This window comes from Streptomyces sp. NBC_00344, from assembly GCF_036088315.1.
Taxonomy (GTDB): Bacteria; Actinomycetota; Actinomycetes; order Streptomycetales; family Streptomycetaceae; genus Streptomyces.
This window is the reverse complement of sequence record NZ_CP107996.1, coordinates 5,317,988-5,375,658: the sequence shown is the minus strand read 5'-3', so window position 1 is coordinate 5,375,658 and position 57,671 is coordinate 5,317,988. Positions and strand designations below refer to the sequence as shown.

Here is a 57,671-nt window from a genome sequence, read left to right as displayed (position 1 = left end):
CGTCGCGCAGCGTGTTCGCCAGCATCGACGCGAAGCCGTAGATGGCGTTCGTCGGCTGACCGCTCGCGGTCGTGAAATTCTCCGCGGGCAGCGCGAAGAACGCCCGGTACGCCAGAGAGTGCCCGTCCATGAGGAGCAGGCGGGGGCGGGTGTCTTCGGTCTGCTTCGATGCTGTCTTTGCCACGGGACCGATCCTGCCACGGAGCACTGACAACGCGGACCTCCGCACACCTGCCCGCAAAGCCTCCGGGCAGTGCGTGACAGGATCGGGGAGACACGCGAGATCCGTCCGCCCGAAGGGGAGCGTCATGGCTGCCAAGCCGCCCGCAGGTGACCCGGTTCAGGACGCGCCGCAGGTCGCGGCCCCCCAGCACGCCGCCGCAGGCCTCCCCGCCATCCGCCACACCCTGCGGATCGCCCAGCAGCAGATGGGCGTGGCACGCACCGCCCGCACCCTGCTCAAGGTCAACCAGAAGGACGGCTTCGACTGCCCGGGCTGTGCCTGGCCGGAGGGCGACAAACGGCACACGGCGGAATTCTGCGAGAACGGCGCGAAGGCCGTCGCCGAGGAGGCGACACTGCGCCGTGTCACCCCCGGCTTCTTCGCGGCGCACTCCGTCACCGACCTGGCTTCTCGCAGCGGCTACTGGCTCGGACAGCAGGGCCGCATCACCCAGCCGATGCTGCTGCCCGCGGGCGGCGACCACTACGAACCCGTCACCTGGGAACACGCCTTCGAGGTGATCGCCGAGGAGCTCCGTGCTCTCGGGTCCCCCGACGAAGCGCTCTTCTACACCTCGGGCCGTACCAGCAACGAAGCAGCCTTCCTGCTGCAGCTCCTCGCCCGCACCTTCGGCACGAACAACCTGCCCGACTGCTCCAACATGTGCCACGAATCGTCCGGCTCCGCCCTGGCCGAGACGATCGGCGTCGGCAAGGGCAGTGTGTCCCTCGACGACGTGCACCAGGCCGATCTGATCATCGTCGCAGGACAGAATCCGGGCACCAACCACCCCCGGATGCTCTCCGCACTGGAGAAGGCGAAAGCGGCAGGCGCGAAGATCATCGCGATCAACCCGCTGCCCGAAGCCGGCCTGGAGCGCTTCAAGAACCCCCAGACCCCCCAGGGCATGGTCAGGGGCGCCGCACTGACCGACCTCTTCCTGCAGATCCGCATCGGCGGTGACCAGGCCCTCTTCAGGTTGCTGAACAAACTGATCATCGAGACCGACGGCGCGACCGACGAGCTCTTCGTACGCGAGCACACCCACGGCTACGAGGAGTTCGCCGCCACCGCGCGCGAAGCCGACTGGGCGGGCACACTCACCGCGACCGGCCTCAGCCGCGAGGACATCGAGCAGGCCCTCACGATGATCCTCGCCTCCAGGCGCACCATCGTCTGCTGGGCCATGGGCCTGACCCAGCACAAGCACGCCGTACCGACGATCCGCGAGGTCGTCAACTTCCTGCTGCTGCGCGGCAACATCGGCCGCCCCGGCGCCGGCGTCTGCCCGGTCCGCGGGCACTCCAACGTCCAGGGCGACCGCACCATGGGCATCTTCGAGCGTCCCGCCGCCGCCTTCCTCGACGCCCTGGACAAGGAATTCGGGATCACCTCGCCCCGCCACCACGGCTTCGACGTCGTACGGGCCATAGAGGCACTGCGCGACGGCAGGGCCAAGGTCTTCTTCGCGATGGGCGGCAACTTCGTCGGCGCGAGCCCCGACACCGACGTCACCGAGGCCGCGATGCGCCGGGCCTCCCTCACCGTGCACGTCTCGACCAAACTCAACCGCTCGCACGCCGTCACCGGCCGCCGCGCGCTGATCCTGCCCACCCTGGGACGCACCGACAAGGACATCCAGGCGAGCGGCAAGCAGTTCGTGACCGTCGAGGACTCCATGGGGCTCGTCCACGCGTCCCGGGGCAACCTCGCCCCCGCAAGCCCCCACCTGCTCTCCGAACCGGCGATCGTCGCCCGGCTGGCCCGCGCCCTGTTCGGCGGACAGTCCCCGGTCGACTGGGAGGAGTTCGAGAACGACTACGCCGCCATCCGCGACCGGATCTCCCGCGTCGTCCCCGGCTTCGAGGACTTCAACACCCGCGTCGCCGCCCCCGGCGGATTCTCCCTGCCGCACGCCCCGCGCGACGAGCGCCGGTTCCCCACCGCCACCGGCAAGGCCAACTTCACCGCCGCGCCCGTCGAATACCCGAAACTCCCCGACGGCAGGCTACTGCTCCAGACCATGCGCTCCCACGACCAGTACAACACCACGATCTACGGCCTCGACGACCGCTACCGCGGCATCAGGGGCGGCCGCCGTGTGGTGCTGGTCAACCCCGACGACGCCCGCGAGCTCGGCCTCGCCGACGGCTCGTACACCGACCTCGTCAGCGAGTGGAAGGACGGCGTGGAACGACGCGCCCCCGGCTTCCGGGTGGTGCACTATCCCACCGCCCGCGGCTGCGCCGCCGCGTACTACCCGGAAACGAACGTCCTGGTCCCGCTGGATGCGACAGCCGACGTCAGCAACACCCCCGTGAGCAAGTCCGTGGTCGTCCGTCTGGAACAATCTCCCACCGCCTAAGCGTTTGCTTAAGTCACACGCCTGAGGCACCATCCACGACGCCACGACGATCGGAGCCGGCCCCATGGGCGAGCAGACCACCGTGAAGTTCCCGCAAGAGGTCATCGACGAATACGCCGCACTCGGCGTGGACCTGCCGGGGCTGTTCTCCGCCGGCCACCTCGGCGAGCGCATGGACGTACGGATCACCGAAGCGGCCGCCGACCGCGTCGTCGGCACCATGCCGGTCGAAGGAAACACCCAGCCCTACGGTCTGCTGCACGGCGGTGCATCCGCCGTACTCGCCGAGACCCTCGGCTCCATCGGCTCGATGCTGCACGGCGGCCCCTCAAAGGTCGCCGTCGGCGTGGACCTCAACTGCACCCATCACCGCGGCGCCCGCAAGGGCCTGGTCACCGGGGTGGCGACCCCCGTCCACCGGGGCCGCTCCACCGCCACCTACGAGATCGTCATCACCGACGAACAGGACAAGCGCGTCTGCACGGCCCGGCTGACCTGCCTGCTGCGGGACGTCACTCCCGAGGCCCCCACCGGCTGACCCGGCAACCCCCCTCCCGACACACACACCACACAGTTCCCACACGGCCCGTCCCCTTGCGCCACAAGCTCCGGGACAGCCGGACGCCGTCACTCCGGAAGCCCCCGGACCACTCAGCCGTTACGCTGGGTAACAAAACCGCAATGCGGGTACGAGTCCGCGACGCCCCCCGTGTCCACACCGGTGGCGGCGTCGCGGCTCCACCGGGCCGTCGCACACCGACAGGACCAAGATCGCCTGTAGCCCCTTAGCGGAACTGCGCGTTCTCACCATGTGGGCAAATAGATGGTGACTGCTTATCTCCCAACTGTCCGCACTGCGCCCGTACTCCCTCCCTCCGGGCATAACAAGACAGTCACATCCTGACCTTCACCGGTCCACACCTCCACCACCTGCGCTTAGAGTCACGGCCAGTCACCGCGCCGCCGGGCGCGTCTGCAGCACGGCTCTGAATCACCCCAGTACGGCCCGGCGAGACCTTCGGCGCCTCAGCAGAGGCGTCGGCGCCAGGGAGAGGACTTATCGTGCGACAGCGTTCCTTGCTCATTCTCACCACCGTGCTGACCACCGGGGCACTCACACTCACCGCCTGCGGTTCGCGCGACAACAACGACAAGAAGAACAGTGGTGACCAGAAGACCGAGGTCGTCATCGGTGTGGACGCGCCCCTGACCGGGGCCAACTCCGCAACCGGCCTCGGAATTCAGGGCGGCGTCAAGGTCGCCGTCGACGACGCCAACAAGAACAACACCGTCCCCGGCGTGCACTTCTCCGTCAAGGCGCTCGACGACAAGGCGCTGCCGCCGACCGGCCAGCAGAACGCCTCCGCGCTCGTCGCCAACAAGGACGTCCTCGGCGTCGTCGGCCCGCTGAACTCGGGCGTCGCACAGACCATGCAGCAGGTCTTCGCCACCGCCAAGCTGGTCCAGATCTCGCCGTCCAACACCGCCCCCGAGCTCACCCAGGGCAAGAACTGGCAGACCGCGAAGAAGCGCCAGTACGACACGTACTTCCGCACCGCGACCACCGACGCCCTCCAGGGCGGCTTCGCAGCCCAGTACGCCGCGGAGACCCTCAAGAAGAAGAAGGTCTTCGTCGTCGACGACAAGCAGACCTACGGCGCGGGCCTGGCCGGTCTCTTCAAGTCGAACTTCCTCAAGGCCGGCGGCAAGCTCGCGGGCCAGGACCACGTCAACACCGGCGACAAGGACTTCTCCACCCTCGTCACCAAGATCAAGAACTCCGGCGCCGACATCCTGTACTACGGCGGCCAGTACGACGAGTCGCAGATCATCACCAAGCAGCTCAAGTCCGCGGGCGCCAACATCCCCCTCATGGGCGGTGACGGCATGTTCACCCCGACCTACATCAAGACCGCGGGCAAGGCAGCCGAGGGCGACCTCGCCACCTCGGTCGGCGTCCCGGTCGACACCCTGCCCGCCGCCAAGGACTTCATCACCAAGTACAAGGCCGCCAAGTACACCGGCGACTACGGCACCTACGGCGGCTACTCCTACGACGCCGCCACCGCGATCATCAAGGCCGTCGGCGCCGTCGTGAAGGACGGCAAGATTCCCACCGACGCCCGCCAGCAGATCGTCGCCGCCGTCCAGAAGACCGACTTCGACGGCATCGCCGGCCACGTCTCCTTCGACCAGTACGGCGACACCACCAACAAGCAGCTCACCGTCTACCAGGTCAAGAACGGCGCCTGGAAGGCCGTCAAGAGCGGCACCTACAACGCCGGCTGACCGGTAACACACCGCAGTACACAGGGCCGCGCGGCCACGACCACCAGTCCCCGCGCGGCCCGCCGTCTCCCCTCGCTCACATCCCACCCACATGGAGGCCATGCGGTGAACTCCCTGCCGCAACAGCTGGCCAACGGGCTGTTCCTCGGCTCGATGTACGGGCTGATCGCCATCGGCTACACGATGGTGTACGGCATCGTCCAGCTCATCAACTTCGCCCACGGCGAGATCTTCATGACCGGCGGCTTCGGCGCCCTGACCGTCTACTTCTACGTGCTGCCCGACGGCACCTCGATGTGGATAGCCCTCCCGGCCATGCTCATAGGCGGCGGCATCGTCGCCGTCCTCGTCGCCGTAGGAGCCGAACGCTTCGCCTACCGGCCCCTACGAGGCGCACCGCGCCTCGCGCCACTGATCACCGCCATCGGCCTCTCCCTCGCCCTCCAGCAAGCCGTCTTCAACTGGTACCCCGACGCCGAGAACGCCCGGCCCTTCCCCGAGCTTCCGGGCGGGCCCTACCACCTCGGCTCGATCGACATCCAGAGCGCCGACCTCTTCCTCATCATCGCGGCCCCTCTCTGCATGGCCGCCCTCGCCTTCTTCGTCCGCACCTCCCGCACCGGCCGCGCCATGCAGGCCACCGCGCAGGACCCGGACACCGCACAGCTCATGGGCATCGACACCAACCGCATCATCGTGATCGCCTTCGCGATCGGCGGCCTCTTCGCAGCAGTGGCCGGTGTCGCCTACGGGTTCAAGGTGCACAACGTCGACTACAGCATGGGCTTCCAGGCGGGCCTCAAGGCCTTCACCGCAGCCGTGCTCGGCGGCATCGGCAACATCTACGGCGCCATGCTCGGCGGCCTCGTCCTCGGCGTCGCCGAAGTCATGGCGACCGCCTACATCGACCAGGTCCCCGGCATGCAGCAGCTCGGCGGCCAGGCATGGTCCGCAGTCTGGGCATTCGTCCTGCTGATCCTCGTACTGCTGCTACGACCACAAGGCCTCCTGGGCGAACGCGTCGCGGACAGGGCGTGACCGGCATGATCACCAAAGACACCACAGAGACCCCCGGGAACAGCCCGCTGATCCCGCTCCCCCTCACCGCGGCCCGCGCCCTCACCGCAGCCGGCGCCGTCATCACCATCGTCAGCGCCTTCCTCTCCTGGACCTGGGACAGCGACTTCGCCGACGACCTCACCTACTCCGGCGACCCCTCGGGCCTCCAGTTCCTCGCGGTCATCGCAGCGGTCGTCACCCTGCTCTTCGCCCTCAGCCACCTCCAGATCCGCGGACTGCGCTGGCTCAACCCCAGCGTCGCCACCACCCCGGTGTTCCTCTCCGCCCTCGCCACCTTCGCGGTCGTCTGGTACGTCGTACTCGCCATCGCCTTCGAACTCGGCGGACTCGTCAACCTTGACCCGGGTGGCTGGATCGCCGCCGTCGGCTCCGCAATCTCGGTTGCCGGCGCCCTCGCACTCCCCCGGCCCGGCCCGGCCATGAAGGACTACTTCACCAAGGCCGACCACATCCCCGCCGCCCGCCGGCTCCCCGCCTGGGCCCAGCGCATCGTGGTCACCGCCTGCACCGCACTCGCCCTGCTCGTCTTCACCTACGGCATCGGCGTCCCCGACGAACAGCCCGAAGTCTTCATCGCCTTCGTCCTGCTCGTCATCTTCATCGCCTGGGCGCTCGTCGGCGCGGGACTCGCCGACCGCTTCTCCGAACTCAACGCACGGCACAAGGGATTCGCCACCTCCATGGCCTTCCTCGCCGCAGCGATCTTCCCGTTCACCCAGAGCGAGGACCACAACGCCAACCTCGGCGTCAACATCCTCATCTTCGCCACCGTCGCCCTCGGCCTCAACATCGTCGTCGGCCTCACCGGACTCCTCGACCTCGGATACGTCGCCTTCCTCGGCGTCGGCGCCTACGCCGCCGCCCTCGTGTCCGGCTCCGAGTTCTCCACCTTCTCCGGCGTCCAGTTCCCCTTCTGGGCCGCCGCCCTCACCGGAATGTGCGCCTCACTGGTCTTCGGCGTCCTCATCGGCGCACCGACCCTGCGACTGCGCGGCGACTACCTCGCCATCGTCACCCTGGGCTTCGGAGAGATCTTCCGCATCGCCGTCAACAGCATGGACGGCTCATCGGGACCCGACATCACCAACGGCCCCAACGGCATCCCCTCCATCCCCGACCTCGAACTCTTCGGGTTCAACCTCGGGGCGTCCCACGACGTAGCAGGCTTCACGCTCGGCCGCTTCGCCAACTACTTCCTGCTGATGCTCGTCATCACCGGACTCGTCGTCCTGGTCTTCAACCGCGCCGCGGACTCCCGCATCGGCCGTTCCTGGATCGCCATCCGCGAGGACGAGACCGCAGCCACGGCCATGGGCATCAACGGCTTCCGGGTCAAGCTCATCGCCTTCGCCCTCGGCGCCACCCTCGCCGGCCTCGCGGGCACGGTCAGCGCCCACGTGACCTACAGCGTCACACCCGCCCCGTACCAGTTCGCCGGAGCGGCCCCGCCCAACTCCGCCTTCCTGCTCGCCGCCGTGGTACTCGGCGGCATGGGCACCGTCGGCGGCCCGCTCCTCGGCGCGACCTTCCTCTACCTCATCCCCGAGAAGCTCGGCTTCCTCAAGCAGTACGAGCTCCTCGCCTTCGGTATCGCGCTCGTCCTGCTGATGCGCTTCCGCCCGGAAGGCGTCATCGCCAACCGCCGGCGCCAGCTGGAATTCCACGAGGACGACGACAACGCCGCCCTCCCGGAACAGCGCGTACTCGGCGACGACACCGTCCCGGTCAGCAAGGCAGGGGCGTGAGGAACGACATGACCACCGAAACCATCGCACAGGCCCCGGAAGCCACCGGCACCCCCGTGCTCCAGGCCGAAGGCGTCATCATGCGCTTCGGCGGCCTCACGGCCGTACGCGACGTCGACCTCACCGTCAACGCGGGAGAAATCGTCGGTCTCATCGGCCCCAACGGCGCCGGCAAGACCACCTTCTTCAACTGCCTCACCGGTCTCTACGTCCCCACCGAGGGCAAGGTCAGCTACAAGGGCACCGTCCTGCCGCCGAAACCGCACCTGGTCACCAAGGCAGGCATCGCCCGCACCTTCCAGAACATCCGGCTCTTCGCCAACATGACCGTCCTGGAAAACGTCCTCGTCGGACGCCACACCAGGACCAAGGAAGGCCTCTGGTCCGCCATCCTGCGCGGCCCCGGCTTCCACAAGGCAGAAGCCAGGTCACGCGAACGCGCCACCGAACTCCTGGAGTTCATCGGCCTCGCCCACAAGGCCGACCACCTCGCGCGCAACCTCCCCTACGGCGAGCAGCGCAAGCTCGAGATCGCCCGCGCCCTCGCCAGCGAACCCGGCCTGCTCCTCCTGGACGAGCCCACCGCCGGCATGAACCCGCAGGAGACCCGCGCCACCGAGGAACTCGTCTTCGCCATCCGCGATCAGGGCATCGCCGTCCTCGTCATCGAGCACGACATGCGCTTCATCTTCAACCTGTGCGACCGGGTCGCCGTCCTCGTCCAGGGCGAAAAGCTCGTCGAGGGCACGTCCGAGGTCGTCCAGGGCGACGAACGTGTCATCGCCGCCTATCTCGGTACGCCTTTCGAAGGCGCCCCCGGCGACGAAGAGGTCGCGGAGGTCGAGGCAGCGGAAGCGGTCGCCGCGGCCGACAGCACCACCAGCACCACCAGCACCACCAGCTCCACCAGCACCGAAGGAGACAGCAAGTGACCGCTCTCCTCGAGGTCGAGGACCTCAGGGTCGCCTACGGCAAGATCGAAGCCGTCAAGGGCATCTCCTTCAGCGTCGAGGCCGGTCAGGTCGTCACCCTGATCGGCACCAACGGCGCCGGCAAGACCACCACCCTGCGCACCCTCTCAGGGCTGATCAAACCCGCCGGCGGCACCATCACCTTCGACGGAAAACCGCTGAGCGGCATCCCCGCTCACAAGATCGTCGCGCTGGGGATGGCCCACTCCCCCGAGGGCCGGCACATCTTCCCGCGCCTCTCGATCTTCGAGAATCTCCAGCTCGGAGCGTTCCTCAGGGACGACAAGGAGGGCATCGAGAAGGACATCCAACGCGCCTACGACCTCTTCCCCATCCTGGGAGAACGAAGGAAGCAGGCGGCGGGCACCCTCTCCGGCGGCGAACAGCAGATGCTCGCCATGGGGCGCGCGCTGATGTCCCAGCCCAAGCTGCTGATGCTCGACGAGCCGTCGATGGGGCTCTCCCCGATCATGATGCAGAAGATCATGGAGACGATCGTCGAGCTCAAGTCCCAGGGCATGACGATCCTGCTCGTCGAACAGAACGCACAGGCGGCGCTGTCCCTGGCCGACCACGGCTACGTCATGGAGATCGGCAAGATCTCTCTCTCCGGCAACGGCCAGGACCTGCTGCACGACGAGTCGGTCCGCAAGGCGTACCTCGGCGAGGACTGACGCGGTACGTACACGCGAAGGGCCCGCACCGTGCGACGACGGTGCGGGCCCTTCGCGTTGCCCTAACCGTCCTGCTGGCTCTTCGCGGCCTTCTTCTCCTCGCCGTCCTCGATGACCGCCTCGGCGACCTGCTGCATCGACATCCGCCGGTCCATCGACGTCTTCTGGATCCACCGGAACGCGGCCGGCTCGCTCAGCCCGTACTGCGTCTGCAGCACCGACTTCGCCCGGTCCACCAGCTTCCGGGTCTCCAGCCGCAGCGAGAGGTCCGCGACCTCCTGCTCCAGGGCCTTCAGCTCGGTGAACCGCGACACGGCCATCTCGATGGCCGGCACCACATCGCTCTTGGAGAACGGCTTCACCAGATACGCCATCGCGCCGGCGTCCCTGGCCCGCTCCACGAGGTCACGCTGCGAGAACGCGGTGAGCATCAGGACGGGCGCGATGGACTCCTCGGTGATCTTCTCCGCGGCCGAGATCCCGTCGAGGACCGGCATCTTCACGTCGAGGATCACCAGGTCCGGCTTGTGCTCGCGGGCCAGCTCGACGGCCCGCTGACCGTCACCGGCTTCGCCGACGACCGCGTAGCCCTCTTCTTCGAGCATCTCCTTGAGGTCGAGGCGGATCAGCGCCTCGTCCTCGGCGATGACGACACGGGTCGTCAGCGGCGGGACGTGCGACTTGTCGTCGTCGGCGACGGGCTGGGGCGACTCGGGGGCGGTCACGGGACTCCTCGTGGCGGGGCAGATGCAGCTCCCAAGAGCCTACCCAGCTACGGTATGGTGAGTGCGCAGCGGGTCGAAGGAAACCTTCGATTCAGTGGGCCCCGGTAGTCCAATGGCTAGAGACAATGGATTCAAAACCCATCCAGTGTCGGTTCGAATCCGACTCGGGGCACTTTTCCTTAGATTGCAAGGTCACTGGGGAATCGCAGAAATTCACGAAACCGAGTGACCACACCGCCGTCTCCCACTCATGCCGCCCACGTCTCGTCAAGATCAGGCACATGTACGACGTGGAGACACGCAAACGGGCGCTCGCACTCATCGCGCAAGGCTGCAGCCTCAACTCCGCCAGTCAGCGAACCGGCATATCCCGGGCCGCGATCCGCGAGTGGCGGAGCCGAATAGAGCCACTGCGCCTGCTCCCCGGCGAAGCGTCACCGTGCCCGAGGTGCCTGCCTTCACCACGCCTCCCCGACGACGCAGCCGCATACGCCTATCTACTCGGCCTCTACTTGGGTGACGGCTGCGTCAGCCCGCATCCAAGGGGCGGCTTCTACCTGCGCATCGTGTGCGACGACAACTGGCCAGGCCTTATCGACAAGTGCCGCGAGGCCGTCATGGCCGTTTGCCCGGGGGACTCCATCTCCGTGCTTCAACGGCAGGGCTGCGTATCGGTCAACAGTTACAGCCGCCACTGGCCATGCCTCTTCCCGCAGCACGGCCCGGGGAAGAAGCATGAGCGACCGATCACGCTTGAGTCCTGGCAGCAAACCGTGATTGATACCCATCCGTGGGAGTTCGTGCGCGGGCTCATCCACAGCGATGGATGCCGGATCACCAATTGGACCACTCGCATCAGTGGTGGCGAATCCAAGCGCTACGAGTACCCGCGCTACTTCTTCACCAACTCGTCCGTGGACATTCTGCGGCTCTTCACCGACACGCTCGACAGACTGGGAGTCGAGTGGAGGGCCGCCCGGAACACCCGCACGGCACGAAACGTCTCCGTCGCCAGACGCGCATCCGTCGCGCTCATGGACGCACACGTGGGCCCCAAGTTCTGAGCCGCGAAGCTTCGTGAGCCGCGAAAAGGGCCCCTCGCCGGAGGGGCCCACTGCGTTCCGTGCCACCTACTTCGGCGAGTCGTCCTCGCCCACGTGGTGCACCCGGACCAGGTTCGTCGAGCCCGCGACGCCGGGCGGGGAGCCGGCGGTGATGACCACGATGTCGCCCTGTTTGCAGCGCCCGGCCTTCAGGAGCTGCTCGTCGACCTGCGCCACCATCTCGTCGGTGGACTCGACGTGCGGGCCCAGATAGGTCTCGACGCCCCAGCTGAGGTTGAGCTGGGCGCGGGTACCCGGGTCCGGGGTGAAGGCCAGCAGCGGGATCGGTGAGCGGTAGCGGGAGAGGCGCTTGGCGGTGTCGCCGGACTGGGTGAAGGCGACCAGCAGTTTGGCCCCCAGGAAGTCGCCCATCTCGGCGGCGGCGCGGGCGACCGCACCGCCCTGGGTGCGCGGCTTGTTACGTTCGGTGAGTGGGGGCAGGCCCTTGGCGAGGATGTCCTCCTCGGCCGCTTCGACGATGCGGCTCATGGTCCTGACGGTCTCGACGGGGTACTTGCCGACGCTGGTCTCGCCGGAGAGCATCACGGCGTCGGTGCCGTCGATGACCGCGTTGGCCACGTCGGATGCCTCGGCGCGGGTGGGCCGGGAGTTGTCGATCATCGAGTCGAGCATCTGGGTGGCGACGATGACCGGCTTGGCGTTGCGCTTGGCGAGTTTGATGGCGCGCTTCTGGACGATCGGTACCTGCTCGAGGGGCATTTCGACGCCGAGGTCGCCGCGGGCGACCATGATGCCGTCGAAGGCGGCAACGATGTCGTCGATGTTCTCGACGGCCTGGGGCTTCTCCACCTTGGCGATGACGGGGAGTGTGCGCCCCTCCTCCCGCATGATGCGGTGGACCTCCTCGATGTCGCGTCCGCTGCGCACGAAGGAGAGGGCGATGATGTCGGCGCCGGTCCGTAGTGCCCAGCGCAGGTCCTCGGCGTCCTTGTCGGACATGGCGGGGACGGATACGGCGACACCGGGGAGGTTCAGTCCCTTGTGGTCGGAGATCATGCCGCCTTCGACGACGACCGTGCGGACCTGGGGGCCCACGACGCCGGTGACTTCCAGGGCGACCCTGCCGTCGTCGACCAGGATGCGCTCGCCGGTGGTGACGTCGGCGGCGAGGCCGCTGTAGGTGGTGCCGCAGGTGGTGCGGTCGCCCTGGACGTCGCGTTCGACGGTGATGGTGAATTCGTCGCCGCGTTCAAGGAGTACCGGACCTTCGGCGAAGCGGCCGAGGCGGATCTTCGGACCTTGAAGGTCGGCGAGGATGCCGACGCTGCGGCCGCTGTCCTCTGATGCCTGGCGTACACGCTGGAAGCGGGCCTCGTGCTCGGCGTAGCTGCCGTGGCTGAGGTTGAAGCGGGCGATGTCCATTCCGGCGTCGACCAGTGCTCTGATCTGGTCGTACGAGTCGGTGGCGGGCCCCAGGGTGCAGACGATCTTCGCTCGGCGCATGATTCGAGCCTAAACCTTACCGACGGGTAGATAATTGGTTGCACATGACTGCTCAACATCCTTTGAGTGAAAGGTTATTGACAAGTGTTGAATTGTGCATGAGGGCGCTCTGATGAGCGGAAGTAATTGTCTAGAGTTCCGGCGGTGTCATGGTGAAGCGGGCATTTACCTGCGCGTAAACGGTCTGCAGCTGGGGTTCGAGGTCGAGTGCGGCGGGGGCTTCGGATTCGGCCCCGCCGTAGGCCGCCCGCGACCGCAAACCGCCGGGTGCGGCCGGCATGGGCGCCGATGCGGCGGCGTTCTCCGCGCCGAGGTCGGCGAGTTCCACGAGCGCGGCGAGCCGGGCGTCGAGTGCGCCCGCGTATTCGCGGGCTCGTTTGACGGCCTCCCGGACCGCTTGGCGGCGGGCTTCCGCGTGGGCGGGTGAGTCACTGCGCAGCGACCACCAGGGCCCCGAGACACGAGTCATGTCCAGGTCCGCGATGCGGGTGGCCAGTTCACCGAGTGCGGTGAAGTCGTTGAGTACGACGGTGACGTGGACACGGCCGTGGTAAGCGCGGATACGTTCGCTTCTGCCGTGCTGGGCGGGTTCGGGGGTGACGGAGAAGGAGCCGGTTTCGAGCTTTTCGACGGCGGCGCCGTAGGTCTTGGTGAGCTCGATGAGTTGGGCGTTGCGGCGGGTGAGGTCGTCGAGTGCGGCGCGGCGGTCCTTGCCGCGGGCGCTGACGGTGATGCTGATACGGGCGATCTCGGGGTCGACTTCGAGGCGTGCTTCGCCGCGGACGGCCACGCGGGGGACGTCGGGGGTGCCGTAGGGCGCCGCTGGGGTGTGCTGGGGTGTGGACGCTTCATCGGTCATGGGTTCCACTCTGGCACTTCGGTACGACAGCGGCCGGTCATCAGATCGAAATGCGCAGGGGGTGTTGCGTGGTGTGGCTCCTGGGTCAGAATCTACGCGCGTTGTGCATCGTGACGAGGGAGACGAAATGCCGCTCAACCGAAGGACGTTCCTGGGTACGTCGGCCGCCGCTGGCGCCGGTGTGGCGATCGCGGGGGGTGCTGCTGTGCCCGCGGAGGCGCATGACCGCGGGACGGGTCACGGGCGTCCGCCGAAGCGGTACTCGTTCACGGTGATGGGCACCACCGATCTGCATGGTCATGTCTTCAACTGGGACTACTTCACGGACAAGGAGTACGACGACGCCGCGCACAACGACGTCGGTCTGGCGAAGATCTCCACGTTGGTGGAGGAGATCCGTGCCGAGAAGGGCCGCCACAACACGCTGATGATCGATGCGGGTGACACGATCCAGGGCACCCAGCTGGCGTACTACTACGCGAAGATCGACCCCATCACGGCGAAGCACGGTCCTGTGCACCCCATGGCGCAGGCGATGAACGTGATCGGCTATGACGCGGCCGCGCTGGGCAACCACGAGTTCAACTACGGCATTCCAGTGCTGCGTAAATTCGAGGAGCAGTGCGATTTTCCGCTGCTCGGTGCGAATGCGCTGGATGCGAAGACGCTGCGGCCGGCGTTCGCTCCGTATGTCATCAAGAAGTTGCGCACACCGAACGGCCGCGATGTGAAGGTGGCGATTCTGGGTCTGACGAATCCGGGTATTGCCATCTGGGACAAGGCGAATGTGCAGGGGAAGATGACGTTCCCTGGTCTGGAGGAGCAGGCGGCGAAGTACGTGCCGCGGCTGCGTTCGATGGGCGCGGATGTGGTGATCGTGTCCGCGCACTCGGGTGCGAGCGGCACGTCGTCGTACGGGGACCAGATCCCGTATGTGGAGAACGCGGCGGGTCTGGTGGCGGAGCAGGTGCCGGGGATCGACGCGATTCTGGTGGGTCATGCTCATGTGGAGATCCCTGAGCGCCTGGTGACGAACAAGGAGACCGGCCGGCAGGTGGTGCTTTCGGAGCCGCTGCTGTGGGGTGAGCGGCTGACGGTCTTCGATTTCGATCTGGTGTGGGAGAAGGGCCGCTGGACGGTCGAGAACGCCGGTTCGCGAGTGCTCAACTCCAATACGGCGGTGGAGGATCCGAGGATCACCGGGCTGCTGACGGATGAGCACAAGAAGGTTGTGGCGTATGTCAATCAGGTGATCGGGACGTCGAAGGCCGCGATGACCACGGCGGATGCGCCGTGGAAGGACGAGCCGATCATCGACCTGATCAATACGGTGCAGACGGACACGGTGCGGGCGGCGCTGGCGGGTGGCGCGTACGCGGCGCTGCCGGTGCTGTCGCAGGCGTCGTGTTTCTCGCGTACGGCGCAGATTCCTGCGGGGAATGTGACGATCAAGGATGCGGCGGGGCTGTATCCGTTCGAGAACACCCTCGAGGCGCGGCTGCTGACCGGGGCTCAGATCAGGGAGTATCTGGAGTTCTCGGCCCGGTATTACGTGCAGACGGCGGCTGGTGGTCCGGTGGACACGTCGAAGCTGACGAACGCCGACGGTACGCCCGACTACAACTACGACGCGGTTTCGGGTCTGACGTATGAGATCGACATCGCGGCTGCTCCGGGTTCGCGGATCGTGAATCTGTTCTTCGCGGGCAAGGCGATCGATCCGGCGGCGCAGTTCGTGCTGGCGGTGAACAACTACCGGGCGAGCGGGGGCGGCAACTTCCCGCATGTGGCGGCGGCGAAGCAGCTGTGGGCGAATTCGGACGAGATCCGGAACACGATCATCGCCTGGCTTCAGGCGAAGGGTGAGGTGGATCCGGCGGAGTTCGCCTCGGTGGACTGGAAGCTGACGCGTGGTGGTACGCCGGTCTTCTAGGCGGTTGTGGTGGCGGGGGTCCGGTTCGGGGTGTGCTGCTGAGCCGGACCCCTGTGCGTTCAGGTGTGCTCGGCCAGGGGGACCATGTCGTGGTGGTTCTGTGGCGGCAGGGCTCGTTCGCGGTCGAGGCCGAAGCTGGTGAAGGCGGTTCGGCGGGGCAGTGGGTAGGGGTTGGTCCCCGTGATCGAGTTCAGGATGGTGGCGCTGCGCCAGGCGGCGAGTCCGAGGTCGGGGGCGCCGACACCGTGGGTGTGGCGTTCGGCGTTCTGTACGTGGACTGATCCGGTGACGGAGGGGTCGAGGACGAGCCGGTACCGGTCGTCGATGCGCGGGCGTTCGGATGCGTCGCGTCGCATGTACGGGTCGAGGCCGGCGAGCAGGGCGTCGATGGGGCGTTCCCGGTAGCCGGTGGCGAGGACGACGGCGTCTGTGGTGAGGCGGGTGCGGGTGCCTTGCCGGACGTGTTCCAGGTGGAGTTCGACCCGGGTGGTGGCGACGCGGCCGGCGGTGCGGACGGTCACTCCGGGGGTGAGGACGGCGTCGGGCCAGCCGCCGTGCTGGGTGCGTCGGTAGAGCTCCTCGTGGATGGCGGCGATGGTCTCCGTGTCGATGCCTTTGTGGAGTTGCCACTGCTGGGGTCCGAGGGCGTCGCGTGCTGTTTCGGGCAGTTGGTGGAAGTAGCGGGTGTAGTCCGGGGTGAAGTGCTCCAGACCGAGTTTGGAGTACTCCATGGGGGCGAAGGCCTCGGTGCGGGCGAGCCAGCTGATTTTTTCGCGGCCCGGGGGGCGGGCGCGCAGCAGGTCGAGGAAGATCTCGGCGCCGGACTGTCCTGAGCCGATGACGGTGATGTGTTCGGCGGCGATGAGCCGTTCCCGGTTCTCTAGGTAGTGGGCGGAGTGGACGACGGGGACGGAGTGGGCTTCGGCGAGGGGTTTGAGTGCTTCGGGGATGTGGGGCTCGGTGCCGATGCCGAGGGCCACGTTGCGGCTGTAGGTGCGGCCCAGGGCTTCTGCTGTGCCTGCGGCGTCGAGTTGGGTGAAGTCGATTTCGAACAGTGCGCGTTCGGGGTTCCAGCGGATGGCGTCGATCTGGTGGCCGAAGTGGAGTCCTGGCAGGTTCTCGCTGACCCAGCGGCAGTAGGCGTCGTATTCGGTGCGCCGGATGTGGAAGCGCTCGGCGAAGTAGAAGGGGAAGAGCCGTTCGCGTTCTTTGAGGTAGCTGAGGAACGACCAGGGGCTGGCCGGCGCGGCGAGTGTGACCAGGTCGGCCAGGAAGGGGACTTGGAGCGTTGCGTCTTCGATGAGCAGGCCGGGGTGCCAGCGGAAGGCCGTGCCTTGGTCGTAGAAGGCGGTGGAGAGTGCGGTGAGGGGGTGGGCAAGGGCGGCGAGGGAGAGGTTGAACGGCCCGATGCCGACCCCCACCAGGTCGTGCGGTGGGTGTTCGGGGGGCTGCTGGTCGGTCATCGGGGCGTACTGCCTTCCAGGAGTTTGAGGATGGCCTCGAGGTCACCGGTGGTGGCATGGGGGTTGAGGAGGGTGGCTTTGAGCCAGAGGCGGCCGTCGGCGCGGGCCCGGCCCAGTACGGCGTGGCCTTCGGTGAGCAGAGTGCGGCGGATGGCAGCGACGGTTTCGTCGTCGGCTCCGATGGGGCGCAGCAGCACGGTGGAGATGGTGGGGTGCTGGTGGAGTTCGAGGCCGGGGTGTGTTTCGACGAGGTCGGCGAATTCCTGTGCGATGGCGCAGGTGCGGTCGATGAGGCCGGCGAGGCCGGTGCGTCCGAGGGCGCGGAGGGTGACGGCGATCTTGAGTACGTCGGGGCGCCGGGTGGTGCGCAGGGAGCGTCCGAGGAGGTCGGGGAGGCCGGCTTCGGTGTCGTCGTCGGCGTTGAGGTAGTCGGCCCGGTGGGTGAGGGTGTCGAGCACCGCGGGTGAGGGGACGGCGAGGAGGCCGGCGGCGACGGGTTGCCAGCCGAGTTTGTGCAGGTCGAGGGTTACGGAGTGGGCGCGGGCGAGGCCGGTGAGTTTGCTGCGGTGGGTGTTGCTGAAGAGGAGCGGTCCGCCGTAGGAGGCGTCGATGTGGAGTTCGGCGTGGTGGTGTGCGCAGAGGTCGGCGACCTCGGGGAGCGGGTCGATGAGTCCGGTGTCCGTGGTGCCGGCGGTGGCTGCGACGAGGACAGGACCGTGCAGTCCGGTGAGTGTCTCGTCGAGTGCGGCGGTGTCGATGGTCCCGGTGGGGGCGGGGACGGTGACCGGTGCGGGGAGGCCGAGCAGCCAGGCGGCGCGGTGCAGCGAGTGGTGGGCGTTGGCGCCGCAGACGAGCTGGAGGTTGCCGTGGCGTTCCCGGGCGAGCAGTACGGCGAGCTGGTTGGACTCGGTGCCGCCGGTGGTGATGAGTGCGTCGCCAGCGGGGTAGATCTCGGCGGCCAGTGCCCGGGTGACGAGCGTTTCGAGTTCGGAGGCGGCCGGGGCCTGGTCCCAGGAGTCCATGGAAGGGTTCAGCGCCGAAGCGGCGAGGTCGGCCGCGGTGGCGAGGGCGAGCGGCGGGCAGTGCAGGTGGGCGGCGCAGCGGGGGTCGGCTGGGTCCGCGGCGCCTTCGGCGACGATGTGGACGAGGGTGCGGAGTGCTTCGTCGGCGCCGGTGCCGGTGTCGGGGAGTACGGGTTCGGCGGCGGTTCGTACTCTTACCGCGACTGCGTGCGGTCCTCCGGCGGGGAGGGGGCCGCCCCGTTCGGCGGCTCCGTCCCGCAGGGCGTCGAGAACCGTACCGATGAGGGGCCGCAGGGTGGTGGGGCCTGCGACCCCTCCGGCGAGGGGTGGCGGCGTACTCATGCAGGTGTCCTTCGGTGCGCGTTGGGCTGTGACGCCAGCCTGTACGCGGAACAGGCGGCGCGCCCGGGGAGCACATCGATGTCAACCCGAAAGTGGTACTGACTTCTGCATGGGGATGGTTGGTGCGGGGTGCGGTGCTATGGAGGTCAGCCGGTGCGGACTTCCAGGGCGCGTCGCAGGTCGTCGAGCTGGTCGGCGAGTTTGCGGCGCAGGGCGGGGAGCAGTTCTGCCTGCCGCAGGCAGCGTTCGCCGCGCTCGAGTGCGTCGGCTGTGATGTCGTGGGCCGGGAATGCGTAGCGTCCGGCGGCTTCGGCGATGGCCGGTCCGCGTCGGTCGGCGAGGGCGGCCGCGTCGTCGTAGTACCGCTTGGTGTACTGCTCGACGAGGTCGGTCTGTTCCGGCTGCCAGAAGCCTTGCGCGGTGGCGCTGAAGAGGTAGTTGGAGAGGTCGTCGGAGGCGAAGAGCTGGTGCCAGGCCGCCGCTTTGGCTTCCGGGTTCGGCAGTGCGGCCCGGCAGCGGGCGGCGCCTTCCTGGCCGGAGGCGCTGAGGTCGCGGTCCAGTTCGGCGGCGATCGTCTTCTCGTCGGTGGCGCCGAGGACGGCCAGGCGCTGGAGGATGCGCCAGCGCAGTTCGGGGTCGAGTTCGGGGCCGCCGGGGACGCTGTCGTCGGCGAGCCACGCCTGGATGGCGTCGGGTTGGGTGGCTGCGTCGATGAAGTGGCGTACGGCGATGAGCCGGAGTCCTGGGTTGTGGCCGTCCTCGGTGCGGCGGATGAGTGCGCGGCAGATCGTGCCGATGGTGGCGAGTGCGGCGGGGCGTTCGCCGGCGGGGAGGTAGCGGTCGGCGATGTGGGTGGAGGCGAAGGCCAGTACGCCCTGGACGATGGCCAGGTCGGATTCGTGCGGGAGGTGGGCGGCCGCGGTTTCCAGGTAGGTGATGGGCGGCAGTTCACCGTCGCGGACCATGTCGCGGGCCGCGTTCCAGATGACGGAGCGGGTCAGTGGGTCGGGGATGCCGGAGAGCGCGCGTTCCGTGGTGTCCCGGGACACGCTGTCCAGGCGGACCTTGGCGTAGGTCAGGTCGCCGTCGTTGAGGAGGAGCAGGTCGGGGCGGCGGCCGGGGCGGGTGGTGGCGGTTTCACCGGCGGGGACGTCCACTTCGAAGCGGTCGCGGCGTACGAGGAGGGCCGGGTCGACGGGGTCGAGGTCGTAGGCACCGACAGTGATGCGGTGGGGGCGGCTGCCTTCGCGGTCGACGGTGAGCGACCAGGAGCCGGCGGTCTGGGTGATCCTGGGGGTGAGGGTGTCGACGCCCGTGGTGGCCAGCCACTGTTCCGCCCAGCCGTGGACGTCCCGGTCGGTTGCGGATGCGAGGTTGTTGATGAAGTCGGCGAGGGTGGCGTTGCCGAAGCGGTGGCGTGCGAAGTGGATGTTGATGCCGGCCAGGAAGTCCTTCTCGCCGAGCCAGGCGACGAGCTGGCGGAGTGCGGATGCGCCCTTGGCGTAGGAGATGCCGTCGAAGTTGAGCATCGCGGACGCGGTGTCGGGGACGGCGGCGGGATCGGGGGCGACGGGGTGGGTGGAGGGGCGCTGGTCGGCGTCGTATCCCCAGGCTTTGCGGGCGATGGCGAAGTCGACCCAGGTGTCGGTGAAGCGGGTGGCTTCGGCGAGGGTCTGGTAGCCCATGTATTCGGCGAAGGACTCGTTGAGCCAGATGTCGTCCCACCACTGGAGGGTGACGAGGTCGCCGAACCACATGTGGGCCATCTCGTGGGCGATGACCATGCCGCGGGTCTGCCGTTCGGTGTCGGTGACGGCCGAGCGGAAGATGAACTCGTCGCGGAAGGTGACCAGGCCCGGGTTCTCCATGGCGCCGGCGTTGAATTCGGGGACGAAGGCCTGGTCGTAGGAGTCGAAGGGGTAGGGCTCGTCGAACTTCTGGTGGTAGCGGTCGTAGCAGGCGCGGGTGATCTCGAGGATCTCCTCGGCGTCGGCTTCCAGGTAGGGCGCCAGGGAGCGGCGGCAGTGGATACCGAAGGGCAGCCCGGCGTGTTCGGTGGTCACGGAGTGCCAGGGGCCTGCGGCGACGGCGACGAGGTAGGTGGAGATGAGGGGGGTGGGCGCGGCGTGCCAGTGGCCGTCCCCGGTGTGTTCGGTGATGCCGTTGGCGAGGACCCTCCAGCCCTCGGGGGCGGTGACGCCGAGTTCGAAGACGGCTTTGAGGTCGGGCTGGTCGAATGCGGCGAAGACCCGCTGGACGTCTTCCATGAACAGCTGGGTGTAGAGGTAGGTTTCGCCGTCCGTGGGGTCGGTGAAACGGTGCATTCCTTCGCCGGTGCGGGAGTAGCGCATGGCGGTGTCGACCTGGAGTTCGTGGGCGCCCTCGGTGAGCCCGGTGAGGGGGAACCGGTTGCCGGTCAGCGCTTCGGGGTCGAGGGGCTGTCCGTCGAGCGTGATGGAACGCAGTTCAGCGGGCTTGAGCTCGACGAAGGTGTCCCCGGCCGCGTGCGCGGTGAAGTGAATGGCGGTGCGGGAGTCGAAGAGTTCATCCCCCCGGGTCAGATCGAGGTCGATCGTGTACCGCTGGACATCGAGGAACTGGGCTCGGTTCTGCGCTTCGTCGCGCGTCAGTACGGACATGAACCCATCGTGCCGTACACCGGTGACACCGCGCACGGGGTCCCGGGTTCCGGTGTACGCGCTGTTCATCCGAGCAGGTCCAGCAACCGCCGCGCCTGTCGTCCGGTTGTTCCCGGGGGGTTGCGCGGGTGGGGGGTTCGGCTGTCGTGGGTGAGCATGCAGAGCCACATGAGGGCGGTCAGTCTGCGGAGGTCGCGCAGCCGTGAGGTGTCGGTTCGGGTGAGGGTGAAACACCCGATGAGCGCGTCGGTGTCGAGGTCGCTGTCGGACCAGGCCGAAACGTGTTCGGTGATCTCGGCGAGTTCCTGGATCCGGTCGCCCCTGCCCGAGCTCTCGAAGTCGACGAGGCGGATGCGGGTGCCGTCCCACAGGCAGTTGGCGAGGTTGCCGTCGGCGGAGCCGAGGACGGGGGCCGTGGGCGGGGCGGCAGCCAGGGTGTCCAGCCGGGGTGCGGAGATCCAGGCGGTGCCGGCGGTGAGTGCCGCGGCGTACGGCTCGGGGTCGGTGGGCGGTCCGGGGGTGGCGGCCAGTGCGGCGCACTGGCCGCGTACTGCCGCGAGGATGTCGGCCGGGCTCCAGAGGCGTGGTGGCAGGGCGTCGATCTCGGTGCGCGGGACAGCTTCGTGGAGGCGGTGGAGGGCCGCGGCGAGGGCGGTGGCCGGGGCCGGGCCGACGGTGCTGCCGCGCAGTGGGGCGCCGGGGATGCGTTCCATGGTGAGGGAGGGGGGCACCGCGGTCCGGGCCAGTGGCCGGGGTGCCAGGCCGGGTGCGTACCGCGCGAGCAGGCCGAGCGCCCGCCATTCGCGCTCGGGCTCGCCCCGGTCCCAGGAGCGGAATCGCTTGACGACGGTGGCGTCGCCGATGGCCAGGGTGTGGGTGGTCGTGTGGTCGGTCATCGGCCCGGCGGGCGGGGGCTCAGTGCGCCTCGGCGATGCGCTCGTGGTGCCTGATGACTTCCGCGACGATGAAGTTGAGCAGTTTCTCGGCGAACGCCGGGTCCAGTCTGGCGCTCTCGGCGAGGCTGCGCAGCCGGGCGATCTGGCGGGCTTCGCGGGCCGGGTCGGCGGGGGGCAGCTGGTGCTGGGCCTTGAGGTGGCCGACCTGCTGGGTGCATTTGAAGCGCTCGGCGAGCATATGGACGACGGCGGCGTCGATGTTGTCGATGGACTCCCGGAGGCGGTCCAGTTCGGCCTGTACGGACGGGGCTGTCTCGGTCATGGTTGTCGAGCTTACGTCGTGATCGTCGGAGGGTCGTCGGGGTCCGGTATCTGGTCACTCCAGCCGCCGGGGACGGTGTGGCCCTGCAGACGGCGGAAGACGACGGGCGGGTTGCCGACGCGGCGGGTGAACAGCCGGGAGAAGTACGCGGGGTCGTCGTATCCGACGCGCCGGGCGACGGCGGCCACCGGCAGGTCGGTGCCGGCGAGGAGTTCCTTGGCGTGGCCGAGGCGGATGCCGAGCAGATAGTCCTTGGGGCTGCAGCCCGCTCCTCGCCGCACCGCGTTGCGCAGCTCGGTGGGTGTCATTCCGTGACGGGCCGCGTGTTCCGCGACGGTGAGCGGCTGGAAGGCGTCGCGGGTGAGTGCCTTGAGGACGGGGTCGCCGTCGGCGTCGGCGCGGGCGCGGCGCAGCGCGACGAGGAGTTCGTGGACGGCGGCCCCGGTCTCCACTTCGAGCAGTGGGTTGCCGCGGCGGGCTGCACGGGCGATGCGTCCAACGGCGGAGCGGGCGGCGGTGACGTCGGAGAGCGGGACGACCGGCCTGTCGGGTTCGATGTAGCCGAGTTCGGTGTAGGTGGCGGTGGCGGGTCCGCCGAAGTCGACGAACGATTCGTCCCAGCCGGCTGCCGGGTCCGCACCGTAGTGGTGGGTGACGCCGGGGGTGATCCAGATCAGGGCGGGCGCGGTGACGGTCCGGCGTTGTCCGTCGGCGCCCGTGTACCAGCCGCTGCCCGCGCCGACGACGACGGCGACGTGGTGGTCGAGGGTGCGGGGGCCGACGGGGGGCAGTGTCCCGTGCTGGAGTCCGACGCCCAGGCAGACGAGGCCGAGTCCGTGGTGCACGGGGCTCGGCGTGAAGTAGCGCATCCAGGTGTGGTACACCGGCTCTCCGCCCTCCCCGCCTCGTCGTTCTTCGTCCAATGGGCGTCGATCTTTGTCCATGGACCGGGCCACCGCCAGGCTTCAGGGTGGCAGCGTGGCTGATTTCACTGTGGATGACGAGGACTTCCGGATGGACGGCCGGCCGGTCCGGCTGCTGTCGGGGGCGCTGCACTATTTCCGGGTGCACGAGGGGCAGTGGGGGCACCGTCTGTCGATGCTGCGGGCCATGGGGCTCAACACGGTGGAGACCTATGTGCCGTGGAATCTGCATGAGCCGCAGCAGGGCCGGTTCCATGATGTGCAGGCGCTCGGCCGTTTCCTGGACGCCGCGCAGCGGGCCGGGCTGTGGGCGGTGGTGCGCCCGGGCCCCTACATCTGCGCCGAGTGGGAGAACGGCGGGCTGCCGCACTGGCTCACCGGAGCGCTGGGGAACCGGGTGCGGACCCGTGACGCGGAGTATCTGCGCGCGGTCGGCGGCTGGTTCCATCATCTGCTGCACGAGGTGGTGCCCCGGCAGATCGACCGGGGCGGCCCGGTGATCATGGTGCAGGTGGAGAACGAGTACGGCAGCTACGGCTCGGACCAGGTGTATCTGCGTCATCTGGCCGGCCTGCTCCGTGACCGCGGGGTGAGCGTGCCGCTGTTCACGTCGGACGGCCCCGAGGACCACATGCTGACGGGCGGTTCGGTGCCCGGCGTGCCGGCCACGGCGAACTTCGGCGCGGGCGCGCGCGAGGGTTTCGCCGTGCTGCGCCGCCATCGTCCGAAGGGCCCGCTGATGTGCATGGAGTTCTGGTGCGGCTGGTTCGACCACTGGGGCTCGGAGCCCGTGGTGCGGGATGCCGCCGAGGCGTCGGGAGCGCTGCGGGAGATCCTGGAGTGCGGTGCGTCGGTCAATCTGTACATGGCGCACGGCGGGACGAACTTCGCCGGCTGGGCGGGCGCCAACCGGTCCGGTGACCTGCATGACGGTGAGCTCGAGCCGACGGTGACGTCGTACGACTACGGGGCGCCCGTCGACGAGTACGGGCGGCCGACGGAGAAGTTCTGGCTGTTCCGTGAGGTCCTGGCGGAGTATCTGGACGCTCCGCCGCCTGCTCTGCCGCCGGCCCCAGCCGTGCTGGGCGTCCGGGTGGAGGCCTGGCTGTCCGACTGGGTGCCGCTGGACGCGGTGATGGACGCGCTCGGCGGGCCGGAGCACGAGGCGGGGCGTCCGCCGACGTTCGAGGACCTGGATGTGGATCGCGGGGTGGTCCGCTACCGGGTCGCAGTGCCGGGACCGCGGCAGCCGTATCCGCTGACGGTCCGCGGTCTGCGTGATGTGGCGGTGCTGTACGTGGACGGGGTGCGTACCGGGCTGGGCGCACCGGTGGCGGGGCCGGCGTCGGTGGAGTTGTGGGTGGAGTCGCTGGGCCGGGTCAACTACGGGCCGCGGCTGGGTGAGTCCAAGGGGATCACCGGAGGGGTGCTGCACGAGCGTCAGTATCTGCACGGGGTACGGGCCCGCGGGTTGCGACTGGATGCCCTCGACGATGCGGTGGCGGTCGCGGCGCTGCCCTTCCGTCCCGCGGAGAGCGGGGCGAGGGGCCTGTACCGGGGGGTGTTCGAGGTGCGGGGCGCCGGGGACGCCACCCTGGAACTGCCGGGCTGGGTACGGGGGTTCGTCTGGGTGAACGGCTTCGGGCTGGGCCGCTACTGGTCGGCGGGGCCGCAGGATTCGCTGTACGTGCCGGGCCCGGTGCTGCGGGAGGGTGAGAACGAGGTGTGGGTGCTGGAGCTGGCGGGCGCGGGTGAGCCGCGGTTGCTTCTCGGCCCACCCCGCCCGCCGGTGTGATGCGGTGACTCTGCTCGGACACGCCCCCGATCGGCGTCAGCTGCGCTTGACTGGAGGGGGCGCGCCGCCCGGCTTCCTCTCCTCGGCCGGCGCCGTTTGGGACGGGAGCCCTCTCCTTCGGCCGGCCCCGCTCACCGCACCTCGCGTACCTCGAAGGCGTCCAGGGCGAACTCGGCGACACCGTCGTCGCCCGTCTTGCGCAGCCCGACCCAGCTGTCCCCGGTGTCCGGCGCGGTGAACTCGTAGCTCAGCAGAGTCGGTTCGGTGGCCACCGGCAACGGGGTGCGTTCGAGTTCGTGCGCCGTGGGCCCGTCGGCGCCGGTGATCCAGGCGTACTGGTCTGCGGTGTCGTTCTCGTACCGGAAGGAGACCCGGTAGCGCCTGCCCGGCTCGAAGCGGACGGTGTGCTGCACGGTCCGGTACACCAGTCCGGTGTTCTCCCCGCGGGACTTGAGCGACTGGCCGGCGTCGATGACGTCGTCGATGGCCTTGCCGTTCCAGCCGCGCTGGGTGAACCGGGCGTGCCGTTGGGCGATGTGGGTCCGCGGGTCGGTCGAGCCACCGGCGTCGCCCTTGACGAAGACTCCCCAGCCCTGCGGGACGTTCTCGAAGTCCTCGAAGGCCAGTGCGCCGGGCCGGCCGGTGGGTGCGGTCGGGGTGATGCGGAGGTTGTCGAAGCGCACCTGCGCGTCGCCGGCCGCGGCCCTCAGCACGAGGTCGGCCCGGCCGCCGCCTCCGGGCACGGTGAAGACGGTGGACATCCGCTGGAAGCGGGAGTCGTGCTTGCGGTCGGCGGCGACGTAGTTGCCGGCGCAGGACACGTCGGTCCAGTTGGCGGCGGTGATTCCGTCCGCGGTGCGGATCTCCAGGGCCGCTCGGCGCCGCTCTCCCGCCTTCTTTCCGATGTCGACCTGTACGGAGGCGGTGTATGTCCCCGCGGGGAGCCGGCCGAGCCGCTGACCGACGGTGGCGGCGGCACCTGCCGCGACGACCAGTTCGTAGTCGCCGAGTTCGTTGCGCACCACCGATGCCGGGCCCTCGGTCCGCCATCCGTGGAGGGAGCCGGAGTTGAACCCGGGGTCGTACACCGGTGTGCCCTGCCCCCATCGCGGCGACGCGAGGGCGCCCGCCCGGTGGCGGTACAGCACGTACGGCTGACCGGCGGCCGAGTCCACGGTCACTTTCCCGGAGCGGACCGGCAGATCGCGTTCGTGCACGCGGCCCTGGTCGGTGAGCCGGTAGAGAGCCACGCGGGAGTCCCCGGACCAGCCGCGCGGCAGCTGCCAGGTGGTGGTACCGCCATTCGGGTTGTAGTGGTAGAGCTTTGCCGGGTCGGTCGCCCTGCGCGGCTCCCACGGCAGCAGATAACTGCCGCCTGTGTGGACGACCCGTCCGTCGGTGGTGATGCGCCGTTCGCCGTCCTTGTCGTCGACGACGGTGGCGGTGGGCCCGAAGAAGGTGATCTCGTGGTCGGTCCACCGCTTGACCGGATAGGCCTGGAGGTATTTGGCGGGCAGGGCCTCGGTCCAGACGATGTCGTAGAAGGCGTTCCAGTCGGTCTTGCCGACCCAGCCCTCGAAGTTGCCCATGCGCCCGGCGCCGAGCAGGGTGGGCCATTTGTTGGCGAAGACGTCCTTCTGGTGGTTGCGGATGAAACGGATCAGCTGTGAGTTGATCCCGCGTGAGGTGTCGCCGCCGTAGTCGGTCTCGTTGGCCCAGTGCGACCAGAGCGAGGAGCGTTCCAGGCCGTGCCCCCATTCGGAGGACACCAGCCAGCCCTGGTCTCGCAGGGCCCGCTGGAGGCGGTCGGAATTCCATCCGGACTCGCGGAAGACGTCGAGGTAGACCGTGTTGAGCGCCGGGTCGGTGTCGTCGCGCAGGTCCTGGAACCGCTTGATGATGTCTCCGGAGACCAGGTCGCGCCGTGCGTCGATGCGGTAGGACTGGTCGAGCCAGTCCCACTGTTTGTCGGACGTGTCGACGAGCTCCTCGGAGAAGGCGTGCGCCACCGGGTACGACTCGGTGGCGTTGACGTGTACGCCGAAGTCGCTGTTCCACGCGCGGCCTTCGCGGACCAGTGTGTTCATGTCGTCGAGGCCGCCGGCCCGCTTGTTGTAGTTGCCCGCGTAGTCGGGGTGGGCGGAGTCGTGTCCTTCCGACTGGTAGCCCTTGAGCAGGGTGTACTGCCGCAGCCCGTCCGTGGCGAGCGAGATCCGCTTGACGTGGTCGAGCGTCGCGAGGAAGGGGTTGGTCGCCTGTGAGGCGAAGTTGAAGGGGATGTGCGGGACGACTCGCAGGTGGGTCTCGTCCGCGCCGAGCGGGTTCACCATGATGTCGCGGAAGGCGATGGCGGCGTCCTGCCAGTCGACGACGCCGTCGCCGTTGCGGTCCCCGGTGAGGACGACCGTCGCCCGGGGCAGCGGTTCGGTGGCGTCCACGGGTGCGGTCGCCGCCCGGTGCGTCCACTGGCCGCAGGCGAGACGCGCTTCGGTGTAACCGTCCTTGCGTACGGTCTGCCGCCAGAGCCTGCCGTTCTCCCAGGTGGTACCCGCGGCGCTGTCGGGCTTGTCGTACACGGTGTTGGTCTCGACGGCCCCGCCCAGGCGGTCGTGCGCGACGACGGCGTACGCGCAGCCGAGTGCCGCCGGGTCCGCGGGGCTGTCGGCGGTGACCTTCACCAGGGTGTCGCCGCTCTTCGCCTTGTCGAGGTCGAGTCTCGCGGCGAGCAGCACGGCCCCAGGCTGGTCGCTGCGCACGGAGAGGAAGGCGAGCCCCGGTATCTGCAGCGTCCCGACGCGAAGGGCCGCGGTCTCCGCTATCCGGGTGATCCGCCAGTCCGCCCGCCGGCCTTCGACCCGGATCTCGGCATGGATCTCGGTGCCTCCGTCGAAAGCCAGGATGTAGGCGATCCGGTCCCGTCCCGGATGTGAGGTGACCTCAGGGGTGTGCGCCACCCCGTCGATCAGTACCGATGTGACCGGGTCGGGCTGCCCGTGCAGCAGTGCGCCGGTCTCCCTGTCGGTGTACGAGACGATCCTCGGGAATCCGCTGTCGACGCGGACGTCGAGGGCCGTGGAGCGCAGGACCGGGCCGGCTCCGGCCTCCGCCGCCCGGGCGGACGGGGTGATGAATGCCGCGGCGGCACCGGACACGGCCGTGGCGGCTACAACGGTCCTGCGGCTGGGACCTCGCTCTGCTGGGTACACGCTCGCTCCTCCATCGCGACGATCATCCGTGCACGTCACGATGGAGGAGCCGGGCGTACAGGCCTATGGACAAAGCGGGGACAGCTGTTGGACTAAAGCGCGTCCGGGCAGTTCCGCCGGCTCGTCCGGGCCGGCGCTAGAGCGTTGCCGCTGCCGTCCTGATGTCCTCCGCGAAGGTGGACACCTGGGTGTACACCCCGGGGTAGCCGGGCTCAGCGCAGCCCTGGCCCCAGCTCACGATGCCGACCTGGATCCAGGCCCCTGCGTCGTCCTTGCGGAACATCGGTCCGCCGGAGTCGCCCTGGCAGCTGTCGACTCCCCCCTGGGCAACGTTTCCCGCACAGATCTCGTCACCGGGCGTCAGGTCCGAGCCGTAGGACTCCTCACACTTCGCGTCCGACACGAAGGGGACGGTGGCCTTGCGCAGATAGCGCTGCTGCCCGCCGTTCTCGCTGGTCGCGCCCCAGCCGGCAACGGTGAAGGTTCCGCTGTCGTAGGCAGTCGTGGTGGCGGTCTTCAGCGTCGGAAAGCTCAGCGGCTTGGACAGCTTGATCAGTGCCCAGTCCTTGCCCGTGCCGTCGTAGCCGGGGGCCTGGAGGACCTTGGTCGAGGTGACCTTGACGGCCTTCGGCCCCTGGAGGTCGACGGAGCCCGCGGTGGCCGTGATCGAGGTGTCGTTGCCCGATCCGGAGACGCAGTGAGCGGCGGTCAGGACTATGTCCTCGGCGTAGAGCGACCCCCCGCACCCCATGGAGAGACGCACCATGAAGGGGAACTCACCCTCAGCGGCGCGGGTGCCGCCGACAATGGGTTCCGGTGCGACGGCCGCGGCCGATGCGGGCTGGAGGCTGACGGCGGCAAGGACCACGACGCCGGCAGCAGCGGATCTCTTGAGGGTGCGCAGTGTCTGATTCAACGGGCTTCCTCTCATGGGGGGATTTGATCCGATGATCCGAGGATCATTCCCTTCAGCCTGCTCACTATCCGGCGATTCCGCCCGCCGTAGAGTGGGGTCCGTGACGGACGGCAGCGAGGTCGTGCACGGATTCCCGCATCTGGAGACGGTGCGGACGGCCATCACCGCGCTCCACAAACGCCTCTCGTACGAGGGCATCCGCAGCTACGCCCCCAGCGTCGCACCGGCCGATGTCGCCTTCTCCGACCACGACGACCTCCATCTGGGTGCACAGCGGGTGGCGCACGCGATGGTCCAGCACCTGCATCTGCCCGACGCCCGCATGATCGTGAGCTTCCGCGAGATGCAGCACGCGGCGGGGGTCGAACTGGCCGCGGGCCCTGAGTACTTCATCGATCTCAACGACCGTTTCCGCACCCACCGCAATGACATCGGGGCGGCCCTCGCCCATGAGGTCATGCATGTGCTGCTGCACCGCCTCGATCTGAGCTTCCCCGGCACCCGCGACAACGAGATCCTGACCGACACCGCGACGACCTATCTGGGCGCGGGCTGGCTGCTGCTGGACGCGTACCGCGAGGACGAGGTGTCCAGTCAGAAGCTGGGCTATCTCACCCCCGAGGAGTTCGGGTACGTGCTCGCCAAGCGGGCGCTCGTCTTCGACGAGGACCCGTCGGTCTGGTTCACCAGCCCCCAGGCGTACACGGCCTACACGAAGGGCATGGACCGGGCCCGCCAGGACACCCGCCTGCCCCCGCTGACCGCCGCCGGCTGGGCCGGCCGCCGCGCTTATGCGAAGAACCGCACGTACGCGCTGGAGCACGGCAGTCACCGCCCGGCCGGAACCCCGTACGGCTTCGAGGGCGCGGCCGACGGACTGCGGGTCGAATTCCCCTGCCCCACCTGCCATCAGCGCATCCGGGTTCCGGTCCGGGGGCGGGTGCGGGCGCGGTGCGGGCTGTGCCGCACCGTCATCGACTGCGACACCTGAGCGCCGCGGGGAGCCCGGGAGCCGCGCCCGGGGCACGGTGTCCGGACGCGGGGGTGCGGTCCCGGTCTGCCGGGGCCGTGCGGACCGGGTGTCCGGCGGGCTGTGCGGTGGTGGTGACCGGACCGGGCAGACACCGCCGCGCCCCTGGGGACACGACGCAGGAAGGGGCTGAACCGGGCATCTGCCCGGTTCAGCCCCTTCCGCTGCCCGGAGGTCTCCGGGGGCGGGGCGGAGGCGGGCCCCCGCACCTCACGCGCCCCGGACGACCGCTTCGGATCGCCGTATCTCAGGCAGCGGCCCGTCGGCCGCCCTGCTGTCCACCGCGGCCCTGCACACCTCGACCGGCCGCGCCACGGCTCTGACCGCCCTGCGCGCTGCGGCCCTGACCGCCCTGGCCCTGCCCCTGACCGCCCCTGCGGCCACGGCCACCACGACCGGGCTGGCCGGACCCGGCGGTGGCACCCGCCGCGGGCCTGCTCGGCCGGGAGCGCCGCTGCGGCTGCGCCGCCTGCTGCGGTACGTCGATGACGACGGCCACGCCGGAGGGCTCACGCGCCCCGGTGATCCGGGTGAGCTCCTCGTCACTGGACTTGACCCGGGCGGTGCGCGGAGTGATGCCGGCGTCCGACATCAGCCGGGTCATCTCCCGCTTCTGCTCGGGGAGCACCAGCGTGACGACGCTGCCGGACTCACCGGCGCGGGCGGTGCGCCCACCACGGTGGACGTAGTCCTTGTGATCGGTCGGCGGGTCCACGTTGACGACCAGGTCGAGGTCGTCGATGTGGATGCCTCGTGCGGCGACGTTCGTCGCGACCAGCACGTTGACCAGGCCGTTCTTGAACTGGTCGAGGGTGCGGTTGCGCTGCGGCTGGGAACGGCCGCCGTGCAGTCCGCCCGCCCGCACACCGCTGGCGAGCAGTCGCTTCACCAGCCGGTCCACCGAACGCTTGGTGTCCAGGAAGAGGAGCACCCGGCCGTCGCGGGCCGCGATCCGGGTGGTCACCGCCTTCTTGTCGGTCTCGTCCGCGATGTACAGCACATGGTGGTCCATGGTGGTGACCGCGCCCGCCGACGGGTCGACGGAGTGCACCACCGGGTCGGTCAGGAACATCTTCACCAGGCGGTCGATGTTCTTGTCGAGGGTGGCCGAGAACAGCATCCGCTGCCCGTCGGGCTCGACCTGCTTGAGCAGCGCGGTGACCTGCGGCATGAACCCCATGTCCGCCATCTGGTCCGCCTCGTCGAGCACGGTGATGCCGACCTGGTCGAGGCGGCAGTCGCCGCGTTCGATGAGGTCCTTCAGCCGCCCGGGGGTGGCCACCAGCACCTCGGCACCACGGCGCAGCGCACCGGTCTGCCGGGAGATGGACATACCGCCCACCACGGTGGTCAGCCGCAGATTCACCGAGGTGGCGTACGGCGTCAGCGCGTCGGTGACCTGCTGCGCGAGTTCGCGGGTGGGCACCAGCACCAGGGCTAGGGGGGCGCGCGGTTCGGCACGCCGGCCGGCGGTGCGGGCCAGCAGCGCGAGGCCGAAGGCAAGGGTCTTGCCGGACCCCGTGCGTCCACGGCCGAGGAGATCACGGCCCGCGAGGGAGTTCGGCAGCGTCGCGGCCTGGATCGGGAAGGGGGCGGTGACGCCCTGGGCCCCGAGGGTCTTCAGCAGGGCGGCGGGCATGTCCAGCTCGGCGAAGGCCTCGACGGCGGGCAGCGCGGGGGTAATGGTCTCCGGCAGCGTGAATTCCGCAGGCCTGGGAGCCGCCTTGCGGGCCGGAGACTTTGCGGGAGCCTTGCCTCGGCCCCTCGGCGGGCTGGTGCGTGCGGGGCGTGCCGGGCGTTCAGCGGAGCGGGTCATGCAGTTTTTGCCTTCCTGCCAGATGGGGAACAGCACAAACCGGGACCCGCACCTTTGAGGTGCGGGCCCCGGTCAGCGAGGTACGCGTCCGGCAATTAGGCCGGGACGATGTTCTCCGCCTGCGGGCCCTTCTGGCCCTGCGTGACGTCGAAGGAGACCTTCTGGCCCTCCTGGAGCTCACGGAAGCCCTGGGTGGCAATGTTCGAGTAGTGGGCGAAGACGTCGGCGCCGCCGCCGTCCTGCTCGATGAAGCCGAAGCCCTTTTCCGAGTTGAACCACTTCACGGTACCGGTGGCCATAACATTCTCCTCAACAGGTGCAGTGCCGGAAATTCGCACTTTACGAATTCCGCGTCGCCGCATTGAACCCCATCCGGAGAAAGCCGGAAAACAATAATGCGCCTGTCGGAGCATTCCCGTCAGGCGCACATAAAGTTCATGGGTACCAAAACTGCAACAGCGTCAGCCTAGCACGCCCGACGCCCGCATGCGCGGACCCCTCGGACCGTGGCGGCGGTCACATTCCGCGGAGCCTGCGCCTCCGCTCGGCGATCCCACGTCAACTCGCCCACCAGCAAAGACAGTTGGAATGATCTTGTGGCCCTGGCCTGCGCGGGAGTCGATTCCGGAGCCGTTCGATGATCGCGTGGCCGCCCGGCGCCGCCCTCACCCGCCGTGCGGAAGCCGCGCCATCCGTCCGCGCGCCGCCGGTCGTACGGAAGTGCGGTCGGTCACCGGGCGGATCACCGGTTGCCCCCCGGTGGGCGGCCGAATGCGATCCTCACTCCCCTGACTCGCGTCCGTGCGGGACGCGGCCCGGCCCGTCTGCCCGTACCCGCCCGGCAACGGCCCTCCCGGGTACCGCACTTCCGGACGGGGCGCCCGGGACAGCCCTTAGGATTCCGGACATGATCGCCGCATTGCAGTGCATAGTCCTGGACTGCCCCGACCCCGCCGGACTGGCCTCGTTCTACCAGTCGGTGCTCGGCGGCAGTGTCGACCGGCCGGACCCGCGCTGGTCGACCGGCGACGGCTGGTCCACCCTGCACACCGGTTCAGGGCTTGTACTGGCCTTCCAGCGCGCGGAGAACCACCGTCCGCCCGCCTGGCCCGACCCGACCCGGCCGCAGCAGTTCCATCTGGACTTCGGGGTGCCCGACCTCGACCGTGCGGAGGTGGAGGTGCTCGACGCGGGCGCCCATCTGCTCGACGACAGCGCACAGGGCTGGCGGGTCTACGCGGATCCCGCCGGACACCCCTTCTGCCTGGTCCGTCACTGACCCGGCAGAGCGCTCACGCGGACCGCTCACCCGTGCTGCGTTCCACACAGAACTCATTGCCCTCGATGTCGGCCAGCGTCGCCCACCCGCGGCCGTCCGGCCTGCGGTGGTCCTCCACCAGAGTGGCGCCGAGAGTCAGCAGACGCTCGATCTCCTCCTCCCTGGTGCGGTCCGTCGGCTGCAGATCCATGTGGAGGCGGTTCTTCACCGACTTGGCCTCGGGGACCTGGATGAACAGCAGCCCGAAACCCGGGGCCTGGATGAGCGCCTCGGGGTCTCCGGGCTTGTCCTCCTCCGTCAGCGGGATATCGAGAACCTTGGCCCAGAAACTGCCCAGCCGGTAGGCGTCGGCGCAGTCGACGGTCACATGACGCACAAACGAAGTCATGATCGCCACTATGCCGCAACGCCCCTGCCGGGCACAGGTCCGCGCCGCACTCAGCAGCCGGGGCAGCCGGGCCTGAACACGACGAGCGCGGTGCGCCCGTCGGCCCGCAGCACTCCCGGCTCCGCCTCCGTCACCAACGCCGCGTCGTAGGGCCCGAGCTCCGTACCCGTGCCCTCGAGCGCCGCGGTCCCGTCCAGTGCGACGACCAGCACGGTCGTGCCGGGCGGCGCGCCGAAGGTGAGCCGCCCCCGTACGACCGAGACCAGCGCGTCGACGAGCCCGCGGCGGTACATCACATTGAGGTTGACCACGGGGCCGGCAAGCAGCCACCCATACGTGGTCGCGTCGCCGGCGAAGTCCTGTGGGACGAAGCGTTCGCCCACCGTCCGCCGGGCACCGTCCACGTCAAGATCCATTCCGGCGCCCTCGACCACCGTCAGGGTCCGGGTGACGCCGGGGAACGCGGAGAAGGGGCCGTCGCGTCCGACCTCCGCAAGGCTCACCCGCCAGGCGAAGTCGTCCATCGCGGCGCCTTCGGGACCGGCGGCGACCTCCCGGGTCGTGCCCCCGCCGTTCTTCCACAGGGAGGCCGTCCGTCCCGCGGCGGGCAGGATGCGTACGGTCACCGGCTCACCGTGCCGTTCGCCCGTGCGGCGCTCAGCCAGGCGGGGAACTCCCCGACCAGCCGGTCATAGAGGTCGCCGTCCGAAACCGTCCGCACGTCCTCGCCCGCATGGAAGAAGCCGGTGTTGTCGAGCGTCCTGCGGGCGGGCACCGCGAGTTCGTCGAGCCTGCGCAGGAACTCGAACTGCCTGCTCGCCGGGTCGCCGAAGCCGACGAACTGCCAGAAGAGCGGCAGCCTGGCGGCCTTGCAGACATACCGTTCGGCCGCGAGCCTGTTGACCGGGCCGCCGTCCGTCTGGAACACGACCAGCGCCGGAGCGGTCGAACCGCTGTCGAGGTAGTGGTCGATGACGGCGTCCATCGCCAGGTGGTAGCTGGTCCTGCCCATGTGCCCCAGGCCCGCGGCGATCCGGCCCACGCTGCCCTCGTGGTTGCTGAGCGCGATCTCCTCCACCGCGTCGACATCGGTGGAGAAGAAGACGAGGGGCACGGATCCGTCGTCGTCGAGGTGGGCGGAGAGTCCCAGCACCCGGTCGGCGAGCGCCTGGACGCTGCCGTCGTCGTAGTACGGCCTCATCGAGCCGGAGTAGTCGATGACCAGGTAGACCGCGACGCGCTCACCGTGCAGTCCGTGTTTCCGCAGCGACAGGCCGGCGCTCCTGTAGAGGCTGACGAGCGCGGGCGCCGTCTCCTGCACCTTCTGGAGACTGATGGCCATACGTCGCTCCGCTCGGTCACCGGCCGGCTCGGTGAAGCGGCCGGAGCAGTCGAGCCTACGACACGTCCCCGGACGCGCCACGGCGCCCACCCATTGTCCGGTCGGGGACAGGGCAGGCGCCGTGATCAGTTCCGCACCCCATTGTGCGGGACGTTCTGTGCAGCCGTCAGACCACCAGTGAGCGGTCCGTGGGCTTGATCGGGGCATGCAGCTCGCTTGCGCCGGTCAGGAACCGGTCGACGCCGCGTGCCGCCGAGCGGCCCTCGGCGATCGCCCAGACGATCAGCGACTGGCCGCGGCCCGCGTCACCGGCAACGTACACCCCGGGGACATTCGTCGCGAAGTCGGCGTCACGGGCGATGTTGCCGCGGTCGTCGAGTTCAAGACCGAACTGCTGCACCAGGCCGTTGGCCTGGTCGGTGCCGGTGAAGCCCATCGCCAGGGTGACGAGCTGAGCGGGGATCCTCCGCTCGGTGCCGGCCTTCTGCTCCAGCTTTCCGTCCTTGAACTCCACCTCGGCGAGGTTCAGATACTGGACGTTGCCGTCCTCGTCGCCCTCGAAGTGGGTGGTGGAGACGGCGTAGACACGCTCGCCGCCCTCCTCGTGCGCGGAGGTGACCTTGTAGAGCATCGGGAAGGTCGGCCAGGGCTGGCCCTCGTTCCGCTCGTCGCCGGGCTTGGGCATGATCTCCAGCTGGGTTACCGACGCCGCGCCCTGACGGTGGGCGGTGCCCACGCAGTCGGCGCCGGTGTCGCCACCGCCGATGACCACGACGTGCTTGCCCTCGGCGGTGATGGGAGCCACCGTGAGGTCGCCCTCCTGCACCTTGTTCGCGAGCGGCAGGTACTCCATGGCGAAGTGGATGCCGTTCAGCTCACGTCCGGGCACCGGCAGATCGCGGGAGACCGTGGCGCCGGCCGCGATGACCACCGCGTCGTAGCGGCGGCGCAGCTTCGCGGCGTCCACGTCACGACCGATCTCGGTCTCGGTACGGAACTTGGTGCCCTCCGCGCGCATCTGCTCGATGCGGCGGTTGATGTGCACCTTCTCCATCTTGAACTCGGGGATGCCGTACCTGAGCAGCCCTCCGATGCGGTCCGCGCGCTCGTACACGGCGACCGTGTGGCCCGCCCGGGTCAGCTGCTGGGCGGCGGCGAGGCCGGCCGGGCCGGAGCCGATGACCGCGACGGTCTTGCCCGAGAGCCGCTCGGGTGGCTGCGGGGTGACGTCGCCGCTGTCCCATGCCTTGTCGATGATGGAGACTTCGACGTTCTTGATGGTGACGGCGGGCTGGTTGATGGCGAGCACGCACGCCGACTCGCACGGCGCCGGGCAGAGCCGGCCGGTGAACTCCGGGAAGTTGTTCGTGGCGTGCAGCCGCTCGCTCGCTGCCGACCAGTCCTCGCGGTAGGCGTAGTCGTTCCACTCGGGGATGAGGTTCCCCAGCGGACAGCCGTTGTGGCAGAACGGGATGCCGCAGTCCATGCAGCGGCCGGCCTGCTTGCTGATGATCGGGAGCAGGGAACCGGGAACGTAGACCTCGTTCCAGTCCTTCACCCGCTCCTCGACGGGGCGGGTCTGCGCGACCTCACGGCCCGTGGTCAAAAAGCCCTTGGGGTCAGCCATTGGTCGCCGCCTCCATCATCTTCTCGGTGGTTTCGGTCTCCGAGAGACCTGCGAGCTCAGCGGCGTCCTTGGCGGCGAGCACTGCCTTGTACGTGGTCGGGATGATCTTGCTGAAGCGGTCCACCGCGGTGTCCCACTCTTCGAGCAGCTTCTCGGCCACCGTCGACCCGGTCTCCTCGCCGTGCCGGCGCACGACGTCGTGCAGCCACTGCTTGTCGGCGTCGTCGAGAGCCTCGACCGCACCGGCGTTGCCGGCGTTGACGTTGTCGAGGTCCAGGTCGATGACGTAGGCGACGCCGCCGGACATACCGGCTGCGAAGTTGCGGCCCGTCTCGCCGAGCACCACGGCGTGTCCGCCGGTCATGTACTCGCAGCCGTGGTCGCCCACGCCTTCCGACACCACGGTCGCACCGGAGTTACGGACACAGAACCGCTCGCCGGTACGGCCGCGCAGGAACAGCTCGCCGCCGGTCGCACCGTAGGCGATGGTGTTGCCCGCGATGGTGGAGTACTCGGCGAGGTGGTCGGCGCCGCGGTCCGGGCGGACGATGACCCGGCCGCCGGAGAGTCCCTTGCCGACGTAGTCGTTGGCGTCGCCCTCGAGCCTGAGGGTCACACCGCGCGGGACGAAGGCGCCGAAGGACTGGCCGGCCGAGCCGGTGAAGGTGATGTCGATGGTGTCGTCGGGCAGGCCCGCACCGCCGAACTTCTTGGTCACCTCGTGGCCGAGCATGGTGCCGACGGTCCGGTTGATGTTGCGGATCGCGACCTGAGCGCGGACCGGCTGCGCCGCTTCGGCGGAGTCGGCTTCCAGCGCGTCGGCGGCGAGCTTGACCAGCTCGTTGTCGAGCGCCTTCTCCAGACCGTGGTCCTGCTCGGCGACCTGGTGGCGTACGGCGCCATCGGGCAGCTCGGGAACGTAGAAGAGCGGGTTGAGGTCGAGCCCCTGTGCCTTCCAGTGGTTCACGGCCCGCTCCGTGTCGAGGAGCTCGGCGTGGCCGACGGCCTCCTCGATGGAACGGAAGCCCAGCTCGGCGAGGAGCTCACGGACCTCTTCGGCGATGAAGCGGAAGAAGTTGACGATGTACTCGGCCTTGCCGGAGAAACGTTCGCGCAGCACCGGGTTCTGGGTGGCGATGCCGACCGGGCAGGTGTCGAGGTGACAGACGCGCATCATCACGCAGCCGGACACCACGAGCGGAGCAGTCGCGAAACCGAACTCCTCAGCGCCGAGCAGTGCGGCGATGATGACGTCGCGGCCGGTCTTCAGCTGGCCGTCGGTCTGCACCACGATCCGGTCCCGCAGGCCGTTGAGCAGCAGGGTCTGCTGGGTCTCGGCGAGGCCGAGCTCCCAGGGGCCGCCGGCGTGCTTCAGCGAGGTGAGCGGGGACGCGCCCGTGCCGCCGTCGTGGCCGGAGATCAGGACGACGTCCGCGTGGGCCTTGGAGACGCCCGCGGCGACCGTGCCGACACCGACCTCGGAGACCAGCTTCACGTGAATCCGCGCCTGCGGGTTCGCGTTCTTCAGGTCGTGGATCAGCTGGGCCAGGTCCTCGATGGAGTAGATGTCGTGGTGCGGCGGCGGGGAGATCAGGCCGACACCCGGAGTCGAGTGACGCGTCTTGGCGACCCACGGGTAGACCTTGTGGCCGGGCAGCTGGCCGCCCTCGCCGGGCTTGGCGCCCTGCGCCATCTTGATCTGGATGTCGTCCGCGTTGACCAGGTACTCGCTGGTCACACCGAAGCGGCCGGAGGCGACCTGCTTGATGGACGAGCGGCGTGCCGGGTCGTACAGCCGGTCCGCGTCCTCGCCGCCCTCACCCGTGTTGGACTTGCCGCCCAGCTGGTTCATGGCGATGGCGAGGGTCTCGTGCGCCTCCTTGGAGATGGAGCCGTACGACATGGCGCCGGTGGAGAAGCGCTTGACGATCTCGGAGACCGGCTCGACCTCGTCGATGGAGATCGGCTCACGGCCGGACTTGAAGCCGAAGAGCCCGCGGAGCGTCATCAGCCGCTCGGACTGCTCGTTCACCCGGTCCGTGTACTTCTTGAAGATGTCGTACCGGCGCGAGCGCGCGGCGTGCTGGAGGCGGAAGACCGTCTCCGGGTCGAAGAGGTGCGGCTCGCCCTCGCGGCGCCACTGGTACTCGCCGCCGATCTCCAGCTTGCGGTGCGACGCGGAGATCCCTGATGCGGGGTACGCCTTGGCGTGCCGGGCCGCGACCTCGGTTGCGACGACCTCGAGGCCGGCGCCGCCGATCTTGGTGGCGGTGCCGTTGAAGTAGGTGTCGACGAAGCTCTGGTCCAGGCCGACAGCCTCGAAGACCTGTGCGCCGCGGTAGGAGGCGACGGTGGAGATGCCCATCTTGGACATCACCTTCAGCACGCCCTTGCCGAGTGCGTAGATCAGGTTGCGGATGGCCTGCTCGGGCTCCAGGCCTTCGATGAAGGTGCCCGCGCGGACGAGGTCCTCGACGGACTCCATCGCGAGGTACGGGTTGACCGCGGCCGCGCCGAAGCCGATCAGCAGCGCGACATGGTGCACCTCGCGTACGTCACCGGCCTCGACCAGCAGGCCCACCTGGGTGCGCTGCTTGGTGCGGATCAGGTGATGGTGCACGGCCGATGTGAGCAGCAGCGAGGGGATCGGTGCGTGCTCGGCGTCGGAGTGACGGTCCGAGAGGACGATCAGCCGGGCGCCCGCCTCGATGGCGGCGTCGGTCTCGTCGCAGATGTCCTTCAGCCGGGCGGCGAGGGCGTCGCCACCGCCGCCGACACGGTAGAGACCGGCCAGCGTGGCGGCCTTCATGCCTGGCATGTCGCCGTCGGCGTTGATGTGTATCAGCTTGGCGAGCTCGTCGTTGTCGATCACCGGGAAGGGCAGCGTGACGCTGCGGCAGGCGGCCGCCGTCGGCTCGAGGATGTTGCCTGCCGGGCCCAGCGTGGAGCGCAGCGAGGTGACGAGCTCCTCGCGGATGGCGTCCAGCGGCGGGTTGGTGACCTGCGCGAAGAGCTGGGTGAAGTAGTCGAAGAGCAGCCGGGGGCGTGCGGAGAGCGCGGCGATCGGCGAGTCCGTGCCCATGGAACCGAGCGGCTCGCCCGATGTACGGGCCATCGGCGCGAGGATGACGCGCAGCTCCTCCTCGGTGTAGCCGAAGGTCTGCTGGCGGCGGGTGACCGAGGCGTGGGTGTGCACGATGTGCTCGCGCTCGGGGAGGTCCTCGAGCTCGATCTCGCCGGTCTCCAGCCAGTCCTGGTACGGCTGCTCGGCGGCGAGGGACGCCTTGATCTCGTCGTCCTCGATGATGCGGCGTTCCGCGGTGTCGACGAGGAACATCCGGCCGGGCTGGAGGCGGCCCTTGCGGACGACCTTCGCCGGGTCGATGTCCAGGACGCCGACCTCGGACGAGAGCACGACGAGGCCGTCGTCGGTGACCCAGTAGCGGCCCGGGCGCAGACCGTTGCGGTCGAGGACCGCGCCGACCTGGGTGCCGTCGGTGAAGGTGACGCAGGCCGGGCCGTCCCAGGGCTCCATCATCGTGGAGTGGTACTGGTAGAAGGCGCGGCGGGCCGGGTCCATCGAGTCGTGGTTCTCCCACGCCTCGGGGACCATCATCAGCACCGAGTGCGGGAGCGAGCGGCCACCGAGGTGAAGCAGCTCGAGGACCTCGTCGAAGGAGGCGGAGTCCGAGGCATCCGGAGTGCAGACCGGGAAGATGCGGTCCAGCTTCTCGGAGCCGAAGAGCTCCGATGCGAGCTGCGACTCACGGGCCTTCATCCAGTTGCGGTTGCCCTTGACCGTGTTGATCTCGCCGTTGTGCGCGACGAAGCGGTACGGGTGGGCCAGCGGCCAGCTGGGGAAGGTGTTGGTCGAGAAGCGCGAGTGCACCAGGGCGATGGTGGTCGCGAGGCGGCGGTCGGAGAGGTCCGGGAAGAACGGCTCCAGCTGCCCCGTCGTGAGCATGCCCTTGTAGACGATGGTGCGGGCGGAGAGCGAGGGGAAGTACACCCCGGCCTCACGCTCGGCACGCTTGCGCAGGACGAAGGCCTTGCGGTCGAGCGCGATGCCCGTCACGGGCGCGGCGTCCGGGCCGGCGGCCGCGTCGGCGACGAAGAGCTGACGGAATTCCGGCATGGTGGCGCGGGCGCCGTTGCCGAGCAGATCCGGTGTGACCGGAACCTCGCGCCAGCCGAGAACGGTGAGGCCCTCCTCTGCCGCGATCGTCTCGATCTGCGAGACAGCGGACGAGACCTCGGCGAGCGGGAGGAAGGCGGTGCCGACGGCGTACGCGCCCGCTTCGGGAAGTCCGAAGCCGGCGACCTCGCGCAGGAAGGCATCCGGGACCTGGAGCAGGATTCCCGCACCGTCACCGGAGTCCGGCTCGGAGCCGGTGGCGCCGCGGTGTTCGAGGTTGCGCAGTACGGTCAGCGCCTGTTCGACCAGCTCATGGCTGGCCACACCGGTAAGAGTGGCCACGAACCCGACACCGCAGGCGTCGTGTTCGTTGCGGGGGTCGTACATCCCCTGCTGGGCGGGGCGACCGTCCATGGGCGACCAGGCGTGGATGCGCATCGGCTCTCCCGTCGTCGTCGTGGCATATGCATGTGCGTAGGGACGACGTTGGCCCTCAGCGAAATTTCGAGCAGGTTACATGATGGAGCGATTCTCGAAAAGCGGATGAATCATTCCAACATGCGGACACCGGTCTGCGGTGAAGTGACATCACGAGGGCCGGACCGCTACCCGTCGACCCGAAGCGGAGTGGGCGTCATTGCCTACGGCGCCTCCGCCTTATGCCCGGGGGACACCTGGTCGAAACCGCTGGGTAACCAACGGCTGCCGATGATTGACTATGTCGCACTCTGCATAGTGTCTCACCCCAGGGCGGTGCCGAACAGTGCGCCCAGCGCGTACGTGATTCCGGCGGCCGCTCCTCCCAGTGTCAGCTGCCTGAGCCCGCTGTACCACCAGGAGCGTGCAGTGACCCTCGCCACCACGGCGCCACAGCCGAAGAGCCCGACCAGCGCGAGCAGCAGGGCGGGCCAGAGAGTGCCGGCGCCGAGCAGATAGGGAAGCACGGGCAGCAGGGCGCCCAACGCGAAGGCGCCGAAGGACGACACCGCGGCGACCATTGGCGACGGCAGGTCGTCCGGGTCGATGCCCAGCTCCTCCCTCGCGTGGATCTCCAGGGCCTGCTCCGGGTCCCTGGAGAGCTGCTCGGCCACGGCGGCCGCGAGGTCGGGTTCGACACCCCGGGACACGTAGAGCGCGGCCAGTTCCTGCATCTCGTCCATCGGGTGCTTGCGCAGCTCCCGCCGCTCCACGTCCAGCTCGGCCTCGACCAGCTCGCGCTGTGAGGCCACCGACGTGTACTCCCCCGCGGCCATCGAGAACGCACCGGCCGCCAGTCCCGCGAGTCCGGTGATCACGATGGTGCGGTGGGTGACGTCACCGCCCGCCACCCCGGTCATCAGGGCGAGGTTGGAGACCAGTCCGTCCATCGCCCCGAAGACCGCCGGGCGCAGCCAGCCGCCGTTGACGTCGCGATGCGTGTGGTTGTCGCGATGCGCCTCGTGCAGCGTCGCCTCGTTCTCGATGATGGACATCTGTCCCGCCCCTCTGCCAGCTCACCAACAGCTTCGAAAGTACGCACGAAAAAGGCCTCCCGCCAGCAAGGAAGGCCGTACTTACCAAGGTCGGGACCGGGCCGGACCAGCCTCAATCCGATCCTTCGGAAACTTCTTCGAGAGATGCATCACACGGCGTGCTCATTGACGTCCGAGAAACATGTACGCAACATCTGTAAACGTTTCCAGTTTCTGAAAACCTTTACAGCCGTAGCCGCCTTGCACATCACCGGACGCTCAGGGGCAGTCATGTCGCAGAACGGGCCACCGACCATCGTGTCGATCGCCGAACATGCAGGGGTCTCCATCGCATCCGTCTCCCGGGTGCTCAACGGGATGAGCGCGCGTCCGGCGACCGTGCAGAAGGTCGAACAGGCGGTCGCGGAGCTGGGCTACGTACCCAATGCGGTCGCCCGGTCCCTCAAGGGCGGCAGGACCCGGCAGCTGACCTTCGCGATGGAGGACATCGGCAACCCGGTGTACGTCGCGATGGTCCGCGGGATCCAGGCCGTCACCAGGGCCGCCGGATACCGGCTTCTGCTGCATTCCACCGATGCGGTCGTCGACGACGAGCTCGCCGTGATCCGCAGCCTCAGCGACCGCACGAGCGACGGGCTGATCCTCTGCCCCATCCGCGTCACCGACGCCTATGCCCAGGCGCTGAGCACGGCGGCGGCCCCCGTCGTCATCATCGGTTCGGTACCGGAGTCCGTACCGGTCGACAGCGTCCGCACCGACTCGGTGCGGGGCGTCGCCCTCGCCGTGCGGCACCTGTACGACACCGGAAGGCGCCGGATCGCCTTCGTCAACGGACCGCTCGACACGGTGCCCGGGCGCAACCGCGCGACCGGCTACCGCACGGCACTCGCCGGTCTGGGTCTGCCCTACGACGAGGCGCTCGTGGTGAACACGGAGTTCTCCACCGAGGCCGGTGCCACGGCCGCTGAGCAGTTGCTCGGCGCCGGGCCGGACGCGCTCTTCTGCGCCAACGACGTGCTGGCGGTCGGTGCCGTCAGGACGCTGCACTCCCGGGGTCTGCGGATCCCCGGGGACATCGCCGTCGCGGGGATGGACGACAGCAGCTTCGCCCAGGCCGCCTGGCCGCCGCTCACCAGCGTTGATCTCGGTTCGACCGAGCGCGGCAGAACGGCGGCCGAGATGCTGCTCGCCCGGCTCGGGACGGGGCCCGCACCCCGGGCGCCCCAGCACACCACCGCCATACCCCGCCTCGTCGTACGCGCCTCGACCGCGCCGGCGACCGACCTGGAGAAGCCGAGGTCCGTATGAGTCTCACCGCAACCCGGGGCAATGAGGCCCCGGGCCACCGCGGCACCCCGCCGCCCCGCTCCCCCGAGCAGCGCAAACGCGCCCTGGGCCTGGACCGGGGCGCATGGTTCCTGCTGGCCCCCGCACTGATCCCGGTCCTGGTGCTCAGCGTGGGGCCCCTGCTGTACGGTCTCTCGCTCGCGTTCACCGACTCGCAGGCCGGGCGCACATCACCCACGCAGTTCACCGGTATCGCCAACTTCACCGACATCTGGCACGACTCGCTGTTCTGGGAGTCGTTCAGGATCGGCATCATCTGGGCTGTCTGCGTCACCGGGCTGCAGTTCCTGCTGGCGCTCGGTCTGGCCCTGCTGCTCAACGAGAACCTGCGCTTCCGCTGGCTGGCCCGCACTCTGGCGCTCGTCCCCTGGGCGATGCCCGAGGTCGTGGTCGGCATCATGTGGCGCCTCGTCTACCACCCGGACGCGGGCATCCTCAACAAGACGCTGACGCAGCTGCATCTGATCCACCAGAACATCGACTGGCTCACCAGTCTCTCGGTCGCACTTCCGGCCGTCATCGTGGTCGGCGTGTGGGCGGGCATGCCGCAGACCACCGTGGTACTTCTGGCCGGACTGCAGAACGTTCCGGTCGAGCTGAAGGAGGCCGCGAACCTCGACGGCGCCGGAATGTGGCGCCGCTTCACCACCGTCACCTGGCCGGCGCTCAAGCCGGTGGTGGTCGCCGTGACCGCACTGAACTTCATCTGGAACTTCAACTCGTTCGGCCTGGTCTATGTGCTGACGCAGGGCGGCCCCGGCGGCAGGACCCGGCTCCCGAGCCTCTTCGCCTACGAAGAGGCCTTCAAATACGGCCAGTTCGGCTACGCCGCCGCCATGGGCCTGGTGATGGTCGCCGTCGTCGCCGTCTTCCTCACCCTGTTCCTGCGCAAGAAGCTGAAGGAGGAGACGGCATGAGTGTCCCCACAAGCCTGCGCGCCCGGCGGACGGCCGGCCGCACCGGCCAGTACCTCGCCCTCCTGTGCTACCTGGTCTTCCTGGCCTTCCCGCTGGTGTGGCTGGTCTCCACCGCGTTCAAGTCGCCCAGGGAGCTCGGTTCCATCGATCCGACGTGGCTGCCCCGGCATCCGACGCTGGACAATTTCAGGGCGGCGTTCGACGCCCAGCCGCTGCTGCACTCCGCGCTGAACAGCCTGATCGTGTCGGGCAGCGCCACGGTGATCGCGGTCGCGCTCGCCGTCCCCGCCGCCTACGCCCTGGTGCGCTTCCGCAGCAGGATGTCGCGGGCCGCCAACGGCTGGGTTCTGTTCAGCCAGATGTTCCCGTTCGTGCTGATCATCATCCCGCTGTTCCTGGTGCTGAAGAACCTCCATCTGATCGACTCCCTCGCGGGCCTGGTCGCGGTCTACGTGGTCTGGAACCTGCCGTTCTCGCTCTGGATGCTCCAGGGATACGTCAAGGCCGTGCCGATCACGCTGGAGGAGGCCGCGGCCGTCGACGGCGCCGGGCGGCTGCGGACGCTGGTGAGCGTGGTCCTCCCGCTGCTCACCCCCGGTCTCGTGGCCACGGCGATGTTCACCTTCGTCACCGCGTGGAACGAGTTCTTCTTCGCCCTCGTCCTGCTCAAGTCCCCGGAGAACCAGACGATGTCCGTGATCCTCACCCGATTCACCGGTGCGGAGGGCGCAGCGGATCTCGGTCCGCTCGCGGCGGCCTCCGTCATCGCCACGATTCCCAGCCTGCTGTTCTTCGCGCTGCTGCAGCGCAGGCTCGTCGGCGGCATGCTCGCAGGGGCGGTGAAGGGCTGATGCGCATCCGTACCCGTGTCCGTACCGCTCTGCCCGCGCTGGGCGCGGCCGCCGCACTCACCTTCGTCACCGGTTGCGGCGGCGGAAGTGACGACTCCTCGGGCCATGTCACCCTCGAATTCCTCAGCCTGGCCTGGCAGAAGGACTCCGTCGCCGCCAACAAGGCACTGGTCGCGGAGTGGAACAGGGCCCACCCCGATGTCCGGGTGAAATACGTCCAGGGCAGCTGGGACGGTATTCACGACCAGCTGCTGACGTCGTTCGAGGGCGGCCGGGCGCCGGACATCATCCATGACGACGCCTCCGACCTCACCGACTTCGCGTACGGCGGCTACCTCGCCGATCTGCGGGGCAGGCTGCCCCGGTCGCTGAAGCAGGACATCCCTCGGCAGTCCTGGTCCATGACCACCTTCGGCAAGGGCGTCTACGGCGTGCCGTTCCTCCAGGAGCCGCGGGTGCTGGTCGCCAACACCAAGCTGCTGAAGGCGTCCGGCGTGCGCATCCCGACAGCCGCCCACCCGTGGAGCTGGGCGGAGTTCGAGCAGGCCTCGAAGAAGCTCACCGTGCGGGGCCCGGGCGGAAAGACCGGGCAGTACGGCGTGGCCTGGTCGATGAAGGAGCCGGTGAGCCAGTCGGTCAACAGCGCCGTCTCCACCGGCGGCGCCGTCTTCGCGCGGGTGGACGGCAAGAACAAAGTGAGTTTCGGCGCGGCGGACTCGGCGGTCTCGCGGGTGATCAACCGTCAGATCAATCAGGACCACACCGCGCCGAAGAGCAGCCTGGGCATGGGCGGCGGTGACACCCTGCCCGGCTTCTTCGCCGGCAAGTACGCCATGGTGCCGCTGAACTTCTCCTACCGGCAGCAGGTCCAGCAGCAGGCGCCCAAGGGCTTCGGCTGGACGGTGCTGCCGATGCCGGCGGGCAGCGGCCCAGAGGGACGGCAGCAGGGCGTCGTCCCGCAGACCCTCTCGGTCTCGCAGGACTCGAAGCACAAACAGGCGGCGGCCGACTTCATCTCCTTCCTCACCCAGGGCAGGAACGCGGCGCGCCTCGCCCTCGGCGACTGGCTGCTTCCCAACAGCACTTCGGCACTCAAGGACCCGGCACTCAACACCACCAAAAACGGCTGGCGCACCGGCAACAGGATCTCCGGCGACCTGGTCCCCTCCCCCGTTCTCGGGGTGCGCGGCTACGCCGAGTGGAAGGACAAGATCGCCACCCCGGCCTTCCAGGAGTACTACAACGGCTCGATCGGTCCGGATTCGCTGCGCGGCAAGCTCGCCGGCGACGGTCAGCGCGTCCTCGACCGGTACCAGCGCTGACGCGCCCCGTACGAGCCCCGGCACAACCCCAGAAATGAGCACGATCAGCACCATGAGCGGCAGCCCCGAACCCTCCCCCGAAGCAGACGGACAGCCGGTGACCCGGCTCCGGTCCGAGCGGGCCGACGTCCCGCGTTCGCTGCGGGACCGTGCCCGCGGCGCACTGCTCGGCCTCGCCGTTGGCGATGCGCTGGGCGCCCCCGCGGAGAACATGAAACCGTCTCAGATCCGCGAACGCTGGGGGCGTATCGAGGGGTTCGTCTCGGCCGAGCCGGCCGGGACCGACGACACCGAGTACGCGATCTTCTCGGGGCTGCTGCTGGCCGAGCACGGTTCCGCACTCACCGTCGCGCATGTCGAGGCGGCCTGGCACCTGTGGATCGCGGACCGCGACGAAGGCCCCTTCCGCGGTGCGGGCTTCAGCGAGCGCGGCACCCTGGAGAACCTCAGACGAGGCCTCGCCGCGCCCATCTCCGCCCAGCACCGGCACGCCTGGAGCGACGGTCTCGCCATGCGGGCCGCACCCTTCGGGGTGTACGCCACGGGGCGGCCGGCGGAAGCCGCAAGGCTGGTCGCCGTCGACGGCACGGTCAGTCATGACGGCGAGGGCATCTACGGGGGGCAGGCCGTCGCCGCGGGAGTCGCGGCCGCCATGGTGAGCGACAGTCCCGACGCGGTGGTGCAGGCCGCGCTGTCGGTGGTGCCCGATGACTCCTGGACCGCACGTTCGCTGCACCGCGCGGTGAGCGCGGCCCGGCGTGCGGTGCCGGCGCCCGACGGCTCCCCGCTGCCCGTCGAGCGCGCGGTGCGTTCCGCCGTGGTGATCGGCGGCTACCCGTGGACCGATCTGGCACCGGAGGCCGTCGGTCTGGCATTCGGCGCGTTCATCGCCGCCCGCGGGGACTTCTCGGCGTCCGTGCTGAGCGCCGTCAACATGGGCCGCGACGCCGACACCACGGCTGCCGTCGCGGGCTCGCTCGCCGGGGCGCTGGGCGGTGAGTCGGGCATTCCGGCCCACTGGGCCGACGCCATCGGCCCGGTGCGCGGCAGCTGCCTGCCCGCGATGGCCGGGCTCCACATCCTCGATATCGCCGACCGGCTCATTCCGCGGGACGACAACAGGAAGGCCGCGTCGTGACGACACAACTGACCCATTCCACCACCGGGCGCCCGGAGTCCGACCCCTGCCGCCGCGTCGAGGGGCTGCTGCTGGGAATCGCGGCGGGCGACGCCGCGGGCTGGCCGGCCGGGCGGCACCGCGCCGCCCTGCTGCCCAACTGGACCCGCAGGCTCACCCGTGAGCTGGACACCTTCGCCGAACAGAACGCGACCACCACCCTTCCGGTGCCGATCGCTCTCAACCAGCCTCCCGCACCGCTCCAGCTGGGCCCTTCGGACGACGCCGAGTGGGCGACGTTCACCGCACAGGCGGTGCTTTCCGCCGCCTCGTCGGGTCACAGCGATCTCTCACCGCAGCAGCGGGTGCGCTCGGCGCTGGCGCTGGCCTGGAACGCGCTCGCCGACGAGGTGGCCGCGGCCTCCGCGCAGGTGGACGAGATCGAGTCGGCGCTGATGCCCCTGCGGGCCCGGATCTCGGTGCGCGCCGGTCTGGGCAATCTGGCGGCCGGACTGCGCCCGCCGGCAACCGGTCATGACAATCCGCATCACTTCGACGACGCCGCCTGTGTGCGCGCCACCGTGCTCGCGGTGGTCCACCCCGGGGATCCGGCGGCGGCCGCGGATCTCGCCGAGTTCGACGCCCGGTACACCCAGGACGGCGACGGGGTGCACGGCGCCCGCGCGATGGCGGCGGCGGTCTCCGCGGCTCTCGGCGGCGGGTCAGTGGAGAGCTGTGTGGACGAGGCGCTGGCCCAGCTCCCGGAGGGCAGCGAGATCCGGCGCAACGCCGTGCACGCGGTGGCGCTGGCGCGCACCGCGACGGCTGCCAGACCGGGTCAGCCGGGCAGCGCGTTCGAGCTGGTCCCGGTGCTGGAACACGAGATCGTCGACCATGTCTACAGCTACGGGATCGCCGCGGCCGAGACGGTCCCCGTCGCGCTGGCGATGGCTCTCGCGGCCGGTGGCTCCCTGGCCGAAGCGGTGCCCGCCGCCGCCTGCCTCTCGCGGGTCGCCGACTCCGCGCCTGCCCTGGCGGGCGCCCTCACCGGCGCGGTGTCGGGGGCCGGTGCGCTGCCGGCCACCTGGCGGGACAGCTGCCGCACTCTGGTCGGCTGCGCCCTGCCCCAACTCGCCGGCACCGACCTCGTCGAGGTCGCCGCCGAGCTCTCCTCACATCTCTCCGTTCGTCTGCCAGCTTCGCCGGAAGGAACCCGATCATGACCGTCCCCAACCACTCCCTGGAGGACCGCACCACCGGCGCCCTGATCGGCGCGGCAGTCGGGGACGCCCTGGGCGGCCCGGTGGAGGGCTGGACGCCCGAGGCGATCAGCGAGCGGCACGGTGGCCGGGTCCAGGGCATCGTGGAGCCCTTCTACAAGGACGCGTGGCGGACCGCCCGCCCGATCGCGCCGTACCACAAGGGCGACGGCCATGTCACCGACGACACCTTGATGACGCACGCGCTGATCCGCGTGTACGAAACGGTGCGCGACCACCTGGACGCCTACGCGGTGGCCGATCATCTGGTGCCGGACCTGATGGGAACACCCCGCTGGATTCCCGAACTCGAGGCCGAGGCACTGCCGTTGCAGCGGATTTTCCTGGCCGAGAAATGGATCGTCGCGCGGCTGCACTACGGGCACATCGATCCGCGTGAGGCGGGTGTCGGCAACATCGTGAACTGCGGTGCGGCGATGTACATGGCGCCGGTCGGCCTGGTCAACGCGGGCAGCCCGGCGAACGCCTACGCCGAGGCTCTCGACATCGCCGGTGCCCACCAGTCCAGTTACGGACGGGAGGCGGCGGCGGTCTTCGCCGCGGCGGTCGCCGCGGCCTGCAAGCCGGGTGCGACCCCCGGCTCCGTCGTGGCGGATGCGCTGGCGCTGGCGAAGGACGGCACCCGGGACGCGATAGAGGCGGTCTGCGAAGTCGCCGCGCGGCACGAGGGATTCGAGTCGGCCCTGAAGCCGCTGCGTGAAGCGGTGGCCCCGTTCGACACGGTGGGCCCCGAGTACCGCAAGCCCTCGCTCGGCGCCCGGCGGCCCTCGCGACTGCACTCCATCGAGGAGCTGCCGGTGGCGCTCGGCATGCTGCTGGCGGGCCGCGGCGACTTCCGTGAGAGCGTGCTCGGCTCGGTCAACTACGGCCGCGACTGCGACTCCATCGCGACCATGAGCGGCGCGATCATCGGTGCGCTGCACGGCGAGGACGCGGTACCGACCGAGTGGGCGGCGGACGTGGCCACCGCCAGCCGTCTCGATCTGCACGCGCCGGCCACCGCCCTCGCCACCGTCACCCGCGAGGTGTTCGCACGCGACCTGGAACGCCGCCGCGAGCACGAGGAGTTCTTCGGTGCCATCGCGGGTGCCCGATGACGGCCCCCGGTGCGGGCGGCCCGCTGCGGCTGACCTGGGTGCAGCCCGAGGATCTGGTGGGCCACGAACTGCGCCAGGCCGCGCAGGACGGGCGTGACACGACGGAGGCGGAGCGCCGCTGGACGGCCGCCGGAGGCCATCCGGCCCCCGGGCGGGCCGGTGCGTCGCCCGGGCCCGCCGACCCCGAGCTGCGTCGCATCGCTGGAGAAATCCTGGACGAACTGGCCGCCGTAGCGTCCCCGCTGGCCGCGGACGAGCCCACCGGGCTCGACGACATCCGCTCCCGGTGCGCCGACTGGCCCGCGCCGGTCCACCGGGCCGCCGCCGGCCAGGAGGCGCTGCGCAGCCGTCTGGAGGCGTCCTGGCTGGGCCGCGCAGCCGGCTGCGTGCTCGGCAAGCCGGTCGAGAAGCTCACCCTGAGCGGCATCAGGGCCATCGCCCGCTCCACCGGCAACTGGCCTCTGGACAACTGGTTCACCGCGTCAGGTCTCGATCCGGAGATCGCCGCCGCACATCCGTGGAACCGCCGCTCGCGTCCCACTTCGCTCGCCGAGAACATCGACGGCGCGCCCGAGGACGACGACCTCAACTACCCGCTGCTCGGTCTGTTGCTGCTCGACCGCTACGGCCCCGGCTTCACCACCGCCGATGTGGCGCAGCTCTGGCTGGACGAGCTGCCGGCCGGGCGTACCTTCACGGCCGAGCGGGCCGCGTACCGCAATCTGCTCTGCGGGATCGAGCCACCGGACAGTGCGGTGTACCGCAATCCGTTCCGCGAGTGGATCGGCGCGCAGATCAGGGCGGACATCTTTGGCTGGACCAACCCGGGCGATCCGGCAAGGGCCGCGTCCGCCGCCTGGCGGGACGCGGTCCTCACCCATACGGCGAACGGTGTGTACGGCGAGATGTTCGCCGCTGCGGTGATCGCGGCCGCCGCGGGCGGGCAGTGCGACGTGCACGGCGCGCTGCGGGCCGGTCTGCGCGTCGTACCGCCCCGCTCCCGCTTCGCGGCCGCCGTGCGGTTCGGTATCGAGCGGGCTGTCGCGGAACCGCTGGGCACCGCCGGGGGGTTCGAGTCGGTGGTGGACGAGTTGCACACGGCGTACGGGGACCACCACTGGGTGCATGTGCTGCCGAACGCGGCGCTGCTGGCCGCGGCGCTGACCCATGCGGACGGCGACTTCACCGGGTCCATCTGCCGTGCGGTGTCCGGCGGCTGGGACACCGACTCCAACGGTGCGACGGCAGGCAGCGTGGCGGGTCTCCTCGCGGGCGGCCCGCAGGCCGTACCCGAGCGCTGGACGAAGCCGTTGAGGAATCGGCTGGCCACCACGGTCGGTGGTCTGGACGGTATCGGTTTCGACGAGCTGGCCGAGCGCACCCTGCGCCACGCCGGCGGAGGGGACGCGAGGACATGAGCGGGGAACCATCAGCCGCCACGCTGACCGTGCTGGGCTCCACCAACATGGATCTGGTGGCGTACGTCGCCACGGCGCCCCGGCGCGGGGAGACCGTGACGGGACGGGAGTTCCGTACGGTTCCCGGCGGCAAGGGTGCCAACCAGGCGGTGGCCGCGGCCCGGGCGGGTGGCAGGGTCACCATGATCGGCGCCGTAGGCGACGACGGTTTCGGAGACCGGCTGCGCACCGCGCTGGCCGAATCCGGTGTGGAGATCTCCGGGTTGCGGACCGTGCAGGGCCCGAGCGGCACCGCGCACATCGTGGTCGACGACGAGGGCGGCAACGCGATCGTGGTGGTCCCCGGCGCCAATGGCACGGTCACCGCCCTCGCGGACGGCGACGAGGCCAGGATCGGCGCGTCCGGAGCACTGCTGCTCCAGCTCGAACTGCCCATGTCCGGAGTGCTCGCGGGCGCCCGTTCGGCCCGCGCGAACGGTGTGCGTACCGTCCTGACACCCGCCCCCGCGCAGCAGCTGCCCGATGAACTCCTGTCGCTCACCGACCTGTTGGTGCCCAACGAGCACGAGGCCGCGGCGCTCACCGGCTGCGGGGACCCGCACCGTGCGGCCACCGCGCTGCTCGACCTGGTTCCCGAGGTCGTCGTCACCCTGGGTGCGGCGGGGAGTCTGCACGCGGCCCGTGGCACCGGCCCGGTGACCGTGCCCGCACTGCCGGTGCGGGCGGTGGACACCACCGCGGCGGGGGACACCTTCGTCGGGGCCCTGGCTGTCGCCGTCGGCGAGGGGCGGCCGGTCCTGGAGGCGATGGCCTGGGCGTCGGCCGCCTCCGCGCTGAGTGTGCAGCGTCCCGGAGCCGGTGCCTCCATGCCCCATCGAACCGAGATCGACGCACTGTACGTGAGGAACACCCGATGACTGACGACGAACCGAAGGACATCCCGGCAGGCAGCCGGGCGCCGGCTCCCCTCGAGGGGATGCGGGTGCTCGATCTCGCCACGCTCTTCGCGGGCCCGCTGGCCGCCACCCTGCTCGGCGACTTCGGCGCCGATGTCGTCAAGGTCGAGCACCCGGACCGGCCCGACCCCTCGCGCGGCCACGGCCCGAGCAAGGACGGGATCGGTCTGTGGTGGAAGCTGCTGGGCAGGAACAAGCGCACCATCACGCTCGATCTGTCCACACCCGGTGGCCGTGATGTGCTGCTCCGGCTCGCCGCCGATGCCGATGTGATCATCGAGAACTTCCGTCCCGGCACCCTGGAGAAGTGGGGTCTGGGCTGGGACCGGCTGTCCGAGGCGAACCCGCGACTGGTGCTGGCCAGGGTGACGGGCTTCGGCCAGTTCGGTCCCTATGCGCGACGTCCGGGATTCGGCACCCTCGCCGAGGCCATGAGCGGCTTCGCGGCGATGACCGGCGAGCCCGACGGCCCGCCCACCCTGCCGCCCTTCGGACTGGCCGACTCGGTCGCCGCGCTCGCCACCGCGTACGCCGTGATGGCCGCGCTCACCGGCCGGGACAGGACCGGGCAGGGGCAGATCGTCGACATGGCGATCATCGAGCCGATGCTCGCGGTGCTCGGGCCGCAGGCCATCTGGTACGACCAGCTCGGCTATGTGCAGCCGCGCACCGGCAACCGCTCCAACAACAACGCCCCGCGGAACACCTACCGCACACGCGACGGCAAGTGGGTCGCCGTGTCGACGTCCGCCCAGTCGATCGCGGAGCGGGTGATGCGGCTGGTGGGACGCCCCGACGTCATCGATGAGCCGTGGTTCGCCTCCGGTGCGCAGCGCGCCCGGCACGCCGACGAGCTGGACGAGGCGGTCAGCGGATGGATCGCCCGGCACGACAGGGCGGAGGTGATGGCGGCCTTCGAGGAAGCGCAGGCCGCCATCGCCCCGGTCTACGACATCGCCGACGCGATGGAGGATCCGCAGTACCGCGCGCTGGGCACCTTCGCCGAGGTGCCGGACGAGGAACTGGGCACCGTCCGGATGCAGAACGTGCTGTTCCGGCTCTCCGGGACGCCCGGCGCCATCCGATGGGCGGGCCGGCCGCACGGCGCCGACACCGATGAGGTGCTTTCCGGGCTCGGCCTGGACACCTCGGACATCGCCGCTCTCCGTGAGTCCGGGACGGTCCGGTGAACACGGTACTGACCTGGCTGTATGTGCCGGGTGACCGGCCGGAGGTGGTCGCGAAGGCGCTGCACAGCGGCGCCGATGTGGTACTGGTCGACCTGGAGGACGCGGTCGCCCCCGACCGCAAGGCATACGCCCGTGAGGCCACTGCCGAACTCCTCTCCGACCCCGTTCCCGGGCCCTCCCCGGTGCATGTGCGGATCAACGCACTGGACGGGCCCCTCGCCCAGGACGATGTCCGCGCGCTCGCGGCCCTGCCCGGTCTGGCCGGGCTGCGGCTGCCCAAGGCCGGCGGCGCCGCCGAGGTGCGCGGGGTCGCCGGCTGGGCCGCGGCCGGCGGGCGGGCGGATCTGCCGCTCTTCCCGATACTGGAGTCGGCGCTGGGGGTGGAGCGCGCCTACGAGATCGCCACGGCGACCCCGACGGTATGCGGCCTGGCCCTCGGCGAGGCGGACCTCCGCGCCGATCTGGGTGTGCTGGACGAGGCGGGTCTCGCCTGGCCGCGCAGCCGTGCGGTGATCGCCGCGCGGGCGGCGGGTCTGGCCCCGCCCGCGCAGTCGGTCTTCCCCGATGTGCGGGATCTGGACGGCCTTGCCGCGTCCTGCGCCAGGGGCCGGGCACTCGGATTCCTGGGGCGCGCGGCTATTCACCCGGCCCAGCTGCCGGTGATCGAGCAGGCCTATCTGCCGAGCCGGGAGGAGGTCAGCGCGGCGGAGGACATCGTGCTGGCGGCGGCCGGCGACGCGGGTGCGCTGGCGCTCGCGGACGGGCGTTTCGTGGATGCCGCTGTGGTGGCGGGCGCCCGGCGCACGCTGGAGCTGTCCCGGCGGGGCGGCCGCTGACATCAGCCCGCCGCGGGCCGCGGAACCGCTGGGGCCGGACACAGGGCGAGGGCCGCAGGACCGATCACGGTCCTGCGGCCCTCGCCGTCGGGTGCGGTGCGCTCAGCTCTTGTGGGCCCCGGCCTCTTCGGCGTCCTCGGACTTCACCGGACCGGCGCCGTCCGCAGGATCGCCGCTCTTCGCGTCCGTGCCGTCGCTCGCCGCCCCGGCGCCGCTTTCCTTCCCGTCCGCGTCGTCGGCGTCACCGGTGGCGGCCCCAGCGGAACTGCCGGTGTCGTCCCCTGTCGCGTCGGCGTCCTTCTCTCCGGACGTGGTGACAGCGGCGGGTTCCACGATCTCCTCGCGCCCCGGCCGCAGCCTGGCCGATACGACGAAGTACGTCACGGCGAGCAGGAACATGATCAGCGCGGTCCAGTCGTTGAGCCGCAGACCGAGGATGTGATGCGCGTCGTCGACCCGCATGTACTCGATCCAGCCGCGCCCGACGCAGTAGGCGGCGACGTACAGCGCGAAGGCCCGGCCGTGCCCGAGGCGGAAGCGGCGGTCGGCCCAGATCACCAGCAGGCCGACGCCGACGCACCAGAGAGACTCGTACAGGAAGGTCGGGTGGTACGTTCCGGCGACCCGGTCCGTGCCCGCACTGATCTTCAGTGCCCAGGGCACGTCCGTGGGCCTGCCGTACAGCTCCTGGTTGAACCAGTTGCCCCACCGCCCGATGGCCTGGGCGAAGGCGAGACCGGGAGCCAGGGTGTCGGCCCAGGCAGGCAGGGGGATGCCGCGCCGGCGGCAGCCGATCCAGGCGCCGACCGCGCCGAGCGCCACCGCGCCCCAGATCCCCAGGCCGCCCTGCCAGATCTTGAAGGCGTCGACCCAGTCCCGTCCGTCGCTGAAATACAGCTCGTAGTCGGTGATGACGTGGTAGAGCCGCCCGCCGACCAGTCCGAAGGGCACGGCCCATACGGCGATGTCGGCCACGGTACCGGCGTTGCCGCCCCGGGCGACCCAGCGCTTGTTGCCGTACCAGACGGCGACGAAGACACCGATGATGATGCAGAACGCATAGCCGCGCAGCGGAATCGGCCCGAGATGGACCACGCCGGTCGACGGACTGGGGATGTAGGCAAGGTTCATGGCAAGGCCGACGCTACATTGCCGGGCGGGGCGCAGTGCAACCCGCCCGGCAACGTCCTGGTAACGAGAGCAGCTCCGGGGGTGTCAGGCCGTGGGGCTGGGCGGGAGGCTTCCCGCCTTCTTGCCCTTGTTCGCCTCCGCGACCCACTTCTTCAGGTTGTCGGGCGAGATCTGCTCGTTGCCCTTCTTGGGATAGACGGCTTCGCCGTTCAGCTGGACCGTGGGCGTCCCACTGAACTGGCCCTTCTGGAAGGCCTCGTTGGACTTCTTCACCCAGCCGTCGTGCTTCCCGCCGTTCACACAGGATTCGAAGGCTGAGGTCCTCAGCCCGCCGACCCTGCCCGCCAGCTGGAGCAGCCGGCTGTTCTTGGCGAAGCCGTCGTTCGTCTCCTCTGGCTGGTTCTCGTACAGCACGTCGTGGTAGGCGGGGAACTTTCCGGCGGTCTGCGCGCAGGCGGCGGCGTTGGACGCGCGGAGCGAGCCCGATCCGCCCATGTTGCCGTCGATCAGGGTGGCCAGGTGGTATTCGACCTTGATCTGGCCGGTGCTCTCCAGCTCATGGACGGTGCCGCGGAACGCGTTCTCGAACTGATCACAGGCCGGGCACCTGAAGTCCTCCCAGACGGTGAGCGTGGACGGCGCGTCACTCGCGCCCACCGGGATCGTCAGGCTGTCCTTCCCGGTCGCGCCCTGGGGTGCGACGACCGTGCTCGCACTGTTGCTGCTGTCGTCCTTGCCGGAATTCGCCGCGACCACTCCGATCACGGCGGCCAGGGCGAGGACGCCCACCAGGCCCGCGCCGACGATCAGCCCGCGCCTGCGCCGGTCCCGTGCCTTCTGCTTCTCGCGCTCTTCGACGAGCCGCTCTCGGGCGGCCCTCTTCGCGTCTCGGTTCTTCTCGCTCACACCCGCAGCAACGAACCGGGGAGGCACAAGCGCGCCTCCCCGGCCCCGGTTCCACCCGTACGAGCGACGGCGTCAGCTTCGGCGTACGCCCCTGGCCAGCTCGCCCGCCAGGTCACGCACGGCTGCCAGCCCCGCGCTCTCGTCGGCGGCGTCCAGCATCAGCTTGACGAAGGCGGATCCGACAATCACTCCGTCGGCGAACCCCGCGACCTCGGCGGCCTGCGTCGCGTTCGAGACTCCCAGCCCCACGCAGACCGGCAGTGCGGTGGTGGCCCGGGTGCGCGAGACCAGGTCCTGGGCCTGCTCCCCCACGGATGCCCTGGTGCCGGTGACACCCATCAGCGAGGCGGCGTACACGAAGCCCGACCCCGCGGCGGTGATCGTCGCGAGCCGCTCGTTCCTGCTGCTCGGCGCGACCACGAACACGGTGGCCAGACCGTGCTTGTCGGCGTGCTCCCGCCACAGTGCGGACTCCTGGACCGGGAGGTCGGGCAGGATGCACCCGGCGCCGCCCGCCTCTGCCAGCTCGGCGGTGAAGCGCTCCACGCCGTACCGGTCGATGGGGTTCCAGTACGTCATCACAAGGATCGGCGCACCGGTCGCCTCATGGGCCTCACGCACCGTGCGCATCACATCGGCGATCTTCACCCCGCCCTTGAGCGCGATGTCGTCCGCGGTCTGGATGACCGGGCCGTCGAGGACCGGGTCGCTGTGCGGCAGTCCCACTTCCACGATGTCGGCGCCGCCCTCCAGCACCGCCTTGACCGCGGCGATCCCGCCGTCGACGGTGGGGAATCCGGCCGGCAGATAGGCGATGAGCGCCGACCTGTCCTCCCCCTTCGCCCGGCCGAGAACCGAACTCAGCAGCTCGATGTTCCCGCTCACTTGGTGACCTCCGCGTCCGCGCCGTACAGCCCGAAGTAGCGGGCAGCCGTGTCCATGTCCTTGTCACCGCGGCCGGACAGATTGACCACGATCAGACCGTCCTTGCCCAGCTCATTGCCGAGGTCCAGCGCGCCGGCCAGCGCGTGCGCAGACTCGATGGCCGGGATGATGCCCTCGGTGCGGGAGAGCAGCCGCAGCGCCTGCATGGCCTGGTCATCGGTGATCGCGCGGTACTCACCGCGCCCGATGTCCTTCAGATACGCGTGCTCGGGGCCGATGCCCGGGTAGTCCAGTCCCGCGGAGATCGAGTAGGGCTCGGTGATCTGGCCCTCCTCGTCCTGCAGTACGTAGGAACGCGAGCCGTGCAGAATGCC

Annotated in this window: 46 protein-coding genes, 1 tRNA gene and 1 pseudogene (2 of these 48 running past the window's edge); 24 read left to right on the top strand and 24 right to left on the bottom strand. The window is 69.6% G+C overall.

Going from position 1 to position 57,671, the window contains the following annotated elements; translation table 11 throughout:
• A protein-coding gene (gene polA, locus OHS16_RS24250; protein ID WP_328539356.1) for a DNA polymerase I crosses the window boundary here: on the bottom strand, positions 1-184 show its start. The gene continues 2,528 nt to the left of window position 1, outside the view; 184 of the gene's 2,712 nt are visible here — the first part of the coding sequence; its start codon is at positions 182-184; its stop codon lies beyond the left edge, outside the window.
• 124 nt (positions 185-308) lie between these two features.
• Between polA and OHS16_RS24245 the strand changes: the two genes are divergently transcribed.
• From OHS16_RS24245 to OHS16_RS24215, 7 genes are all read left to right on the top strand, one after another.
• Complete coding sequence (locus OHS16_RS24245; protein ID WP_328539355.1) at positions 309-2,588, top strand: FdhF/YdeP family oxidoreductase; 2,280 nt, start codon at positions 309-311, stop codon at positions 2,586-2,588.
• 64 nt (positions 2,589-2,652) lie between these two features.
• Complete coding sequence (locus OHS16_RS24240) at positions 2,653-3,126, top strand: PaaI family thioesterase (protein WP_328539354.1); 474 nt, start codon at positions 2,653-2,655, stop codon at positions 3,124-3,126.
• 524 nt (positions 3,127-3,650) lie between these two features.
• Positions 3,651-4,877 (top strand): branched-chain amino acid ABC transporter substrate-binding protein, encoded by a 1,227-nt coding sequence (locus tag OHS16_RS24235; protein WP_328539353.1) that lies wholly within the window; start codon positions 3,651-3,653, stop codon positions 4,875-4,877.
• Between the two features lie 105 nt (positions 4,878-4,982).
• Entirely contained in the window at positions 4,983-5,915 is a 933-nt protein-coding gene (locus tag OHS16_RS24230) for a branched-chain amino acid ABC transporter permease (protein WP_328539352.1), read from the top strand.
• A gap of 5 nt (positions 5,916-5,920) precedes the next feature.
• Positions 5,921-7,702, top strand: a complete 1,782-nt coding sequence (locus tag OHS16_RS24225) for a branched-chain amino acid ABC transporter permease (RefSeq protein ID WP_328539351.1) — start codon at positions 5,921-5,923, stop codon at positions 7,700-7,702.
• 8 nt (positions 7,703-7,710) lie between these two features.
• Positions 7,711-8,634 (top strand): ABC transporter ATP-binding protein, encoded by a 924-nt coding sequence (locus OHS16_RS24220; protein WP_328539350.1) that lies wholly within the window; start codon positions 7,711-7,713, stop codon positions 8,632-8,634.
• Positions 8,631-9,347, top strand: a complete 717-nt coding sequence (locus tag OHS16_RS24215) for an ABC transporter ATP-binding protein (RefSeq protein ID WP_328539349.1) — start codon at positions 8,631-8,633, stop codon at positions 9,345-9,347. The genes OHS16_RS24220 and OHS16_RS24215 overlap by 4 nt, the downstream gene beginning before the upstream one ends.
• Before the next feature lie 62 nt (positions 9,348-9,409).
• Here the strand turns inward: OHS16_RS24215 and OHS16_RS24210 are convergent, their stop codons facing one another.
• The gene (locus OHS16_RS24210) at positions 9,410-10,072 is read right to left on the bottom strand and encodes an ANTAR domain-containing response regulator (RefSeq protein WP_328539348.1); all 663 of its coding nucleotides are present in this window, start codon (positions 10,070-10,072) and stop codon (positions 9,410-9,412) included.
• A gap of 98 nt (positions 10,073-10,170) precedes the next feature.
• Here OHS16_RS24210 and OHS16_RS24205 point away from each other — a divergent pair.
• Together OHS16_RS24205 and OHS16_RS24200 are read left to right on the top strand one after the other, a co-directional pair.
• Positions 10,171-10,244: transfer RNA gene (locus OHS16_RS24205), tRNA-Leu, on the top strand.
• 109 nt (positions 10,245-10,353) lie between these two features.
• Positions 10,354-11,136, top strand: coding sequence for a transcriptional regulator (locus tag OHS16_RS24200; protein ID WP_328539347.1), 783 nt, complete (start codon positions 10,354-10,356; stop codon positions 11,134-11,136).
• 66 nt (positions 11,137-11,202) lie between these two features.
• Here OHS16_RS24200 and pyk read toward each other — a convergent pair whose 3' ends face one another.
• Together pyk and OHS16_RS24190 are read right to left on the bottom strand one after the other, a co-directional pair.
• Positions 11,203-12,639, bottom strand: coding sequence for a pyruvate kinase (gene pyk, locus OHS16_RS24195; protein ID WP_328539346.1), 1,437 nt, complete (start codon positions 12,637-12,639; stop codon positions 11,203-11,205).
• 130 nt (positions 12,640-12,769) lie between these two features.
• Positions 12,770-13,498 (bottom strand): SIMPL domain-containing protein, encoded by a 729-nt coding sequence (locus OHS16_RS24190; RefSeq protein ID WP_328539345.1) that lies wholly within the window; start codon positions 13,496-13,498, stop codon positions 12,770-12,772.
• Between the two features lie 127 nt (positions 13,499-13,625).
• Between OHS16_RS24190 and OHS16_RS24185 the strand changes: the two genes are divergently transcribed.
• The gene (locus OHS16_RS24185; RefSeq protein ID WP_328539344.1) at positions 13,626-15,431 is read left to right on the top strand and encodes a bifunctional metallophosphatase/5'-nucleotidase; all 1,806 of its coding nucleotides are present in this window, start codon (positions 13,626-13,628) and stop codon (positions 15,429-15,431) included.
• 59 nt (positions 15,432-15,490) lie between these two features.
• On the opposite strand, the gene OHS16_RS24180 is transcribed toward OHS16_RS24185, so the two are convergent.
• The 6 genes from OHS16_RS24180 to OHS16_RS24155 form a co-directional block, all read right to left on the bottom strand.
• Positions 15,491-16,894, bottom strand: a complete 1,404-nt coding sequence (locus OHS16_RS24180; RefSeq protein WP_328539343.1) for a lysine N(6)-hydroxylase/L-ornithine N(5)-oxygenase family protein — start codon at positions 16,892-16,894, stop codon at positions 15,491-15,493.
• On the bottom strand, positions 16,891-18,258 hold the full coding sequence (locus OHS16_RS24175; RefSeq protein WP_328539342.1) for a pyridoxal phosphate-dependent decarboxylase family protein: 1,368 nt from the start codon (positions 18,256-18,258) through the stop codon (positions 16,891-16,893). Before OHS16_RS24175 ends, OHS16_RS24180 begins: the two co-directional genes overlap by 4 nt.
• A 146-nt stretch (positions 18,259-18,404) precedes the next feature.
• Positions 18,405-20,897 carry an aminopeptidase N gene (gene pepN, locus OHS16_RS24170; protein WP_328539341.1) on the bottom strand — a complete coding sequence of 831 codons (2,493 nt, stop codon included), beginning with the start codon at positions 20,895-20,897 and terminating at the stop codon, positions 18,405-18,407.
• A gap of 65 nt (positions 20,898-20,962) precedes the next feature.
• Positions 20,963-21,793: a phosphotransferase gene (locus OHS16_RS24165; RefSeq protein WP_328539340.1), complete on the bottom strand. Its 831-nt coding sequence runs from the start codon at positions 21,791-21,793 to the stop codon at positions 20,963-20,965.
• Between the two features lie 19 nt (positions 21,794-21,812).
• Positions 21,813-22,115 carry a chorismate mutase gene (locus tag OHS16_RS24160; RefSeq protein WP_328539339.1) on the bottom strand — a complete coding sequence of 101 codons (303 nt, stop codon included), beginning with the start codon at positions 22,113-22,115 and terminating at the stop codon, positions 21,813-21,815.
• 11 nt (positions 22,116-22,126) lie between these two features.
• The gene (locus tag OHS16_RS24155) at positions 22,127-22,999 is read right to left on the bottom strand and encodes a helix-turn-helix domain-containing protein (protein ID WP_328539338.1); all 873 of its coding nucleotides are present in this window, start codon (positions 22,997-22,999) and stop codon (positions 22,127-22,129) included.
• Between the two features lie 94 nt (positions 23,000-23,093).
• On the opposite strand from OHS16_RS24155, the gene OHS16_RS24150 reads away from it, so the two are divergent.
• Positions 23,094-24,833 carry a glycoside hydrolase family 35 protein gene (locus OHS16_RS24150; RefSeq protein ID WP_328539337.1) on the top strand — a complete coding sequence of 580 codons (1,740 nt, stop codon included), beginning with the start codon at positions 23,094-23,096 and terminating at the stop codon, positions 24,831-24,833.
• 131 nt (positions 24,834-24,964) lie between these two features.
• Here the strand turns inward: OHS16_RS24150 and OHS16_RS24145 are convergent, their stop codons facing one another.
• Positions 24,965-28,039 (bottom strand): endo-alpha-N-acetylgalactosaminidase family protein, encoded by a 3,075-nt coding sequence (locus OHS16_RS24145; protein ID WP_328539336.1) that lies wholly within the window; start codon positions 28,037-28,039, stop codon positions 24,965-24,967.
• Between the two features lie 136 nt (positions 28,040-28,175).
• Positions 28,176-28,955 carry a S1 family peptidase gene (locus tag OHS16_RS24140; RefSeq protein WP_328539335.1) on the bottom strand — a complete coding sequence of 260 codons (780 nt, stop codon included), beginning with the start codon at positions 28,953-28,955 and terminating at the stop codon, positions 28,176-28,178.
• A gap of 100 nt (positions 28,956-29,055) precedes the next feature.
• On the opposite strand from OHS16_RS24140, the gene OHS16_RS24135 reads away from it, so the two are divergent.
• Entirely contained in the window at positions 29,056-29,946 is an 891-nt protein-coding gene (locus OHS16_RS24135; RefSeq protein WP_328539334.1) for a hypothetical protein, read from the top strand.
• 286 nt (positions 29,947-30,232) lie between these two features.
• Here OHS16_RS24135 and OHS16_RS24130 read toward each other — a convergent pair whose 3' ends face one another.
• Entirely contained in the window at positions 30,233-31,801 is a 1,569-nt protein-coding gene (locus tag OHS16_RS24130; RefSeq protein ID WP_328539333.1) for a DEAD/DEAH box helicase, read from the bottom strand.
• A gap of 95 nt (positions 31,802-31,896) precedes the next feature.
• Positions 31,897-32,100: a cold-shock protein gene (locus OHS16_RS24125; protein WP_015607926.1), complete on the bottom strand. Its 204-nt coding sequence runs from the start codon at positions 32,098-32,100 to the stop codon at positions 31,897-31,899.
• A 608-nt stretch (positions 32,101-32,708) separates the two neighbouring features.
• Here OHS16_RS24125 and OHS16_RS24120 point away from each other — a divergent pair.
• The gene (locus OHS16_RS24120) at positions 32,709-33,080 is read left to right on the top strand and encodes a VOC family protein (protein ID WP_328539332.1); all 372 of its coding nucleotides are present in this window, start codon (positions 32,709-32,711) and stop codon (positions 33,078-33,080) included.
• A 16-nt stretch (positions 33,081-33,096) separates the two neighbouring features.
• On the opposite strand, the pseudogene OHS16_RS24115 reads toward OHS16_RS24120, so the two are convergent.
• The 6 genes and pseudogenes from OHS16_RS24115 to OHS16_RS24090 all read right to left on the bottom strand — a co-directional run.
• Positions 33,097-33,468: pseudogene (locus OHS16_RS24115) on the bottom strand (VOC family protein); the annotation flags it as partial.
• Between the two features lie 50 nt (positions 33,469-33,518).
• A complete protein-coding gene (locus tag OHS16_RS24110; RefSeq protein ID WP_328539331.1) occupies positions 33,519-34,094 on the bottom strand; it encodes a HutD/Ves family protein in 576 nt (191 codons plus the stop codon).
• Positions 34,091-34,810 carry a VWA domain-containing protein gene (locus OHS16_RS24105; RefSeq protein WP_328539330.1) on the bottom strand — a complete coding sequence of 240 codons (720 nt, stop codon included), beginning with the start codon at positions 34,808-34,810 and terminating at the stop codon, positions 34,091-34,093. Before OHS16_RS24105 ends, OHS16_RS24110 begins: the two co-directional genes overlap by 4 nt.
• 166 nt (positions 34,811-34,976) lie before the next feature.
• Positions 34,977-36,437: a glutamate synthase subunit beta gene (locus OHS16_RS24100; RefSeq protein WP_328539329.1), complete on the bottom strand. Its 1,461-nt coding sequence runs from the start codon at positions 36,435-36,437 to the stop codon at positions 34,977-34,979.
• Entirely contained in the window at positions 36,430-41,010 is a 4,581-nt protein-coding gene (gene gltB / locus OHS16_RS24095) for a glutamate synthase large subunit (protein ID WP_328539328.1), read from the bottom strand. Before gltB ends, OHS16_RS24100 begins: the two co-directional genes overlap by 8 nt.
• 302 nt (positions 41,011-41,312) lie before the next feature.
• Positions 41,313-42,044 (bottom strand): VIT1/CCC1 transporter family protein, encoded by a 732-nt coding sequence (locus OHS16_RS24090; protein WP_328539327.1) that lies wholly within the window; start codon positions 42,042-42,044, stop codon positions 41,313-41,315.
• A gap of 270 nt (positions 42,045-42,314) precedes the next feature.
• On the opposite strand from OHS16_RS24090, the gene OHS16_RS24085 reads away from it, so the two are divergent.
• From OHS16_RS24085 to OHS16_RS24035, 11 genes are read left to right on the top strand one after another with little or no spacing between them, the layout of a single operon-like run.
• Positions 42,315-43,352, top strand: coding sequence for a LacI family DNA-binding transcriptional regulator (locus tag OHS16_RS24085; RefSeq protein ID WP_328539326.1), 1,038 nt, complete (start codon positions 42,315-42,317; stop codon positions 43,350-43,352).
• Positions 43,349-44,308, top strand: coding sequence for a carbohydrate ABC transporter permease (locus OHS16_RS24080; RefSeq protein WP_328539325.1), 960 nt, complete (start codon positions 43,349-43,351; stop codon positions 44,306-44,308). Before OHS16_RS24085 ends, OHS16_RS24080 begins: the two co-directional genes overlap by 4 nt.
• A complete protein-coding gene (locus OHS16_RS24075; protein WP_328539324.1) occupies positions 44,305-45,159 on the top strand; it encodes a carbohydrate ABC transporter permease in 855 nt (284 codons plus the stop codon). Before OHS16_RS24080 ends, OHS16_RS24075 begins: the two co-directional genes overlap by 4 nt.
• A complete protein-coding gene (locus tag OHS16_RS24070; protein ID WP_328539323.1) occupies positions 45,159-46,481 on the top strand; it encodes an ABC transporter substrate-binding protein in 1,323 nt (440 codons plus the stop codon). The genes OHS16_RS24075 and OHS16_RS24070 overlap by 1 nt, the downstream gene beginning before the upstream one ends.
• A gap of 34 nt (positions 46,482-46,515) precedes the next feature.
• Positions 46,516-47,619, top strand: coding sequence for an ADP-ribosylglycohydrolase family protein (locus OHS16_RS24065; RefSeq protein ID WP_443042686.1), 1,104 nt, complete (start codon positions 46,516-46,518; stop codon positions 47,617-47,619).
• The gene (locus OHS16_RS24060) at positions 47,616-48,821 is read left to right on the top strand and encodes an ADP-ribosylglycohydrolase family protein (RefSeq protein ID WP_328539322.1); all 1,206 of its coding nucleotides are present in this window, start codon (positions 47,616-47,618) and stop codon (positions 48,819-48,821) included. Before OHS16_RS24065 ends, OHS16_RS24060 begins: the two co-directional genes overlap by 4 nt.
• Positions 48,818-49,975 (top strand): ADP-ribosylglycohydrolase family protein, encoded by a 1,158-nt coding sequence (locus OHS16_RS24055; RefSeq protein ID WP_328539321.1) that lies wholly within the window; start codon positions 48,818-48,820, stop codon positions 49,973-49,975. The genes OHS16_RS24060 and OHS16_RS24055 overlap by 4 nt, the downstream gene beginning before the upstream one ends.
• Positions 49,972-51,393 (top strand): ADP-ribosylglycohydrolase family protein, encoded by a 1,422-nt coding sequence (locus tag OHS16_RS24050; protein WP_328539320.1) that lies wholly within the window; start codon positions 49,972-49,974, stop codon positions 51,391-51,393. Before OHS16_RS24055 ends, OHS16_RS24050 begins: the two co-directional genes overlap by 4 nt.
• Positions 51,390-52,310, top strand: coding sequence for a ribokinase (gene rbsK, locus OHS16_RS24045; protein ID WP_328539319.1), 921 nt, complete (start codon positions 51,390-51,392; stop codon positions 52,308-52,310). Before OHS16_RS24050 ends, rbsK begins: the two co-directional genes overlap by 4 nt.
• The gene (locus OHS16_RS24040) at positions 52,307-53,539 is read left to right on the top strand and encodes a CaiB/BaiF CoA transferase family protein (protein ID WP_328539318.1); all 1,233 of its coding nucleotides are present in this window, start codon (positions 52,307-52,309) and stop codon (positions 53,537-53,539) included. Before rbsK ends, OHS16_RS24040 begins: the two co-directional genes overlap by 4 nt.
• The gene (locus OHS16_RS24035; protein WP_328539317.1) at positions 53,536-54,375 is read left to right on the top strand and encodes an HpcH/HpaI aldolase/citrate lyase family protein; all 840 of its coding nucleotides are present in this window, start codon (positions 53,536-53,538) and stop codon (positions 54,373-54,375) included. The genes OHS16_RS24040 and OHS16_RS24035 overlap by 4 nt, the downstream gene beginning before the upstream one ends.
• A 102-nt stretch (positions 54,376-54,477) precedes the next feature.
• On the opposite strand, the gene lgt is transcribed toward OHS16_RS24035, so the two are convergent.
• The 4 genes from lgt to trpB form a co-directional block, all read right to left on the bottom strand.
• On the bottom strand, positions 54,478-55,506 hold the full coding sequence (lgt, locus tag OHS16_RS24030; RefSeq protein ID WP_328539316.1) for a prolipoprotein diacylglyceryl transferase: 1,029 nt from the start codon (positions 55,504-55,506) through the stop codon (positions 54,478-54,480).
• Between the two features lie 84 nt (positions 55,507-55,590).
• Positions 55,591-56,412 (bottom strand): DsbA family protein, encoded by an 822-nt coding sequence (locus OHS16_RS24025; RefSeq protein WP_328539315.1) that lies wholly within the window; start codon positions 56,410-56,412, stop codon positions 55,591-55,593.
• Between the two features lie 72 nt (positions 56,413-56,484).
• On the bottom strand, positions 56,485-57,297 hold the full coding sequence (gene trpA / locus OHS16_RS24020) for a tryptophan synthase subunit alpha (RefSeq protein WP_328539314.1): 813 nt from the start codon (positions 57,295-57,297) through the stop codon (positions 56,485-56,487).
• Positions 57,294-57,671, bottom strand: the 3' end of a protein-coding gene (gene trpB, locus OHS16_RS24015; protein ID WP_328539313.1) for a tryptophan synthase subunit beta. 867 nt of this gene lie beyond the right edge of the window; the window shows 378 of its 1,245 coding nt (coding positions 868-1,245); its start codon lies beyond the right edge, outside the window; the stop codon is at positions 57,294-57,296. The genes trpA and trpB overlap by 4 nt, the downstream gene beginning before the upstream one ends.

Coding starts and splice junctions, on each gene's coding strand:
- OHS16_RS24245 (WP_328539355.1), top strand. CDS start 309: ATGGCTGCCAAGCCGCCCGCAGGTGACCCGGTTCAGGACGCGCCGCAG.
- OHS16_RS24240 (WP_328539354.1), top strand. CDS start 2,653: ATGGGCGAGCAGACCACCGTGAAGTTCCCGCAAGAGGTCATCGACGAA.
- OHS16_RS24225 (WP_328539351.1), top strand. CDS start 5,921: ATGATCACCAAAGACACCACAGAGACCCCCGGGAACAGCCCGCTGATC.
- OHS16_RS24220 (WP_328539350.1), top strand. CDS start 7,711: ATGACCACCGAAACCATCGCACAGGCCCCGGAAGCCACCGGCACCCCC.
- OHS16_RS24200 (WP_328539347.1), top strand. CDS start 10,354: ATGTACGACGTGGAGACACGCAAACGGGCGCTCGCACTCATCGCGCAA.
- pyk (WP_328539346.1), bottom strand. CDS start 12,639: ATGCGCCGAGCGAAGATCGTCTGCACCCTGGGGCCCGCCACCGACTCG.
- OHS16_RS24190 (WP_328539345.1), bottom strand. CDS start 13,498: ATGACCGATGAAGCGTCCACACCCCAGCACACCCCAGCGGCGCCCTAC.
- OHS16_RS24185 (WP_328539344.1), top strand. CDS start 13,626: ATGCCGCTCAACCGAAGGACGTTCCTGGGTACGTCGGCCGCCGCTGGC.
- OHS16_RS24180 (WP_328539343.1), bottom strand. CDS start 16,894: ATGACCGACCAGCAGCCCCCCGAACACCCACCGCACGACCTGGTGGGG.
- OHS16_RS24175 (WP_328539342.1), bottom strand. CDS start 18,258: ATGAGTACGCCGCCACCCCTCGCCGGAGGGGTCGCAGGCCCCACCACC.
- pepN (WP_328539341.1), bottom strand. CDS start 20,897: ATGTCCGTACTGACGCGCGACGAAGCGCAGAACCGAGCCCAGTTCCTC.
- OHS16_RS24165 (WP_328539340.1), bottom strand. CDS start 21,793: ATGACCGACCACACGACCACCCACACCCTGGCCATCGGCGACGCCACC.
- OHS16_RS24160 (WP_328539339.1), bottom strand. CDS start 22,115: ATGACCGAGACAGCCCCGTCCGTACAGGCCGAACTGGACCGCCTCCGG.
- OHS16_RS24130 (WP_328539333.1), bottom strand. CDS start 31,801: ATGACCCGCTCCGCTGAACGCCCGGCACGCCCCGCACGCACCAGCCCG.
- OHS16_RS24125 (WP_015607926.1), bottom strand. CDS start 32,100: ATGGCCACCGGTACCGTGAAGTGGTTCAACTCGGAAAAGGGCTTCGGC.
- OHS16_RS24120 (WP_328539332.1), top strand. CDS start 32,709: ATGATCGCCGCATTGCAGTGCATAGTCCTGGACTGCCCCGACCCCGCC.
- OHS16_RS24105 (WP_328539330.1), bottom strand. CDS start 34,810: ATGGCCATCAGTCTCCAGAAGGTGCAGGAGACGGCGCCCGCGCTCGTC.
- OHS16_RS24100 (WP_328539329.1), bottom strand. CDS start 36,437: ATGGCTGACCCCAAGGGCTTTTTGACCACGGGCCGTGAGGTCGCGCAG.
- gltB (WP_328539328.1), bottom strand. CDS start 41,010: ATGCGCATCCACGCCTGGTCGCCCATGGACGGTCGCCCCGCCCAGCAG.
- OHS16_RS24090 (WP_328539327.1), bottom strand. CDS start 42,044: ATGTCCATCATCGAGAACGAGGCGACGCTGCACGAGGCGCATCGCGAC.
- OHS16_RS24085 (WP_328539326.1), top strand. CDS start 42,315: ATGTCGCAGAACGGGCCACCGACCATCGTGTCGATCGCCGAACATGCA.
- OHS16_RS24080 (WP_328539325.1), top strand. CDS start 43,349: ATGAGTCTCACCGCAACCCGGGGCAATGAGGCCCCGGGCCACCGCGGC.
- OHS16_RS24075 (WP_328539324.1), top strand. CDS start 44,305: ATGAGTGTCCCCACAAGCCTGCGCGCCCGGCGGACGGCCGGCCGCACC.
- OHS16_RS24070 (WP_328539323.1), top strand. CDS start 45,159: ATGCGCATCCGTACCCGTGTCCGTACCGCTCTGCCCGCGCTGGGCGCG.
- OHS16_RS24065 (WP_443042686.1), top strand. CDS start 46,516: ATGAGCACGATCAGCACCATGAGCGGCAGCCCCGAACCCTCCCCCGAA.
- OHS16_RS24055 (WP_328539321.1), top strand. CDS start 48,818: ATGACCGTCCCCAACCACTCCCTGGAGGACCGCACCACCGGCGCCCTG.
- OHS16_RS24050 (WP_328539320.1), top strand. CDS start 49,972: ATGACGGCCCCCGGTGCGGGCGGCCCGCTGCGGCTGACCTGGGTGCAG.
- rbsK (WP_328539319.1), top strand. CDS start 51,390: ATGAGCGGGGAACCATCAGCCGCCACGCTGACCGTGCTGGGCTCCACC.
- OHS16_RS24040 (WP_328539318.1), top strand. CDS start 52,307: ATGACTGACGACGAACCGAAGGACATCCCGGCAGGCAGCCGGGCGCCG.
- lgt (WP_328539316.1), bottom strand. CDS start 55,506: ATGAACCTTGCCTACATCCCCAGTCCGTCGACCGGCGTGGTCCATCTC.